Annotated in this window: 50 protein-coding genes and 1 pseudogene (2 of these 51 only partly in view); 23 read left to right on the top strand and 28 right to left on the bottom strand. The window is 68.8% G+C overall.

The window, feature by feature from the left end:
• The 4 genes and pseudogenes from O9271_RS17630 to O9271_RS17645 all read right to left on the bottom strand — a co-directional run.
• A pseudogene (locus tag O9271_RS17630) lies at nt 1-347 on the bottom strand (cobalamin-dependent protein); its annotated part reaches 257 nt to the left of the window's first position; the annotation flags it as partial.
• 171 nt (nt 348-518) lie between these two features.
• Complete coding sequence (locus tag O9271_RS17635) at nt 519-2,288, bottom strand: M28 family peptidase (RefSeq protein WP_298272643.1); 1,770 nt, start codon at nt 2,286-2,288, stop codon at nt 519-521.
• A complete protein-coding gene (locus O9271_RS17640; protein WP_298272646.1) occupies nt 2,285-4,075 on the bottom strand; it encodes a cytochrome b N-terminal domain-containing protein in 1,791 nt (596 codons plus the stop codon). Before O9271_RS17640 ends, O9271_RS17635 begins: the two co-directional genes overlap by 4 nt.
• Nucleotides 4,075-4,617 carry a Rieske (2Fe-2S) protein gene (locus tag O9271_RS17645; RefSeq protein WP_298272649.1) on the bottom strand — a complete coding sequence of 181 codons (543 nt, stop codon included), beginning with the start codon at nt 4,615-4,617 and terminating at the stop codon, nt 4,075-4,077. The genes O9271_RS17640 and O9271_RS17645 overlap by 1 nt, the downstream gene beginning before the upstream one ends.
• A 228-nt stretch (nt 4,618-4,845) precedes the next feature.
• Between O9271_RS17645 and O9271_RS17650 the strand changes: the two genes are divergently transcribed.
• From O9271_RS17650 to O9271_RS17660, 3 genes are all read left to right on the top strand, one after another.
• A complete protein-coding gene (locus O9271_RS17650) occupies nt 4,846-5,301 on the top strand; it encodes a cytochrome b562 (protein ID WP_298272652.1) in 456 nt (151 codons plus the stop codon).
• Nucleotides 5,302-5,480: 179 nt separating this feature from the next.
• The gene (locus O9271_RS17655) at nt 5,481-8,450 is read left to right on the top strand and encodes a SusC/RagA family TonB-linked outer membrane protein (protein WP_298272655.1); all 2,970 of its coding nucleotides are present in this window, start codon (nt 5,481-5,483) and stop codon (nt 8,448-8,450) included.
• 2 nt (nt 8,451-8,452) lie between these two features.
• Nucleotides 8,453-9,841 carry a RagB/SusD family nutrient uptake outer membrane protein gene (locus O9271_RS17660; protein WP_298272659.1) on the top strand — a complete coding sequence of 463 codons (1,389 nt, stop codon included), beginning with the start codon at nt 8,453-8,455 and terminating at the stop codon, nt 9,839-9,841.
• A gap of 183 nt (nt 9,842-10,024) precedes the next feature.
• Here the strand turns inward: O9271_RS17660 and O9271_RS17665 are convergent, their stop codons facing one another.
• The 3 genes from O9271_RS17665 to O9271_RS17675 form a co-directional block, all read right to left on the bottom strand.
• Nucleotides 10,025-11,794 (bottom strand): hypothetical protein, encoded by a 1,770-nt coding sequence (locus O9271_RS17665; RefSeq protein WP_298272662.1) that lies wholly within the window; start codon nt 11,792-11,794, stop codon nt 10,025-10,027.
• Nucleotides 11,795-11,822: 28 nt separating this feature from the next.
• Nucleotides 11,823-12,494, bottom strand: coding sequence for a DUF305 domain-containing protein (locus O9271_RS17670; RefSeq protein ID WP_298272665.1), 672 nt, complete (start codon nt 12,492-12,494; stop codon nt 11,823-11,825).
• An 88-nt stretch (nt 12,495-12,582) separates the two neighbouring features.
• Nucleotides 12,583-13,158, bottom strand: coding sequence for a prephenate dehydratase domain-containing protein (locus O9271_RS17675; RefSeq protein ID WP_298272668.1), 576 nt, complete (start codon nt 13,156-13,158; stop codon nt 12,583-12,585).
• A gap of 324 nt (nt 13,159-13,482) precedes the next feature.
• Between O9271_RS17675 and aroF the strand changes: the two genes are divergently transcribed.
• Complete coding sequence (gene aroF / locus O9271_RS17680; RefSeq protein WP_298272671.1) at nt 13,483-14,550, top strand: 3-deoxy-7-phosphoheptulonate synthase; 1,068 nt, start codon at nt 13,483-13,485, stop codon at nt 14,548-14,550.
• A 21-nt stretch (nt 14,551-14,571) separates the two neighbouring features.
• Here the strand turns inward: aroF and O9271_RS17685 are convergent, their stop codons facing one another.
• The 8 genes from O9271_RS17685 to O9271_RS17720 all read right to left on the bottom strand — a co-directional run bounded on the left by O9271_RS17685 (nt 14,572) and on the right by O9271_RS17720 (nt 22,813).
• Nucleotides 14,572-15,225, bottom strand: coding sequence for a serine/threonine-protein kinase (locus O9271_RS17685; RefSeq protein ID WP_298272674.1), 654 nt, complete (start codon nt 15,223-15,225; stop codon nt 14,572-14,574).
• 54 nt (nt 15,226-15,279) lie between these two features.
• Nucleotides 15,280-16,338: a hypothetical protein gene (locus O9271_RS17690; RefSeq protein WP_298272678.1), complete on the bottom strand. Its 1,059-nt coding sequence runs from the start codon at nt 16,336-16,338 to the stop codon at nt 15,280-15,282.
• Nucleotides 16,335-17,858: an ATP-binding protein gene (locus tag O9271_RS17695; protein ID WP_298272681.1), complete on the bottom strand. Its 1,524-nt coding sequence runs from the start codon at nt 17,856-17,858 to the stop codon at nt 16,335-16,337. The genes O9271_RS17690 and O9271_RS17695 overlap by 4 nt, the downstream gene beginning before the upstream one ends.
• Nucleotides 17,859-17,861: 3 nt before the next feature.
• Entirely contained in the window at nt 17,862-18,542 is a 681-nt protein-coding gene (locus tag O9271_RS17700) for a response regulator transcription factor (protein WP_298272683.1), read from the bottom strand.
• An 11-nt stretch (nt 18,543-18,553) separates the two neighbouring features.
• Nucleotides 18,554-19,708, bottom strand: coding sequence for a GIY-YIG nuclease family protein (locus O9271_RS17705; protein ID WP_298272685.1), 1,155 nt, complete (start codon nt 19,706-19,708; stop codon nt 18,554-18,556).
• Between the two features lie 409 nt (nt 19,709-20,117).
• On the bottom strand, nt 20,118-21,680 hold the full coding sequence (locus tag O9271_RS17710) for a cryptochrome/photolyase family protein (RefSeq protein ID WP_298272687.1): 1,563 nt from the start codon (nt 21,678-21,680) through the stop codon (nt 20,118-20,120).
• Between the two features lie 172 nt (nt 21,681-21,852).
• Nucleotides 21,853-22,284 (bottom strand): DUF6524 family protein, encoded by a 432-nt coding sequence (locus O9271_RS17715; RefSeq protein ID WP_298272690.1) that lies wholly within the window; start codon nt 22,282-22,284, stop codon nt 21,853-21,855.
• Complete coding sequence (locus tag O9271_RS17720; RefSeq protein ID WP_298272693.1) at nt 22,277-22,813, bottom strand: hypothetical protein; 537 nt, start codon at nt 22,811-22,813, stop codon at nt 22,277-22,279. The genes O9271_RS17715 and O9271_RS17720 overlap by 8 nt, the downstream gene beginning before the upstream one ends.
• Nucleotides 22,814-22,871: 58 nt before the next feature.
• On the opposite strand from O9271_RS17720, the gene O9271_RS17725 reads away from it, so the two are divergent.
• Entirely contained in the window at nt 22,872-23,516 is a 645-nt protein-coding gene (locus tag O9271_RS17725) for a DUF4126 domain-containing protein (protein WP_298272695.1), read from the top strand.
• 75 nt (nt 23,517-23,591) lie between these two features.
• On the opposite strand, the gene O9271_RS17730 is transcribed toward O9271_RS17725, so the two are convergent.
• The 4 genes from O9271_RS17730 to O9271_RS17745 are packed head-to-tail and all read right to left on the bottom strand — an operon-like array spanning nt 23,592 to nt 27,855.
• Nucleotides 23,592-24,047 (bottom strand): DUF2269 family protein, encoded by a 456-nt coding sequence (locus O9271_RS17730; protein WP_298272697.1) that lies wholly within the window; start codon nt 24,045-24,047, stop codon nt 23,592-23,594.
• A 13-nt stretch (nt 24,048-24,060) separates the two neighbouring features.
• Nucleotides 24,061-25,011, bottom strand: coding sequence for a DUF1080 domain-containing protein (locus tag O9271_RS17735; protein ID WP_298272699.1), 951 nt, complete (start codon nt 25,009-25,011; stop codon nt 24,061-24,063).
• 46 nt (nt 25,012-25,057) lie between these two features.
• Nucleotides 25,058-25,540, bottom strand: a complete 483-nt coding sequence (locus O9271_RS17740) for a (2Fe-2S)-binding protein (protein ID WP_298272702.1) — start codon at nt 25,538-25,540, stop codon at nt 25,058-25,060.
• Nucleotides 25,537-27,855, bottom strand: a complete 2,319-nt coding sequence (locus O9271_RS17745; RefSeq protein WP_298272704.1) for a molybdopterin cofactor-binding domain-containing protein — start codon at nt 27,853-27,855, stop codon at nt 25,537-25,539. The genes O9271_RS17740 and O9271_RS17745 overlap by 4 nt, the downstream gene beginning before the upstream one ends.
• Nucleotides 27,856-27,920: 65 nt before the next feature.
• Between O9271_RS17745 and O9271_RS17750 the strand changes: the two genes are divergently transcribed.
• Both O9271_RS17750 and O9271_RS17755 read left to right on the top strand, forming a co-directional pair.
• Entirely contained in the window at nt 27,921-28,355 is a 435-nt protein-coding gene (locus O9271_RS17750) for a hypothetical protein (protein WP_298272706.1), read from the top strand.
• Complete coding sequence (locus O9271_RS17755) at nt 28,352-28,954, top strand: hypothetical protein (RefSeq protein WP_298272709.1); 603 nt, start codon at nt 28,352-28,354, stop codon at nt 28,952-28,954. The genes O9271_RS17750 and O9271_RS17755 overlap by 4 nt, the downstream gene beginning before the upstream one ends.
• Before the next feature lie 52 nt (nt 28,955-29,006).
• Here the strand turns inward: O9271_RS17755 and O9271_RS17760 are convergent, their stop codons facing one another.
• Nucleotides 29,007-30,608 (bottom strand): YdiU family protein, encoded by a 1,602-nt coding sequence (locus tag O9271_RS17760; RefSeq protein ID WP_298272712.1) that lies wholly within the window; start codon nt 30,606-30,608, stop codon nt 29,007-29,009.
• A gap of 27 nt (nt 30,609-30,635) precedes the next feature.
• On the opposite strand from O9271_RS17760, the gene O9271_RS17765 reads away from it, so the two are divergent.
• The 8 genes from O9271_RS17765 to O9271_RS17800 all read left to right on the top strand — a co-directional run bounded on the left by O9271_RS17765 (nt 30,636) and on the right by O9271_RS17800 (nt 39,738).
• On the top strand, nt 30,636-31,370 hold the full coding sequence (locus O9271_RS17765) for a copper resistance protein NlpE N-terminal domain-containing protein (RefSeq protein ID WP_298272715.1): 735 nt from the start codon (nt 30,636-30,638) through the stop codon (nt 31,368-31,370).
• A 143-nt stretch (nt 31,371-31,513) separates the two neighbouring features.
• Nucleotides 31,514-31,981 carry a peptide-methionine (R)-S-oxide reductase MsrB gene (gene msrB / locus O9271_RS17770; RefSeq protein WP_298272717.1) on the top strand — a complete coding sequence of 156 codons (468 nt, stop codon included), beginning with the start codon at nt 31,514-31,516 and terminating at the stop codon, nt 31,979-31,981.
• The gene (gene msrA, locus O9271_RS17775; RefSeq protein ID WP_298272719.1) at nt 31,974-32,471 is read left to right on the top strand and encodes a peptide-methionine (S)-S-oxide reductase MsrA; all 498 of its coding nucleotides are present in this window, start codon (nt 31,974-31,976) and stop codon (nt 32,469-32,471) included. Before msrB ends, msrA begins: the two co-directional genes overlap by 8 nt.
• A 391-nt stretch (nt 32,472-32,862) precedes the next feature.
• Complete coding sequence (locus O9271_RS17780) at nt 32,863-34,842, top strand: serine hydrolase (protein WP_298272722.1); 1,980 nt, start codon at nt 32,863-32,865, stop codon at nt 34,840-34,842.
• A gap of 68 nt (nt 34,843-34,910) precedes the next feature.
• Nucleotides 34,911-38,366 carry an exo-alpha-sialidase gene (locus O9271_RS17785; protein WP_298272724.1) on the top strand — a complete coding sequence of 1,152 codons (3,456 nt, stop codon included), beginning with the start codon at nt 34,911-34,913 and terminating at the stop codon, nt 38,364-38,366.
• Nucleotides 38,367-38,380: 14 nt separating this feature from the next.
• Nucleotides 38,381-38,785 (top strand): VOC family protein, encoded by a 405-nt coding sequence (locus tag O9271_RS17790; RefSeq protein WP_298272726.1) that lies wholly within the window; start codon nt 38,381-38,383, stop codon nt 38,783-38,785.
• A 285-nt stretch (nt 38,786-39,070) separates the two neighbouring features.
• Complete coding sequence (locus O9271_RS17795; RefSeq protein ID WP_298272729.1) at nt 39,071-39,574, top strand: hypothetical protein; 504 nt, start codon at nt 39,071-39,073, stop codon at nt 39,572-39,574.
• A gap of 8 nt (nt 39,575-39,582) precedes the next feature.
• Nucleotides 39,583-39,738, top strand: coding sequence for a hypothetical protein (locus O9271_RS17800; RefSeq protein ID WP_298272733.1), 156 nt, complete (start codon nt 39,583-39,585; stop codon nt 39,736-39,738).
• Nucleotides 39,739-39,759: 21 nt separating this feature from the next.
• Here the strand turns inward: O9271_RS17800 and O9271_RS17805 are convergent, their stop codons facing one another.
• Nucleotides 39,760-40,515: a DUF2268 domain-containing putative Zn-dependent protease gene (locus O9271_RS17805; protein ID WP_298272735.1), complete on the bottom strand. Its 756-nt coding sequence runs from the start codon at nt 40,513-40,515 to the stop codon at nt 39,760-39,762.
• Between the two features lie 117 nt (nt 40,516-40,632).
• Here O9271_RS17805 and O9271_RS17810 point away from each other — a divergent pair, with 117 nt between their 5' ends.
• From O9271_RS17810 to O9271_RS17820, 3 genes are read left to right on the top strand one after another with little or no spacing between them, the layout of a single operon-like run.
• The gene (locus tag O9271_RS17810) at nt 40,633-41,235 is read left to right on the top strand and encodes a hypothetical protein (protein WP_298272737.1); all 603 of its coding nucleotides are present in this window, start codon (nt 40,633-40,635) and stop codon (nt 41,233-41,235) included.
• Nucleotides 41,207-41,443, top strand: coding sequence for a hypothetical protein (locus tag O9271_RS17815; RefSeq protein ID WP_298272739.1), 237 nt, complete (start codon nt 41,207-41,209; stop codon nt 41,441-41,443). Before O9271_RS17810 ends, O9271_RS17815 begins: the two co-directional genes overlap by 29 nt.
• Nucleotides 41,434-41,940 carry a hypothetical protein gene (locus O9271_RS17820; RefSeq protein ID WP_298272742.1) on the top strand — a complete coding sequence of 169 codons (507 nt, stop codon included), beginning with the start codon at nt 41,434-41,436 and terminating at the stop codon, nt 41,938-41,940. Before O9271_RS17815 ends, O9271_RS17820 begins: the two co-directional genes overlap by 10 nt.
• Nucleotides 41,941-41,998: 58 nt before the next feature.
• Here the strand turns inward: O9271_RS17820 and O9271_RS17825 are convergent, their stop codons facing one another.
• The 5 genes from O9271_RS17825 to O9271_RS17845 all read right to left on the bottom strand — a co-directional run bounded on the left by O9271_RS17825 (nt 41,999) and on the right by O9271_RS17845 (nt 50,384).
• Nucleotides 41,999-44,674 (bottom strand): serine/threonine-protein kinase, encoded by a 2,676-nt coding sequence (locus O9271_RS17825; protein WP_298272744.1) that lies wholly within the window; start codon nt 44,672-44,674, stop codon nt 41,999-42,001.
• A gap of 13 nt (nt 44,675-44,687) precedes the next feature.
• A complete protein-coding gene (locus O9271_RS17830) occupies nt 44,688-45,056 on the bottom strand; it encodes a hypothetical protein (protein ID WP_298272747.1) in 369 nt (122 codons plus the stop codon).
• A 134-nt stretch (nt 45,057-45,190) separates the two neighbouring features.
• Nucleotides 45,191-46,018, bottom strand: a complete 828-nt coding sequence (locus O9271_RS17835) for a hypothetical protein (RefSeq protein ID WP_298272750.1) — start codon at nt 46,016-46,018, stop codon at nt 45,191-45,193.
• Nucleotides 46,018-47,133, bottom strand: a complete 1,116-nt coding sequence (locus tag O9271_RS17840; protein ID WP_298272753.1) for a cohesin domain-containing protein — start codon at nt 47,131-47,133, stop codon at nt 46,018-46,020. The genes O9271_RS17835 and O9271_RS17840 overlap by 1 nt, the downstream gene beginning before the upstream one ends.
• The gene (locus tag O9271_RS17845; RefSeq protein ID WP_298272755.1) at nt 47,130-50,384 is read right to left on the bottom strand and encodes a pre-peptidase C-terminal domain-containing protein; all 3,255 of its coding nucleotides are present in this window, start codon (nt 50,382-50,384) and stop codon (nt 47,130-47,132) included. Before O9271_RS17845 ends, O9271_RS17840 begins: the two co-directional genes overlap by 4 nt.
• A 615-nt stretch (nt 50,385-50,999) precedes the next feature.
• Between O9271_RS17845 and O9271_RS17850 the strand changes: the two genes are divergently transcribed.
• From O9271_RS17850 to O9271_RS17860, 3 genes are all read left to right on the top strand, one after another.
• On the top strand, nt 51,000-52,322 hold the full coding sequence (locus O9271_RS17850; protein WP_298272758.1) for a universal stress protein: 1,323 nt from the start codon (nt 51,000-51,002) through the stop codon (nt 52,320-52,322).
• A gap of 126 nt (nt 52,323-52,448) precedes the next feature.
• Nucleotides 52,449-52,676, top strand: a complete 228-nt coding sequence (locus O9271_RS17855; RefSeq protein ID WP_298272761.1) for a type II toxin-antitoxin system Phd/YefM family antitoxin — start codon at nt 52,449-52,451, stop codon at nt 52,674-52,676.
• A complete protein-coding gene (locus O9271_RS17860; protein WP_298272763.1) occupies nt 52,676-53,077 on the top strand; it encodes a type II toxin-antitoxin system VapC family toxin in 402 nt (133 codons plus the stop codon). Before O9271_RS17855 ends, O9271_RS17860 begins: the two co-directional genes overlap by 1 nt.
• A gap of 10 nt (nt 53,078-53,087) precedes the next feature.
• On the opposite strand, the gene O9271_RS17865 is transcribed toward O9271_RS17860, so the two are convergent.
• Together O9271_RS17865 and O9271_RS17870 are read right to left on the bottom strand one after the other, a co-directional pair.
• The gene (locus O9271_RS17865) at nt 53,088-54,752 is read right to left on the bottom strand and encodes a M20/M25/M40 family metallo-hydrolase (RefSeq protein WP_298272767.1); all 1,665 of its coding nucleotides are present in this window, start codon (nt 54,750-54,752) and stop codon (nt 53,088-53,090) included.
• 120 nt (nt 54,753-54,872) lie between these two features.
• Complete coding sequence (locus O9271_RS17870; protein ID WP_298272769.1) at nt 54,873-55,346, bottom strand: hypothetical protein; 474 nt, start codon at nt 55,344-55,346, stop codon at nt 54,873-54,875.
• A 174-nt stretch (nt 55,347-55,520) separates the two neighbouring features.
• Here O9271_RS17870 and O9271_RS17875 point away from each other — a divergent pair, with 174 nt between their 5' ends.
• Both O9271_RS17875 and O9271_RS17880 read left to right on the top strand, forming a co-directional pair.
• Nucleotides 55,521-56,306: a GNAT family N-acetyltransferase gene (locus tag O9271_RS17875; RefSeq protein ID WP_298272771.1), complete on the top strand. Its 786-nt coding sequence runs from the start codon at nt 55,521-55,523 to the stop codon at nt 56,304-56,306.
• 419 nt (nt 56,307-56,725) lie between these two features.
• Nucleotides 56,726-56,851: the 5' portion of a hypothetical protein gene (locus O9271_RS17880; RefSeq protein WP_298272774.1), read on the top strand. It continues 768 nt past the right edge of the window; 126 of the gene's 894 nt are visible here — the first part of the coding sequence; it begins with the start codon at nt 56,726-56,728; its stop codon lies off the right edge, out of view.

The following is a 56,851-nucleotide window of genomic DNA, read 5'->3' on the forward strand; positions in this document are numbered from 1 at the left end:
CACGGCGCTTCGTGAAACACCTGCTGGTACATGAAGGTGGGGTGAATGCCGCCCAGGATGGTGTGGGCGCGGGGATTCACCTCCTTCGCGATCTCCAGCGTCTTCTGCGCCTGGTAGATCATGGGCGTGATGGCGGTGGCCAGCACGGCGTCGGGCTTGAGCTCGACGAGCCGACGACGCAGCGCAGCGTCGTCGATGTGGTTGGTCATGGCGTCCACGCAGGTGATGTCCGTGAAGCCCGCGTGCTTGAGGGCGCCGCCGATGTACGCCACCCACCCGGGGGGCCAGTTGCCGGCGATTTCGGCGCCGCCGGCGTGATAATTGGGCTGAACGAACACCAGCTTCATCGTGGCTCCCCTGTGCGTGTGAAAAGACAGCTACGGGGTGCCGAGGACGGGCGGGGCCTACAGTCGGCGGTTTTGCCGTGGGGCGGTCGGGGAATCGCCTACAGGCGCAAGCGCACGCGGATGTGGGATTGGGGGCGACGTGGGACGCGGCTGCCGTCTGTTGTTCGCCGTTCAGCGCCCTGCCACCCGCACCTGGTCTGCCACGCGCGCAACTCGCCGCTTGGCCATATCGATAGCCGCCGCAAGGTTGGCCGGCCCCACCACCATCTCCGGCACACGCCCGATGGCGCCCAGGTAGTAGTCGCGCCACACATTCAGGATGTGCTGTTCGCGCTCGCGGCTACCGCCGCGGGCCAGCGTATCACGCGACAGCGCCGCCTGGGTGCGGAGGGTACGCTCGGCGGTGGTGGCCAGTTCGGCCAGCGCGGCGCGCGCCACGGCCGGCGTGCCCTCAGTGAGCAGCAGCCCGGTCGTGAGCGCGCAGGCGCCCACGTGGCCCAGCGTAGTGGCACTCACATTCTCGATGCGATCGAGATCGGTATGGTAGAACACATCGGTGAAGTGCCAGAGCAGCACCGCCGGGATCTTCGCATTGAGGAAGGGCGTGTGGTCGCTGCCCCCCTCGAACGGATTGGCCTTCACCACCCATCCGGTACGGCGGGCGCGGTCGAGACAGCGCTGCCGCACGAAGTCGTTGAACCAGTGGTGTACGATGGCCGACTCGGCGATGGGCCGTCCGCCCCACTCGCTGTGCTGGTCGTCGCCGCGCACCCACACCGCCGAGGGGTCGGGCATCTTCTCGATGAGGAAGGTGCCGCCGGTGCGTGCCGTGTTTTCGCCCACCATGTCGAGCGACATGCCCCACTTGACGCCGGCGCGCCGCACGCTGTCCTCCTTGAGGAAGCGGTCGGTGCTGCGAATCTCGTCGCCCCACAGAAACGTGAGCGTACGCTGCGGGCGGGCGGTGCCGTTGCGCACCAGCATGGCCGCCACGCGCGCCATCTCGGCGAGCGCGCCCACGCCGGAGGCGTTGTCGTTGGCGCCCGGTTCCTGCACATGCGCCGAGTACACGAACCGTTCGTGCGGTGCCGAACGGCCACGCACTTCGGCCACGAGCGTGCGCTCGGGGCGGCGCGCGAACGCCGTGCGCACGAGGGCGTGTACCTGCACCGGCCCCGCCCGCAATGCCGCCTGCAGCGTGTCGTACGAGGTACGCGAGACGAAGAGCACCCACCCCTGGTTCACGGTGTCACGCGCAATGCCAGTGAACTGGATGGCGCTTGGGTGCTTGGTTTGCTGGTTGTATGCGGGGAGCGTTTGCGACGCGAGTACCCCGAGCGCGCCGGCACGCTGGGCGCGCGGCAGGACGTTGCGCGCGTTACCGGTGGTGAGCACCACGGCCCCCCGCACGTTGAGGGCGCGGAACGCCGAGTCGCTGCCGGTGCCCACGTCCACGAGCGGGGCGGTGATGCCGCTGTCGGCGGTGGACGCCGAGTTGATGGCAATCATGTTGAGATTGCCGGCGAGCGTCTGCAGCGGGCCAGTGCGTCCCGCGATGGTCAGGCGCGCGTCGTGCGGTGTCCATGCGTCGCCGGCCATGGGGCGCGACTCGATGCGATACACCAGCCGCGTGCCCGGCGCGGCCGTGGCTTCGTCAACGTAGCCGGCGGCGCGCAGCAGCGACGCCACCGAATCGATGGCCAAGTCGAAGCCCTCGTTCCCCGGGAGGCGGAAACGGCGCTGCACGTAGTCCACGGTGGTGTAGGCGCGCGACCCACTGATGCCGCGGTGCACCGCCTCGGTGATGCGCGCAAAGGCGGCCGGTATGGCACCCTTCTGCGCCCGGAGTGCCGCGTGCGGCACGCCGAGCAGGGTGCCCAGCACGGGAACAACGAGCCGGAGCGGGACCACGGACCGTACGCCGCGCAGACGCGGCGTCACGGCTTGGGCGCGGAGGCGGGCTTGGCGGGCATGCGCCAGTCGTTGCGCAACCAGTCCACGACCATGGCGATCTCCCGGTCGGAGAGACTCTTCTCCTTGCCGAACGACGGCATGCGGTCGTTGTCGCGACCGAAGAAGCGCGGGTGCTCCGGGTCGTTGATGAAGGCGATCATGTACTCGCGTGACCCCCAGCCGGTGAGCTCGGGGCTGTCAGTCCCGACGTCCTCGAACCGGTGGCAGGAGGCGCAGCCGTAATCGGTGTTGCGCAGGAACTCCCGGCCGGCGGCAATGCGCGCGCTGTCGCGCTGGTCGATGGCGCGCTGCCCGGGGAGTTGGGCCTGCGCCGAGAGCGCAAACACCACGTTCTGGCGGGTCAGCTTCTCCTCGGCGGTCTCGGGTTGGTGATCACCCAGCCATCCCACCATGTCCCCTTCGGCGTGGTAGGTGCCGCCCCAGTACTTCTTCGAGAGGATGGTGTCAGCGTGCAGGAAGCCGCTCAGCCAGCGGCGTGAGGCGAAGTCCTTGAGGTCGGAGGCGGAGATGGAGTCGGCCGGCAGCGGGTAGCCCATGCCGTCGTGCCCGTCGAAGCGATGACAGGAGGCACAGTTGCGGGAGAAGATGCGCGGACCCTGCGTGTACGGATCATCGCGCATGACCGAGAGCGCGCCGGTGATGGGGATGCCGGCACTCGCGAGTTGCACGGCGCGTTCCGCATCGCGTGTCGCCACACGGCGCGACACCTGGTAGTCGCTGTCGGCGCGGTCGGCGGTGATGGCCTGCACGGTGAGTAGGCCGGCGCCGGCGAGCAGTACGCCCAGCACCCCCACGTTGAAGCGATGCCCCAGGCGCCACCGTCCGAGGAAGGGCATGGCCACGATGAGCAGCAGCACCAACGTGGGGAGGATGATGGCGCCGATGATTTCCGTCTTCCCCGGGAAGTACTTGAGAAACTGGAAGAGGAAGAGGAAGTACCACTCGGGGCGTGCTGCCGCGAACTGCTCGGCCGGGTCGGCGGGGGCGCCCAGCGGGGCGCCATGTTCGCGCACCGCAAACCACAGCACGGCGGCGAACACGGCGAGACAGGCAACGGCATCGCGCAGCACCTGCTCGGGCCAGAAGCCTTCGTCGGGCTTGCGAATGGGTTGCTTGGGGGTGAGGCCGTGGCGCCGGAAGAGATAGACGTGCCCCACGATGAGCAGTCCGATCGTGAGCGGCACGAGGCCGGCGTGCAACGCGAAGAAGCGCGTGAGCGTGTGATGCCCATAGCTGGCGCCGCCCACCAGTACGGTTTGCAGCGCGGGGCCAATACCGGGACTCATCCCGACGAGGTTGGTGGAGACGGCGGTGGACCAGTAGCCGTTCTGGTCCCACGGCAGCAGGTAGCCGGTGAGCGACAGCGCCAGCACGAGCAGCAGCAGCGCCACGCCGAACCAGAAGTTCACCTCGCGCGGGGCCTTGTAGGCGCCGTCGATGACCACCTGCATGAGGTGCAGCACCAGCAGGGCGGTCATCGCCTGCGCGGCAAAGTGATGGATGCCGCGCAGCAGCCAGCCGCCCCACATCTGGTGCTGAATCCAGTACACGCTTTCCCACGCCGTCTGCGAACTGGGACTGTAGGACATCCACAGGATCAACCCGGTGATGACCTGCACCGCGAAGAAGAAGGTGAGGGTGCTCCCCCAGACGTAGCGCCAGCGGGCGCCGCCGGGGACGTTCTCGAAGAGCGCCTCGTGCAGCAGTCCCTTGTAGCCGGTCCGGTGATCGAGCCAGTCGCGGAGTCCGCTCATCAGACGGCAACCCGTTCGGGCGAACCCTTCCGGAAGTTCTGGAACTTCACCCAGACTTCACCGTTCCGGACCACCGCTTCCAAGGGGTCCATGCCGCGCGGGCTCGGGCTCTTGGGGTCGGCGATGCTGCCGTCGAGCGCGAAGCTGCTCTTGTGGCAGGGGCAGAAGTAGCCGCGCCCCGCGGCGTTGTAGCCCACGCTGCAGCCGAGGTGCGGGCACACGGAATGCAGCGCCCGCACGGCGTTCTCCCCGGTGCGCTGCAAGTAGACGCTGCCCACGGGCACATTCTCGGTGCGGTTCCACGCATCGACGAGCGTATCGAGCACGGGGAACTTGCGGGGCACACCGTCCTCGGGAAGCGCGGCGAACGAGGTGACCCGCACCATGCCGCGCGTGTCGCTGCGGCGGCGGAGCGGGTCGAGGATGGGAAAGAGCCCGGCGATGGGCGCGGCCAGGGTAATGATGCCGCCCACGATCGCGGCGGAGACCTTGGCGACGAAGGTCCGCCGATCGGAAGGGGGGACGGGGGCGTGTTCGGACATGATGGTCGTGCACTCCGGGACGAACGGGGGCCGCAGCCGGGGAAGGACGCGCGGCAAACGGCGCGGGGGCTGGGGAGATGATACGTGACGGTACCGCGATTCGCTGGCCGCCAGCGAATCGCCCCGTTTGCGCGTACTGCCAACGGGTTCCCGCCGGTGCATCGGACGGGTCCGCACCATGTGGCCACTGCACGACGCGGTGGTCGTTCCTTTCATCCCTGCCTGTACATGACCACTCGCATCCGGCAGCTCGGTACGGCGCTGGTCCTCGCCCTGTCGATGGCGAGCACCGCTCAGGCCCAGCAGGAAGAGCCGAAGACCCCGCTGGGCAAGAAGATGGCCGCCATGAATACGGCGTTCAAAGCCGTGGGGCGGCAAGTCGAGGATCCCGCCAAGAACGCGAGCACGCTTGAGCAGATCGCGATCATCGAGACCAACGCCAAGGCCTCGCTCACGCTGGAGCCGGAGAAGAAGGCCAAGGTGCCCACCGGCGAGCAGGCGAAGTTCTTGAGTGACTATCAGGCGGAGATGAAGCAGTTGCTCGCCACGGTGGAGAAGCTCAAGGCTGCCGTGAAGGCCGGCAACAACGCCGAGGCCGTGAAGATCGTGGATGACATGAAAGCGGCACAGCGCGAAGGGCATCGCGAGTTCCGGCTGCGCAAGGCGGGCGCCCCGCCCGTGTAACACCGCGCGAAACGCCGCGTGTTTCATGACGTGGCAGTGGCCGGCGTCCGGTCAACGGACGCCGGTTTTTCTTGCGTGTGCCAATTGCTTGCTCACGCCGCGTGGCGGCTGCATTGTCGTGCGGGGACGCACCGTTTCCTGCTCTCTCTTCCCCTCCTCCCCCTCCGGAGACCCACCCCATGCTTGGCGTACTCGCGCGACCAGGGCTGCTGCTCGCGGCCCTCGCGCTCACTGCTGCTCCCCTCGCAGCACAAACCCGCACGATCACCGGCAAGGTGCTCGAAGAAGGATCGCGCGCCCCGATTGCCGCGGCACAGCTCCAGGTGCAAGGCACCAGCGTCGGCGCGCTCACCCGTGACGACGGCGCCTTTTCCATTGTGGGGGCACCGGCGCGGGAGGTCATTCTCGTGGTGCGCCGCATTGGCTATCCGCTCACGCGCATCACCGTGGCGGCCACGAGCGGCCCGCTCGAGATCGTGCTCAAGCGTGACGTGCTCAACCTCGATCAGGTGGTCGTGACCGGTCAGGCCAGCGGTATCTCACGCCGCAATCTGGCCAACGACGTGGCCAGCGTGAGTGGTGCCGACATGAACAAGGTGTCGGCGCAGTCGATCGAAAACGCCATGCAGGGCAAGATTGCCGGCGCGCAGATCTCGCAGTCCACCGGCGCGCCCGGTGGTGGCAATCGCATTCGCATTCGCGGCATCTCGTCCATTCTCGGATCGGCGCAGCCGCTCTACGTCATCGACGGCGTGATCGTGACCGACGTGGCGATCGGCGCCGGCACCAACAAGGTCACGCGTGCCGCCGGTTCCGCCATTTCGGTGGGCAATCAGGAAGCGCCGGTGAATCGCATTGCCGACCTCAATCCCAACGACATCGAGAACGTCGACATCCTCAAGGGATCAGCCGCCGCCGCCATTTACGGCTCGAAGGCCTCGGGTGGTGTCATCATCATCACCACCAAGCGCGGCCAGGCGGGGAAGCCGCGCTTTGCGCTGCGTACGGGCATGGGCACGGCCGAGCTGGCGTACCGCAACGGGTCCCGCCGCTTCCAGACGCTCGATGACGCGGTGCGCGTCTTCGGCCCCGGTATCACCCCCTTCTTCGACCCCAATCAGTATCTCGACTACGAGACGCTGGCGTACGGCAACCGTCCGGTGAACTCCGACCTCTCGCTCAGCGTGAGCGGCGGCACCGATGCCACGCGCTATTTCGTGTCGGCGAGCCGCCGCAACGAAGAGGGGATCGTGGAGAACACCTTCGCGCGCAAGACCAATGTGCGCGTGAACCTCGACCAGCGCATCTCCTCGCGGCTCAACCTGCAGGTGGGCAACGAGATCCTCAACAACGCCAGCGATCGCGGCCTGTTCGGCAACGACAACGCGGGCAACTCGATCGCGTATACGCTCACCAAGATTCCCGGGTTCCTCGACCTGCGTCGCCGTCCCGACGGCACGTGGCCGGTGAACCAGTTCTACCCGTCCAACCCGCTCCAGACCATCGACCAGTTCGAGAACGACGAGAACGTGTGGCGCAACATCACCACCGCGCGTCTCACGGCCGACCTGCTCACCGGCGACAAGCACACGCTGCAGTTCATCGCCTTCGGCGGGGTGGATCTGCTCAATCAGACCAATCTGATCTACTCGCCGCCCACGCTGCAGTTCGAGCCGGTGGATGGGCTCCCTGGCACGAGCGGCAACTCCAAGACCACCAACCTGCAGCGCAACCTCAACCTGAACGCGGTGCATGGCTGGCAGCCGACCAGCTCCCTCAAGATCACCTCGCAGGTGGGGACGCAGTACGAAGAGCGCGATTTCAACCAGACGCGCGCCTCGGCGCAGAATCTGCTGGGCGGCCTCGAAGTCGTGACCTCGGGCACGGTGCGTGATATCGATGAATCGCGCCTGCGCGTGCAGGACTTCGGTGTATTCGTGCAGAGCGAAGCGTTGTGGAACGAGAAGCTGCTGTTCACGGTGGGCGCGCGCGCCGACCGCAGCAGCAACAACGGCGACCCGGAGAAGTTCTTCCTCTTCCCCAAGGCCGCCAGCTCGTACCGTTTCCAGAACGTCCTCGATGGCTGGATCGACGAGGCCAAGTTGCGTGTGGCGTACGGCGAAACGGGCAACCAGCCACTGTACGGCCAGAAGTTCACCAATCTCGACCTGTCGAGTGTAGGTGGCCTGGGCGCCTTCCGTGTGGGTTCGGTGCGCGCCGCGTCGGACTTGCGCCCCGAGCGGCAGCGCGAGTTCGAGGCCGGTGTGGACCTCAATCTGCTGCGCAACCGCGCCTCCATGTCGGTGACCGGCTTCCGCCGCAACATCTCCGACCTGCTCATCACGCGCACGCTGGCCCCCACCACGGGCTTCAGCAGCGAGACGTCGAATGGCGCCGAGATGCAGGTGACGGGCGCGGAAGTGTCCATCAACGCGTTCCCGGTGCAAACCACCAACGTGACGTGGACGACGCGCCTCAACTGGGGCACGAACCGCTCCAAGGTGACGCGCCTGCCGGTGCCCACCTTCCTCCTGGGCGCGCCGCAGGTGGGCGGCGTGCGTATCGAACAGGGCAAGTCGGCCACACAGATCATCGGCAACGACACGCTGCCGCAGCCCGGCGGGCGCGTGGTGGTGCCGGTGGTGATGGGCGACGGCAACCCGCTCTGGACGGCCGGCCTGAGCAACGAGGTGCGCTACAAGCGCTTCTCGCTGTACGCCCTCGTGGACCAGCAGAAGGGCGGCATGCTGGCCAACGGCACGTGGCGTCACTACGACCTGGGGCAGAACTCGCGTGACTACGACGAGCTCGACGAGCTCGGCCGCAAGAAGGGCGATGTGCGCCGTACCAGCTACCTGCAGGTCACGCGCATCTTCTACCAGAACACGTCGTTCATCAAGCTGCGCGAAGTGACGTTCACGTGGGACATGCCGCAGGCGTGGACGCAGTCGGTGTGGAAGGGCGCGAGCAATGCCCGGCTGTCGCTGAGCGGCCGCAACCTGATCTGGTGGACCAAGTTCCGCGGTGGGGACCCGGAGGCGCAGAACTTCGGCGGTGGTGGTGCCCCCGATGCGGTCCAGCGCAATCGCGAACTGGCCGCCTATCCCGCCAGCCGCAATTTCTGGCTCAACTTCAGCGTGGACTTCTGACCATGACCGCGAATCGCAAGTCCTGGGGTCGCGCGTTCGCACTCCTGGCCGGCTGCGCCACCGCCGTGGCCTGCAACGCCGCCGACATCGGCAACTTCAACAGTCCCAACACCTCGCAGCTCGAGGACAGCCCCAACGCGTCCACGGTCAACACCACTGTGGCCGGCGTTCTCGGGGGGGCTCGCGGTGGCGCCGGTACCTGGGCCAGCACGCTCGGCATCTTCGGGCGCGAAATCATGAACCTCGACGGCGCTGAGCCGCGCAACGTGCTGGCGCTGCTCATCGGCCCGCTCGAGCCTGGCGGCTTTGGCGTGGATGTGGGGTGGACGAACAGCTACCGCAACCTGCGCACCGCCTACACGATCCTCGACGTGATCGACAAGGTGCCCGACTACACGCCGGCGCAGCGCAGCGCGGTAAAGGGGTTCGTGAAGACGTTCATCGCCAACGAATACCTGAACCAGCTGCGCGTGCGTGACACCTTCGGCATCGTCTTCGAGGTGCCGAAGAACCCTACCGAGCAGGGGGCGTTCGTGACCCGCGAGGAAGGGTACACGCGCACGGCGGCGCTGTTCGACGAGGCGCGCACCGATCTTGCGGCCGGTGGTACAGCGTTCCCGTTCACCCTCACCACGGGCTTCGCCGGCTTCAACACCCCGGCCACGTTCCTGCGCTTCAACCGCGCGCTCAAGGCGCGTCTCGAGCTCTATCGTGGGCGCTGGAGCGATGTGCTCACGGCGCTCAACGAGTCGTTCCTCAGCACGGCGTCGGGCACGGCGGCGTCGCTCAATACCGGGGTGTACCATGTGTACAGCACGGCGTCGGGCGATGCGGTGAATCCGCTCTTCGATCCGGCGCCGCGCGCCATCGTGGCGGTGCCCGAGTTCCTCACCGAGGCGCGTAACCGTCCCGACGGGTCGCGCGACCTCCGGGCGTCGAGCAAGGCGGTGGTGGGCACGGTGCTGCTGGCCACGCAGGGGATCAGCTCCAACGTGCGGCCCACGGTGTACTCCACCAACGTCACGCCGCTCCCGATCATCCGCAACGAGGAGCTCATTCTCATGCGCGCCGAAGCCAACATCGGACTGGGCAACCGCAGTGCGGCCATTGCCGATCTCAACTTCGTGCGCACCAACTCCGGTGGGCTCGCGCCGCTGGCGACGGACTTCAGTGGGGATCTCATCACCGAGCTGCTGTACGATCGCCGCTACTCCCTGTTCTTCGAATACGGCCACCGGTGGGTGGACTCGCGCCGCTACAACCGCCTCGGCGAACTGCGCAAGCAGCTGCCGTCGCACCGGGTCTTCCCGCTCGTGCCCATTCCGGTGGACGAGTGCAATCAGCGCACTGCGGCGCTGCCGCGCGGCTGCGTGAACGTGCTGGGGAACTGATCGGAGCCGTCCCCCGGCGGTCGTCGGGGGAACGGCACGGCGGTCGTGGTCTGAGGAACAGCACCACGGAAAACGCGGAATCCCACGGAGTGCGCACGGATGAGCCGATCGGCTCCGTGTGCACTCCGTGGGATTCGTCGTTCGCGGGTGGTTCCCGGTGGGGCTGGTCCGGTGAGGTGCCGCTTACTGCGCCAGTTTCTTCACCACGTCGCTGAGGGCGCGCACACGTGCCGCTTCGGCGTTGCCGGCCGCATCACGATCGAGCTGCGCGGCCAGGGTGGTCAGTGCAGTCAAACGTGCGCTCCCCTTGGCCTTCTCGGCGGCGCCGAGCTGTGCGACCACGCCATCGAGCCATGCCCTGGGCACGGCGCTGTTGCGTGCCAGCTGGTCGGTGTACGCGCGAGCCACCACGAAGGCGGCGGGCCACACCAGCTGGGGCTGCTCCTGCGGATTGAAGTACGCGAACCTCACCAGCTTGGCGGCGTCGAGTTCGTTCTGCGACAGGAACTCGCTGGGGGTGAGTTCGAGCACGTCGAGCCCGCGCGCAATCTCGGAGCCGTAGATGTAGCCGTTGTACCAGTAGGCCGACCAGTGGCCGGCGCTCGTGAGGCGCGTGGCGTCCACGGGGCCGCGATCGAAGTAGGCGATTTCGAACGCCTTGTCGGGATTGGTCCAGTCGAAGACGTTGATGCCGCCCTGGTACCACGACTGCACCATGATCTCGCGTCCCGGCACCGGAATGAGCGACCCGTTGTGTGCGACGCAGTTCTCCTGGCTGGTTTGCGGGGCGGGCAACTTGAAGTAGCTGCGGAAGTCGAGCGAATCGCCCTTGCGCACGAAGATGGCGTCGGCGCCCCACTCCAGCTTGTCGGTGGCCCGGCAGCGCGGCGAGCTGCCGCCGCCCCACTCGTCGGAGAAGAGCACCTTGCTGCCGTCGTTGCTGAAGGTGGCCGAGTGCCACGCGGACATGTTGGTGTCGGCGGCCGCGTAGAGGCGCTTGGGGTTCTTGATGTCCTTGATGTCGAGCAGGATGCCGTAGCCGCTGCACGCGCCGCCGGCGAGACCGAGCGCCGGATACGTGGTGATGTCGTGGCACTGCGTGGGCCCGCGCCCCGCCACCGACGGGCGCATGGGTGCGCCTTCGGGGCGTTCGCGACGGTCACCCGGGGCATCCCCGTGGCGCTTGGCTTCCCCCAGCCCCTCGAAGATGCGCGGCGAGCTCACGATGGCCGCGGCCTGCGGGTTCTTCACCGGAACCTTGATGACTTCAATACGGAACAGCGCGGTATTGGGATCGGCATCAGGAGCACCGGCCGAGCACCCTTCGAGCTCCTGGTTGGAGCGGACACCCGCCGAGCCGGACACGTAGATGTAAACGTTCTCGGGATCGTTGGGGTCGGTAACGAGCGTATTGGTGTGTGAGCCGCGGCAGGTTTGCACCACCTTGATCGACTTGGGCTTCTCGATGTTGCTGATGTCGAAGATGCGAATGCCGCGCGCGCGGTCCTTGCTCACCTCGGCTTCCACCCCCTCGAGTCCGCAGTCCACGCGGCCGGCCACCGCTTCGGCCGAGACGAAGAGCAGATTGCCGTAGACGGTCACGTCGCTCTGCGAGCCGGGGCACACCACGGCTGCACGCAGCTTGGGCTTGCGCGGGTCGGCGATGTCCCACACCTGCCAGCCGCTGTAGTTGCCCTGGAAGACGCGTGTGCCGCTGAACGCGAGGTCGGAGTTCTTGAGGCGCGCGTCGGGGGCGTTCTTGCTGAGGAACGCATCGGACGGCGGTGTGGCCGAGACGAGCTTCATGTTCCACGTGGCCTCCCCGGCGTCGAACCAGCCGGCCTTGAGACCGACACGCGTGTCGGGAACGGGCTGGGCGTGCGCCACGGCGGCGGAGAGGCCAAGCAAGGCGAGAGCGCCACGGGCCGGGAGCGAGTGCGACAGGATGCGCATGGGGACGGGTGGTGGAGGGGAGGGAGATTCAGGGGCGGGAGCGCTTGCGCAACATGAGCTCCATGCGATCGATCTCGGTGCTCTGATCGGCCACGACGTCGGAGACGAACTTGAACACGTCATCATCGTGCGCGGCGTTCTTCGTGGCCATGAGCTCGTCCACCATGGCGATGGCCCCGCGATGGTGCTGGATCATGTACGTGAGAAAGTACCAGTCGAACGCGGGGCCCTTGGCACTGCGCAGGGTGTCGAGCTGCGCCGGGGAGAGCATGCCGGGCATCGCGGCGCTGCCGCCGCTGCCACCCATGCCGGCATGACCGGCATGCTGCATGTGCGCGGCGTGATCGTCGGTGGCGGTGGGCACGGTCTGCTTGCGCATGCGCAGCCAATCCTGCATGAACGCGATCTCGTCGTTCTGCGCAACGGCGATGCGACCGGCCAGCACCTTCACTTCACCACTGGCGCCGTTCGGTTCGGCCATGGCGGACATGACCACGGCCTGTGCGTGATGGCCGATCATGCCCTGCATGAAGGCGACATCGGCGGCGGTGTAGGGAGCAATGCCGCCGTCGCGATCGACGAGCTGGGCGGGGGTGAGAGGGCGCGAAGCCTTGCCCGCGGGAGCGCAGGCGGTGGTGGCGCAGAGGCTCGCGGCGGCCAGCGCAGCGCTGGCGAGCAGACGCAGGGAGGAGGGAGACACGGGAACGCGGCGGTTCGGGGAAAACGGCACGGTGCCCCGAGAACATGCGTTCCGCGCGCGGGAAGCGCCAATGCGCGCGGCACGCTGCTCAGTCGCGCTTGCTTACCACCACGAACCGGGTCCAGTTGGCCGAGACATCTTCGATGTGCCGGGCGATGATCTCGAGGCCGTAGCGTTCGGCGGCCATCGCGCTGGCAACGGCCCCGCGCGTGCGTTCGCCGGCGGCGGCCACGTCGCGCGCGGCTCCGGCAGTGTCGGCGTGCGGTGTGGAGACCAGCCAGCTGTGGCGCGCAAAGAAGATGCGGCACTGTGCGAGCGCCACAGGATGACTGTGCACATCACGCAGCTCGGCCAGTGTGGCACCGCGTGGCGCCAGCAGGCAGAGGTGCACCGGGACGCGCGTTTCGGCGCGCACCTCCACCGCATCACCCACTGCCTCGAGGGCATCGAGCGCAATCTTCACGCGCCCCACGATCGCATTCTCCACCGGCACGATGGCGTAATGCGCATCACCCGCCAGCACGCGCGCCAGCGCGTCGGGGAACGTGGCCGAGGGGACGGGCTCCGCGCCGTCAGGCCACTGCTGGCGAATGGCCATTTCGGAGAAGGCGCCAATCTCGCCCTGGAAGGCGACACGGGGAATGGGAGTGGTGGGGGTGGTCACGGGGGTGGCGGGGGGCAGGGGGCGGGAGGCAGGAGGCAGGGAGCAGGGAGCAGGACGCAGGACGCTGCGGGTGAAGCCGGATACATATTGACAGCGATATGCGCGAGCCGTAGTGTCTCTGGCATGATGCGTCACTTCTATGCCAGCCGATTTTATTACGTGCCGACCCGCATGGGCCTCGGCATGTTTGGCGTGCGCAGCTAAGTCCTGACGCTCCCGACCGACCGAGAGGCCCGTGCAACCGCACGGGCCTCGGTCGTTTCGGGGCTTCGCGCGGTGAAGCGGGCTCCTCGGTGACCACTGTCACCACACCCTGAGGACCGCATGATCATCGTCACCACCGCCGGCATCACCGCTGACCAGTTGGACCGCCTCATCGAACACGTGGAGGCGGCCGGGCTGCGCACGCACGTGTCGCGCGGTGAACAGCGCACCATTGTGGGGTGCATTGGCGAAGAGGGCAAACTCGGCGAACTCGGACTCACGCAGCTCGAGGGGGTGGAGCGCGTCATTCCCGTACTCAAGCCCTACAAGCTGGCGTCGCGGGAGTTTTCGCTGGGGGATACGGCCATCCGCCTGGGCGACCCGGCCGGCACGATCATCGGCGGGCGCGAGGTGGTGGTGATGGCGGGCCCGTGCAGTGTGGAAGGGCGCGACATGATGTTCGACACGGCGCGCGCGGTGCAGGAGAGTGGTGCGCGCCTGCTGCGTGGCGGCGCCTTCAAGCCGCGATCGAGCCCCTACGCCTTCCAGGGGATGGGCGAAGAGGGGCTGCGCATCATGGCCGAGGTGCGCGCGGAGACGGGGATGCCCATCGTGACCGAGGTGATGGACCCGCGGCAGGTGGAGCTGGTGGCGAGTTACGCCGACGTGCTGCAGATCGGCGCGCGCAACATGCAGAACTTTTCGCTGCTCTCGGAGGTGGGCAAAGTGCAGCGGCCGGTGCTGCTCAAGCGCGGGCTGAGCGGCACCATCACCGAGCTGCTCATGGCGGCCGAGTACATCATGGCGCAGGGAAACGGCGACGTGATGCTGTGCGAGCGTGGTATTCGCACGTACGAAACGGCCATGCGCAACACCATGGATGTGGCGGCCATTCCCGTGCTCAAGCGCGAGACGCATCTGCCGGTGATCGTGGACCCCAGCCATGCCGGTGGGCGCGCACATCTGGTGACGCCGCTGGCGCTGGCGGCGGTGGCCGCAGGGGCGGACGGGCTGATCGTGGAGGTGCATCCCGACCCCGCGTGTGCGAAGAGCGATGGCGAGCAGAGCCTCACGCCGGCCGCGTTTGCGCAGATGATGACGCAGGTGCAGGCGGTGGCGCGGGCGGTGGGGCGGGATTGTGCCGTGACGGCGGCAGCCGGCGGTTGGCGCGATGAGGTGACCGCATGAGCCCCGCCGATCAGGCGCAGCTCACGGCGCAGCGCGCGGGGCAGCCGGTGCCGGCCCTCGCGCGTGAGGCGGGGTTGCCGGCGGGGCAACCAAGGGCGGTTCGCTGCCGCCCCTCCAGCCGCGACACCCGCGCCTTGAGTGCCTGCACGGTGCTGGTGAGCTGCGCCAGTTGGTCGGGGGATGGGGCGGTCGATGCAGGCGCGGGCTGTGCCGCTGCCGCCGGGGGATGCGCTTCCGCCACGCGGGCAGATCGGGGCGCTCCACGGCGAGCGAGGGAATGGACTCGGTGAGCTGACGAACGAGAATGCGCTGCGTGCTGTCACCCGCCATGGCCGTGCGTCCGGTAAGCGCATACCACGCCACGAGTCCCAGCGAGTAGAGATCGGCGCGCCCGTCGACATGGTCGCCGGTGGCCTGCTCGGGGCTCATGTACTCGGGGGTGCCCACGACCTCGCCCACGCGCGTGAGGCCGGCGTGTTCGCTCACGGGGGTGATTGCACGGGCAATGCCGAAATCCATGACGAGCACACGTCCCGTGGCGCGCTCGATCATGATGTTGTCGGGCTTGATGTCGCGGTGTACCACCCCGCGGCCGTGCGCATACGCCAGCGAGTAGGCGACGTCCTGCACGAGGCGTACGGCGTCTCGCTGTGACAACGGTCCCTCGCGGGTCACGCGCAACGCGATACCGGCTCCGGAGGGCGCCGGCCACCACGGCGAGGTCGCCGCTCACCCGATGGGCTTGCGGCCGGGCGCCGGCACAACGGCGCGCCCGATGGTGCCGCGATCGCTGCCAAACCAGATGCTGCGCGTGCTCTTGTCGAACACCATGTGACGCACCGTATTGGGCACGGCGGGGCCGAGGTCGACCTGCGCGATGAAGCTGTTGCTGCGCGGGTCGAAGCCCACCAGGCGATTGGGCTGCCGCCCCGTCTCCACCAGCCAGAGGCGATCGGCGTCGTCGACGGTCATGGCGTAGGGCATGCTGGTGCCGCCACCGGGGAGTGCCCACTCCTTCACCACGCCGCTCACCGGGTCGAGACGCCCCACCATGCCGCGCGAGTAGTCGCCGTACCACACCGCGCCGTCGGTGGTGAGCGCAATGCGGCGGCCGCGCGCGCGCTCGTCGGGAAGCACGTACTCGCGCACGCGCATACTCTGCGGGTCGATGGTGCCCAGCTTGTTGGTGCCGAAGAGATTGAACCACGGCCGACCGCCCTTGTCCATGACGATGCCGTAGGGGCGCGCGCGCGGAGTGGCGATGCTGGCCAGCTTCACTTCACCGGTCTTGCGGTTGAGGAACCCCACCATGTTGCTGTTCTGCAGCGTGAACCACAGATCGCCGACGGTAGTGAAGGTGATGGTGTGCGGGTCCTTCGCGTTGGGGTCGGGCATGGGGTAGCGGGTGATCTTCCCCGTCTTGCCGTCGATGCGCCCGATCATGCCATTGCGGTTGCCGGCGTACCACGCGTCACCCTGCGCGTCCACGTTCACGGTGTGCGGGTGGGTGCCGGGATCGATCTCGAAGCGCTCGAACTTTTTCGTCTTGGGGTCGAAGCGCGCCACGTAGTTGCCCTCCTGCCCCACGAACCAGATGCGCCCCTGCGGATCGACGCTGGGATCACGCGGGCGGCCAGCGGCGCCCCACGGCACGTCCCATTCGGTGAGTTGCACGGTATCGGCGGCGGCACGCGCCTGCGCCGACACCCGCGCGGGCATCGGCAGCTGGGCCAGCGCGACGGCGGCGAACACCAGGGCGGCACGGGGAGCACGGGACAACGGCATCATGGGTGGTCTCCGGCAGGGGAAAGCAGCGGTAGGACGACTTCAAACGTGGCACCGCGCGGGACATCCAGCAAACCGATGCGGCCACCGTGCGCCTGCGCAATGGCGCGGGCAATGGCGAGGCCGAGTCCGGCACCGGTGGTTTCGGCGTCGCGCGCGCGTTGCACCCCATGCACGAAGCGCTCGAACACGCGCTCCCGCTCCGCAGGCGGAATGCCGGGCCCCTCGTCGGCCACGGTCAGGTGCAACGCATTGGCGGTACGCTGCTGGCGCACCCGCACGGTGGTGCCGACGGGCGCGTGCTTGAGCGCGTTGTCGAGCAGGTTGAGCACGAGACGATGGAGCAGCATGGCGTCACCCCGCACCGTGGTCGCCGGCGTGAGCGATTCCGGCTCCACTTCCAGCGTCACGCGCTGTGAATCGGCGAGCGAGCGCACGCTGCGCACGGCATCGTGCACGAGTGCCGGCATGTCCACGGCGTCGTGGCGCATGGCCTCGTCGCGCCCGGGCTGGTCGCCGGCGTCCACGCGGGTGAGCAAGAACAGGTCATCCACGATGCGCGAGAGCCGCACCGATTCGCCGTGCACGACGGTGAGTGCCTCCCGGTACTCCGTCTCGCTGCGGCTGCTCCGCCGCAGTGTCACCTCGGCTTCGCCCCGAATGATGGCGATGGGGGTACGCAGTTCGTGCGACGCGTCGGCCACGAACTGCCGCTGCGTACGGAAGGCGTCACCCACGCGCGCGAGCAGGTCATTGATGATGCGCGCCAGTCGCCCGAGTTCGTCGTGCGCATGTACCACGGGCAACCGTTCATCGAGATTGGCCGCGGTGATGCCAGCGGTGCGTGTGACGATGGCATCGAGTGGCGCAAGACTGCGCCGCGCGAGCAGGAAGCCCGCAATGAGCGCCACGAGCGACGCCAGCGGGATGGCAAACAGGATGGTGGTGCGCACCTGCCGCAGCAGCAGGGTGTCGTCCACATCGGAGCGCAGCGCCGTGATGAGCAGCGCCGGTTCGTTCTCGTCGCCGGCTTCGGGCACGACGCGCAGCAGCGCGGCGCGTGCCGGCCCGCTCTCCAGCACGAGGTCGCGCACCACCACGGCGGAGTCGGAGAGCGCGCCGGCGTCGCGCTGTGCCCGCACCTGCGCCATGAGTGTGCGCACCGCCGTGGGCAGCACCACCGCCGGTTGGGCGACCTCCGGCTGCCGCGCCGCCATGAGCTGCTCGGCTTCGTCGGTGATGAAGATGTCGAGATCTCCCACGCGCAGTTCGCGCAGCACGGCCTGCTCGTGCTCGCCGCGCACCGTCTCCACCTCGCCACGTGCGGCCGCGGCGCGCCGCTCGACCAGGATGGCACCGGCCACAGCCCGCGCCGACTCGCGCACCACCGTGGCGGCGCGTTGGCGCACGACCCGCTCGAGAGTGAAGAAGCCCACCCAGGCAAAGGCGATGAGAATGACGGCCAACACCCCGGCGTTGAGGGCCGTGAGCCGCAACAGGATGGACGGACGCAGCGGCAGCACGCGTTACACCGGCGCGATGTCGGTGAGCACGTAGCCCACACCACGCCGCGTATGCAGCAGCGGCGTGAAGGGCTCGCGGTCGATCTTCCCCCGCAACCGGTTCACATACACCTCCACGGCATTGGTGAGCGGGTCATGATTGTCGTCCCACACATGCGCCACGATGTCGGCGCGCGACACCACGTGCCGCGCGTTGCGCACGAGCAGCTCGAGCAGGGCGAACTCCTTGCCGGTGAGCGGGATGGGCACACCACCGCGAGTGGCGGCGTGGGCCTGCAGGTCCACCACGAGATCGGCCAGCTGCACCTGCATGGGCTGCACCGCCTCGGGGCGACGGAGCAGGGCGCGCAGACGCGCGAGCAGCTCGCCGAAGTCGAAGGGCTTCACGAGATAGTCGTCGGCGCCCGCATCGAGCCCGGCAATGCGGTCGCTCACGGCATCGCGCGCGGTGAGCATGAGCACGGGGGTGTGCACGTGGCGCGCGCGCAGCGTGTGCACCACACCAAAGCCGTCGGTCCCGGGGAGCATCACGTCGAGCACGATGGCGTCGTAGCTGTTCACCACGGCCTGTGTAATGGCCTGCGTGCCGTCGGCGCACACATCCACGGCGTACGCTTCCTCGCGCAGGCCGCGAGCGATGAGGCCGGAGAGCCGAGGATCGTCTTCAACGACGAGCACACGCATGCGGGGTAGCGCTAGAGGTGGACGGGGCGGGCGCGGCGCTTTTCTTCCGGACGGCGGCGGAACCAGCTGGCCACGAGATAGAACTCGTCGAGGTCGTGCGTGGGGACGTCGGCGCCCGCGGGATCGGCCCCGGCGTACACCCGCTGCACGAGCGCCGTGAAGGCTTCCTGCTCCTCGGGCGTGCGTGGCGCACGCACCTCGGCGCGCACGGTGCCGCGGCGAATGAGATACACCCACTCGGCGTCGGCGTGCCCGATGGCGTGATAGCGGAAGGTGAGGCGGTCGACGTTGGCGTGAAAGTGCTGCACGCGTTCGTGCAACCAGCGTACGTGCGCGAGGCGGTCGCGCAACACGCCGGCGCGTTCGAAGGCCAACTCGCCGGCGGCGCGCTGCATGGCATCTTCGAGCAGTCGCACCGGGACGTCGCCGTGTCCCTCGAGAAAAGTGCGTACGTGGGCGGCGGCTTCGCGGTACCCCAGCGGCTGGCCGGCCCCGATGCACGGCCCGGCGCAGGTGCCCAGGTCGTGGCGCAGGCACCCGGGGGCCCGTGCCCGCGCCGCGGCGCGCGGTCGGGTGGCGGGGTCGTCGGCAAACCACAGGGCACTGCCGCGCGCCCGGCCGGTGCCGCGCACGGTGTCTTCGAGGGTGCAGTCGCGCAGCCCGGTGGCTTCGGCGAGGGCGCGCACGGCGTCGCGTACACGCGCCACGCGGCGGAAGGGGCCGAAGAGCGCCACGGCGGCGGGATCGTCGGAGCGCGCCACCACCCGCAGCCCGGGGACGGGGCCGCCGGTGAGGGCCACGTAGGCGCGTGGCCACTCGTCCATGACCATCATGGTGTTGAAGTGCGGCCGGTACTGCTTGATGAGGCGCAGCTCACGCAGCAGGGCGCCGAACTCGGTGTTGGTGTACTCCCACACGATCTGGAAGGCGTGGCGCAGGATGCGCGCGGCCTTGTTGCGGCGTCCCGTGGCGCGGAAGTACGAGAGCAGGCGGGTACGCAGTGCGCGCGACTGCCCCACGTAGATCACGCTGCCGGTGGGGCCGAGCATGCGGTAGACCCCGGGGCGGTTCTCCACGCCCTCCCGCACGAGTGCGCGGAGCTGCTTGCGCTGGGCGGGGGTGGTTTGCGGCGGCTTGACGTGCAGGCGCGGGGCGGGGTCGTGCATGCTGGCAAGCTAGTGGTTGCGCGCTTTCTCGCGACACACTGCGACACGTTGCGACACGCTGCGGGGCGCTCCCGCTCACCCCGTTCGCTGCTCACTTCGGGGGTGGCCGGGCGCGCTCCGGCGCACCGCGCCTCCGCACGCCGGCGTCACCCCCTCAGGGATCCGCTCACGGGGCGGCGGGGCGCCCCGCGGCTGCACTCGCTCGGCGTCGCTGGCGCTGCGGCACCCGGCGTGGCGCGCGCTGCGAGATGCGACGCGGTGCAGAGATCCAGCGGTGGGGCCCCGCCGCCCGAGCGAGCGGCTCTCTGAGGGGGCGACGCCGGCGCGTGAGCGCACGGCCGCCCCCGAAGCAAGCCGCGAGTCGGGTGAGTGGGTACCCCACCGCGTGTCGTGGCGGCCCCCTGGCAACTCACGTCTCGTACTGGAGCGACTCGCGAAACTCGCCCGCCTGACGGCGGATCTGCACCAGCTCCGGCTCGGCCATGCCGTCGAGGTGCTTGGTCATCATGCGCATGCGCGGGTGCCTGGCGAACCGCTCCCGGTGCTGCGCCATGAAATCCCAGTAGAGAAAGTTCATGGGGCAGGCGTCGGGGCCCGTGCGCTGCTTCACGTCGTAGCGGCACTCGCCGCAGTAGTTGCTCATGCGGTTCACGTAGGCGCCACTCGCCACATAGGGCTTGCTGGCCAGCACCCCGCCGTCGCCCCAGGTGCCCATGCCCGCCACATTCGGCAGTTCCACCCACTCGTAGGCGTCGGTGAACCCCGCCCAGTACCAGCGCGACAGTGCGGCGGGTTGCACGCCCAGCAAGGTGGCGAAGTTGCACTGGATCATGAGCCGGCCGATGTGATGCGTGCGGCCGTAGTCGCGCACCTGCCGAATGGTGTCGGCGAGGCATCGCATCTCGCAGGCGCTGCCCTCCACGCCGCCGTACGCTTCGCCATCGGGCGCCCAGAACCACGAGGGCAGCCCCAGCGGGGCCTCGAGCGCGTTGGCCGTACGCAGCCCGGGCATGAGCTGCCAGTACATGCCGCGGATGTACTCGCGCCAGCCGAGGATCTGCCGGATGAACCCTTCGGCGCTGGCGATGGGCACGTGGCCCTCGCGATACGCGCGTTCGGCGCGCTTCACCACTTCGAGCGGATGCAGCAGCCCCACGTTGATGATGCTCGAGAGCGTGGAGTGCAGCAGATCGGGGGCGCCGTGCACGAGGGCGTCTTCGTACGGGCCGAACTCGGGGAGCCGTTCGACGACGAACCGCTCGAGCCATGCCTTGGCGTCGCTACGTGTGACCGGCAATCCGAAGCGGTCTACCGAACCCCAGCGCCCCGTCCAGCGCGACACGCGCGCCATCTGCTCACACGTGATGGCATCGGGCTCCACGCGCCACACGTTGGGTACGGCGCGATGCTTCGGCCAGGGCTTGCGATTGTCGGCGTCGAAATTCCATTCGCCGCCGCTGGGAGTTCCGTCGGCCTCCATGAGGATGCCGTGCTTGCGCCGCATCTCGCGATAGAACCACTCCATGCGGTACTCCTTGCGGCCGCGCGCCCAGGTGGCGAACTCCTCGCGCGACGCGAGAAAGCCGCGATCCTCGCGCAGCACGAGCGATACGCCCTGCGCCTCGAGGAGGGCGCGCGCGCGGTCGAGTTCGTCCACCATGTCCTGCTCGCGCCCTTCCGTGGCCACGACGCGCGACGCGTGCAGTTCGCGCGCGATGTCGGCGAGTCCCTCGGCGTACGACGGCGCGTTGCGCAGCACGACCCGATGGCCGGCCGCTTCGAGGGACGCGGCGAAGTGACGCATGGCCGAGAGCAGCAGGACGAGCTTCTGCCGGTGCCAGGGGAGCGATGCGCCCTTGGCGACGGACTCGAGCAGCACCACGACCACATCGGCGCGCGGCTCGCGCGGGATGTTGGCTACCGCGCGGGAGCACTCCCAGGGGGCGACGAACGCCAGCGTTGGACCGGACACGCGGGGGCAACGGCCTGGCGGGTGGACGCGTTCCCGTCCGTCGGTGTGCATCTGCTTCCCACCCCCTGCAACCCGCCCCCTGCCCCCTGCTTCCTGCCTCCTTCGCCGCCGCGAAGAAGGGAGCAGGGAGCAGGGAGCAGGGGGCAGGCAGCAGGTGCAGCAGGTGCAGCGGCTAGTCCGTCGCGTCCATATCCACCTGACCCGACAGGCGGCGGGAGAGGTGCGACCAGCTCATGCCCACGGCCAGCAGCAGGGCGGTGCAGACGAGCACGACGTACGTGATGCCGCGCGAGGAGGTGGCGCTCACGATGCCGAAGTCGATGAGCAGCCAGACGAGGCCACCGGAGAGGGCGAGCACGAGCAGGGCACCGCCCATGCCAATGGAGCGGCGCGTGGCGTTGAGGAAGATGCCCCAGCCGCCAAGCAGGGCGAGGCCGGCGAGGAACTTGAGCGACGCGGGGCCGCTGGTGGGTTCACCGGTGCGCAGCGGGGCCAGAGCCCAGTGGAAGTAGCTCACCCGCTCGGGGTTGTAGGTGGCAAACACCAACACCAGCGCGGCGAGCGTGCGGGCGGCGATGCCGCCGAAGCCGGGGCCGTTAGCCATGAGAGGGAGCGGAGGAAGAGGAGAGCAGGCGCCGTGACAGCACGGTGAGGCACCAGCCGGTGGTGACGGCAATGAGCAGGAACTTGAGCGAGGCGGCGACGCCCGCCAGTGCGGCCAGCGTCGCACTGGGCCCCGCTTCGATCATGCGCCACAGCGCCCAGTTCTCCGCGGCGTCGAGTGGCGTACAGGCGAGTACCGCGGCACCCAGGGCGGCACCGGCGCGGTCCATCGTGCTGCCGGGGTGCGTGAAGCGCGGCTGCCGCAGCAGCTGCACACTCCAGCGGAAGAACCACGGATAGACGAGCAGGAAGCCCACGTCCACGCCCAGGCTAACCCGTGCCGACTCGGTCACGCCGGCGATGCGCCAGCTGTCGAGGATCTCGCGGGCCCGTGCGCTGGTAAAGGCGAGTTCGTACGCCACGATGCCCCCCGGCGTAACCGCCGCGAGCGGGGCGTCGATTCCCCGCAGCTGCAGCAGGAGAATCAGTGACAACGTGGCAAAGAACAGCCAGATCAGCAGGCGGGACATTCCCACACGGTAGCGCCGGGTGTTCGCGGGCGGAACGGGAAGGCGCTATTTCTTCGGCATGAATGCAATTCCTGTGACGGCCGACGCGCTGCTGGGTATTGCCGTGGGCTTCGGGCTCGCGGCCGCGGCCGGCTTTCGCGTCTTTGTGCCGCTGCTCGCCGCCGCCATTGCCGCGAAGACGGGGGTGCTGGAGCTGTCGCCCGGCTTCCAGTGGCTGGCCACCACGCCGGCGCTCGCGGCACTCGGCACGGCCACGCTCCTCGAGGTCGGGGCCTATTCGGTGCCGTGGCTCGATCAGCTGCTCGATCTGGTGGCCACCCCGGCCGCCATGGTGGCGGGGATGGTGGCGGCGGCCAGTGTGGTGGTGGATCTCCCCCCGGTGCTCAAGTGGGGCGCCGTGCTGCTGGCCGGCGGGGCAGCGGGCGTGACACAGGGGGCCACGGTATTCACCCGCTTCAAGAGCACCACCCTCACCGGCGGCATGGGGAACCCGGTGGTGAGCACGCTCGAGCTGGTGAGCGCGGTGGTCACGAGCGTGCTGGCGATCTTCCTGCCCATGCTCACGCTGGTGGCGGTGCTGCTGCTGTTCGTGTTCTTCACGCGGCGCGTGCACGGCGTGCTTTTCGGTCGTCGCGCGGCGCGGGCGGCGGCCGCTGCCGCCAACGGCCCGCCCAAGGTGCCGCGCGGGCCCATGCGGCGCTGATTCACGACGGCCGCGGTGCGGGTGGCGCGGTGCAGGTCGCGCGTTGCGGGTCGCGCGGTGCCGCGCCGCCACACGCTACCCCGGCTTCGCCACCATGCACCACACCGCGTAGACGAGCGGCGCGGTGGCAGTCCAACCCCATACGCTCCAGCGGCCATAGGCGCGCACGAGTGGCTCGTCGTTGGCGCCCCCGGTGTGCTGCACCATGCGCCGCTGCGCGGGCACGAGCACGACGAGCCAGAGCACCGTGGAGAGCGTGAGCGCCACGAGTGCCTGCCGTATCCACGGCGTGTCCCACAGCGGCAGGCCGCGCTGCAGCGCCAGCGTGATGCCGCTCACGGTGAGCAGTGCGCCGCCACCCACGGTGAAGCACCAGTCGGTGATCACGATGGCACGCGCGGCGCGCCGGAAGTCGTGCGTGTGCCGCGCGCGCCAGAAGATGGCGGTCCACACACCGGTGACGATCACGTTCCCCACGAACACGATCGCGCCCAGCACATGCGCGGTCTTGAGGAACGCATCGAGCGTCACGGCGCGCGGCGACTCACTTGGGCGTGCCCACCACCGGGGTGATGCGGATGTTGCGGTACTCCACCGACGTGTGATCGCCCTGCAGGTAGATGGGCCCCGGTTCGCCTTCGTTGGCGTCGAGCGCACCACCGGTGATGCCGGGAATCGTCTGATCGGCGATTACCGTCTTGCCGTTCAGCACCACCGTGACGCGGCGACCGATGAGCGTGATGTCGAAGGTCTGCCACACGCCGGCGCCCAGGTGCGCCTGCTCGTTGGGCACGAGGAAGCCGTACACGCCGCCCAGGTGCGTGGAGAGCGGTTCGCCGAGCGGGCTGTCTTCCACCTGCACCTCATGACGACCGCGCAGATAGATGCCGCTGTTGCCGTTCTTGGGGACGCGGAACTCGAGATGCAGCCTGAAGTCGGTGAACTTGTCTTTGGTGGCGAGGTTGGCGCCCGACTTGGTGTTGGTGAGCAGGCCGTTGATGACCTTCCACTGATTGTCACCGCCGGGCAGCGCTTCCCACGCGTTCATGTCGTTGCCGCCGAAGAGTACGATTTCCTTGCCCCACACCGGCGGCGCGCCGCGACGCAGCGTTGGCGCGCGGACGCCGGTGAAGCGGTGCTTTTCACCGTTGGGCTGCGTGATGATCCCCGCCAGCTTGTCACCGGTGAGCGTGGCCTCCACCTGCACATCGGTGGCCTGCAGCTCCCACTGCGGCGGCAGCGTGAACTGCACGCGCCCGTTGTCGTAGGTGACCTTGCCAAGGGGGCGCGCACTGCCGCCGCCGGCCACGAACCGTCCCACCAGCGTCCGGTGCCCTGAGAGCGAGACCTCGAACCAGCTGGGATACACCCGTTCGGTCCCCTGCACCGTGAGATCCCAGCGGCCAATGATCGGCGCCCCCGCCTGCGCCTCGGCGGTCAACGGGAGCGCAGCAATGAAGCAGGCAGCAGCCAGGGACAGCAGCGGGCGAACCATGCGCGAGCACCTCGAACGCAAGAAGTGGTGAGGAAAACGGATCGCCCTAATCCTCACGCCCGTCCCCGGCCGTGGTAACCCCCGCCGCCCGGATGGCCGCCCGAATACGCGGGTACGTGCCACACCGACAGATGTTGCCGTCCATGGCGCGATCGATCTCCGCGTCGGTGGGGGTGGGCACCGCTGCCAGCAGCGCCGCCGCGCTCATGAGTTGCCCCGACTGGCAGTAGCCGCACTGGGCCACATCGTGCGCCAGCCACGCGGCGCGCAGCGCGTCACCCACGGCGCCGCCCAGTCCCTCGATGGTGGTGATGGACTTCCCCGCCACACTGCCCACCGACAGCACGCAGGCGCGCATCGCCTCGCCATTCACGTGCACGGTGCAGGCGCCGCAGAGCGCCAGGCCACAGCCGAAGCGGGTGCCCACCAGCCCGAGTGTTTCGCGCAGCACCCACAGGAGTGGCATGTCGCCGGGCACGTCGACCTCACGGCGCACGCCATTCACTTCGAGCACCAGGGGGGCGGTCATGACGCAGTGCTCGGCGCAGTGCCCGGCGCGCTCTGGGGCGGTGCCACCGGCAGACGCAGCGGCAACGTGCGCAGCCGCGTGCCGGTGAGCGCGAAGAGCGCATTGGCCACTGCCGGCGCAACCACCGGCAGCGCGGGTTCGCCAATGCCCGATGGCAGGCGGGTGCTGGGCACGAGGGTGGTGACGATGGTGGGACACTCGGACATGCGCAGCGGCGGGTAGTCGTTGAAGTTGCCGGGGCGAATGCGGCCGTTCTCCAGTCGTACCTCGCCGTGCAGGGCGGCAGAGAGCCCGAAGATGGCGCCCCCCTCCACCTGCTGCCGCACGCCGTTGGGATTCACGACCAGCCCGCAGTCCACGGCGCACACCAGCCGGTGTACCCGCACGCGTCGCGCCGCGTCGAGCGAGAGCTCGGCCACCATGGCCACCACGGTACCGAAGCTCCAATGCAGTGCCACGCCGCGCGCCTGTGTGGCGCCGTCGGCGGCGGGCGCCAGGGGCGATCCCCACGCGCTGTCGCGTGCGACCGTCTCGAGCACCCGGCGTGCCCGCGCGTGCGAGCGCAGCAGCTGCAAGCGGTACTGCAGCGGGTCGGCGTTGGCGGCGTGCGCCAGTTCGTCCACGAACGATTCGAAGAAGAACCCTTGGTGTGAGTGCCCCACGGCGCGCCACGACCCCACCGGGACCGGCAGCTCCACCTCGAGGTGTGTCGAGCGGATGGCGGGAAACTCGTATGGCTGATCCCACGTGCCTTCGGCCGTGGTCTTGTCGGGGACAAACGATGGATACGGGATCCCGATGCGCTGGCTGAGCGCCTTGAATGGGGCCTGACTGGCGGAATGGCAGACCACACTTGTGGCCACGCCGCGCGCATCGAGGGCGGCGCGCAGCCGTGACGCCGCGGCGGGACGATAGAAGTCGTGGCGCATGTCGTCCTCGCGGCTCCAGATCGTCTGCACCGCCACGCCGGGCGCGGCCATGGCAATGCGCACCGCCTGCGCCACGTAGTCGACCTCCAGCCGACGGCCGAATCCGCCGCCCAGCTGCTGCTGGTGCAGCGTGACGCGCGATACGTCTACCCCGGCCACCTCGGCCGCCGCCATGCACGCCACCCCCGGCACCTGGGTACTCGTCCACAGCTCCACCCCGGCGTCGGTCACGCGCACGGTGGCGTTCATGGGCTCCATGGTGGCATGCGCGAGATAGGGCGCCTCGTAGGTCACGTCGAGCACCCGGTCGGCGGCGGCCAGAACGCCCAGCGCATCGCCCGTGCTGCGGAAGGGGAGGCCGGTGTCGGTGTGCGCTGCGTCGCGTAGCTGCGCGGCCACGTCGTCCGACCCCAGCGCCAGATGCGGCCCGGGAAAGAACTGCACATCGAGCGCCGCCAGCGCCTGCCGGGCCTGCCACCAGCCATCGGCAATGACCGCCACTCCCGGCACCTCGCCGTAACGGCTTCCCGGCAGCTCAACCACGGTGTGCATGCCGGCGCGATCGCGCAGGGCCTCGCGCCGAAAGCCCGAGACCGTGGCGCCGAGCGACGGGGCCATGCTCACGGCGGCGTAGCGCATGCCGGGGAGGCGCACGTCGAGGCTGTAGCGTGGGGCGCCGCGCACGATGGCATCGCCGTCGATGCGTGCCCGGTCACGACCCACCAGCCGATACTGCGCCGGGTCGCGCAGCGTCACGTCGCGCACCGCCATGCCGGCCGCCTCGCGCACGAGGGTGCCGTAGGCAAACGACTGTGCGCCGGCATGCACCACGCCCGCCTCGGTGCGGCAGGCGCTGGCGGCCACCCCCGCGCGCGCCGCGGCGGCCGCCACGAGCTGGGCCCGCGCCGTGGCGCCGGCGGTGCGCGCCACCTCCCACACATCGCGCACGCTCGACGAGCCGCCGGTCATCATCACGCCCACTTCGCGCACCGTCTTGGCGGTGAGCCACCGCGCGGCGCGCACACCGGAGTGCTCTTCGAGATCCTCGTGAAACGGGAGCCCGTCGAGGATGGCCGCGATGTTGTTGTAGATGCGATCGACCCCGCTGTGCACCACTCGCAGCTGCGCCCAGTCGCAGTCGAGCTCCTCGGCAATGAGCATGGCCAGCGCGGTGTGAATGCCCTGCCCCATTTCGGCCTTGGGGGAGAACACCGTGACGCGGCCGTCGGGGTGCACCGCGAGCCAGCCGTTGAGCGGCACCCCGTCGTTGCCCGCCACGGGGGCACGCCCGGGGTGCAGCCGTTGGCGCGGCGGGGTGAGCGACCATCCCAGAACCAGCGCGCCGGTGGCGCCCAGCCCTGCCAGCAGGAAGGTACGTCGTCTCATATTGTAATAAAGATGCCACGTCGCCCGGGGTGGCGACAGCGTTCCCTTTCTCCCGCCTGTCCGCCATGCTCTCCGTTCGTGTCGCCTCGTCGTCCGCGTCTGTCGCGGCCATCGTCCTGCTCGCGGCCTGCGCCCCGGAGACGTCGTCCAAGGCATCGGAGGCCAAGGTGGCCGAAGCTGCGGCGCAGATGGTGCGCCAGGTGCGCACGCTGGGACCCGGCGACCTGCAGATGGTGAGTGAGGATCGCACGGTGGCCATTGAAGTGGCGGGCGATTCGGTGCACGTGTTCATGGTCAACAGCCAGATCAGCGTGCCCGTCACGTACATCGAGAACGTGAAGTACACCGACAACCGCCTGCGCTTCGACATCAAGGGCATTGGCATGAAGGTGTTCGAAGTGGGCGATGGCACCGACGGTGCCGTGTTCACCCAGGTCGACGCGCTCAAGTTCGTGGCGACCGTGATTTCCCGACAGAACGCCATGGAGAAGCAACCATGATGACGAATGCCTCGCAGTGGGGGCGTGTGGTGGCTGCGGCCGCCGTGGTGGGACTGTGTGTGGCGTGTGGTGGTGGCGGCGCCGACTCGGGGGCGAGCGAGGTTACGTCGGGCGCATCGGGGGGCACCCGTGAGGGTTCGCCCGGCATGCAGCTAAGCACCGGCACCAACGATTCCACGGCGCTCGAGGGCGCCGAGGTGCGCATCACGAGCACCGACGGGTCGATCACGCTGGCCGTGCTGCGCGACACGGTGATCATGCAGCTGAGTGACAGTCTGCGGCAGGGTGTGGCGTTGCAGGTGGACAGTGCCACTCGCGCCAAGGACGACGGCGTGGGGGGCATGATTGCCAACATGGTGGGGAGCGCCGTGAAGGCCGCGGTCTCGACCGCCATGGGCGTGGCGCTGCGCGCCCCGGCGTCGCAGGTGACCGATCTCCGCTACGAGAACGGGCATCTCACCTTCAAGGTGGACGGCGGCTCGGTGAAGTTCAGCGCCAAGGGGAAGAGTGACGGCAGCGGTGCGCCATTCGCCCCCGAGGACGCCCAGCGGTTCATGGAGGCCGTGCAGGCCGCGAAGGCGCGACAGACGGCGATGTAAGGTTTGGGGCGCGTCTACTGGCGCGCGTTTATTGACGCGCGTCTGCTGCCGGTCAGCTGCTGCAGCTGAGCATGGAGCAGCCGGCCTTGTGGCGCGCCCACTCAGGGCGGCGGGCTACCAGCGCGGCGTGCTGCGGCTGCTCGGTGTACGGGGTGCGCAGCACGGTCAGCAGGGTGTGCACCAGCGACGCATCGCCTTGCGTGGCGGCGTCGATGGCCTGCTGCGCCACATAGTTGCGCAGCACGAACCACGGATTCACCGCATGCATGGCGGCCTGCCGCTGCGCGAAGTCGCGCCCGTGCGTCAGCACGCGCGCATGCCAGCGGGAGAACCAGCTGTGCAGCGCCTCGGCGTGCGCATCGCGCCGCGCGGGGTCGTAGAACACATCGCCCAGCAATTCGGTCGCGGGCACATCGGGGAGCACATCGGGCACGTTCCCCAGGGCGCGGAAGAAGTTGGTGTAGTCGATCTCGGCATCGTACATGAGGCGGAACGCCTCGCGAATGCAATCGCGCTCCTCCTCGCCGCGCGTCGCGAAGCCGAACTTGGCGGCGTTCATGGCCTCGTACTCGGCCACGTAGATGGCGGAGAAGCGATCGATCCCCGCCTGCAGCAGCGATTCGTCGGCAAAGAGCGGCGCGATGGCGTCGGCGAGGCGCACAACGTTCCACTGCGCAATGGCGGGTTGCTGCCCGAAGCGGTAGCGCCGGTTCTGCGCGTCGGTGGTATTGGGAGTCCAGTTGGGATTGAAGTCGTCGATCCAGCCGTACGGCCCGTAGTCGATAGTGAGTCCCAGGATGGACATGTTGTCGGTGTTCATGACGCCATGCACGAAGCCCACGCGCATCCAGTGCACGATCAGCCGGGCGGTGCGCTCGCATACTTCGGCGTACCAGGTGGCGCGGCGCTGCATTTCGTCGGCAATGGACGCGAGATGCGGGTAGTCGCGGGCGATGGTGAAATCCACCAGCTGCGCGAGTAGCGCGAGGTCGTTGCGCGCGGTGAAGATCTCGAAGTTGCCGAAGCGGATGAAGCTGGGGGCCACGCGGCACACGATGGCGCCGGGCTCCTCCTGGGCGTTGCCGTTGTAGAACATGTCGCGCACCACGGCGTCGCCGGTGGTGACCACGCTGAGGGCACGTGTGGTGGGCACCCCGAGGTGATGCATGGCCTCGCTGCACAGGAACTCGCGAATGCTCGAGCGCAGCACGGCGCGTCCGTCGGCGGTGCGGGAGTACGGCGTGGGGCCGGCGCCCTTGAGCTGCAGCTCCCAGCGTTCGCCGTGCGCGTTGAGCACCTCGCCCAGCGTGATGGCGCGGCCGTCGCCCAGCTGGCCGGCCCAGTTGCCGAACTGGTGACCGCCATAGCAGGCGGCGTAGGGTTCCATGCCGGGGAGGAGCGCGTTGCCGCCGAACACGTTGGCGAAGGCGGGGGACTGCACGAACGTGTCGGAGAAGCCCACGAGCGCCGCCACCTCGGGGGCGTGGGCCAGCAGTCGTGGCGCCGCGACTGGCGTGGGCGCCGCCGCGCTCCAGGCGGCGTGCAGGACTTGTCTTCGCCGAGCGGAGGATTCAGGATCTCTGGGCAGCTCGCGCACGAACCGGTTGTCGAAGGTGACGGCCGGTACGTCCAGATGGTCGGTGGTCGTGTTCACACTCAGAAACCTAGGGGTCGGTCCAACATGACGAAGGTGACGCGGGGGGCGCTGGGGAGTGCCATCGTGCTGGGGCTGCTGGCGGCGTGCGGCGGCAGCAAGGAGGCCACCGGCGGGGCCCCCGACAGTGTGGTGACGGTGCCGGCGGTTCCCACCGTCACGCTGGCCGCGGTGGCCCCCAACTCCTTTTCGGGGACCCTCCCGTGTGCCGATTGTTCCGGTGTTGCCACCACGGTGGCGCTCTTCCCCGACACCACGTTCCGGCTCCGTGAGGAGTACCAGGGCAAGGGGGGCGCCCCCGTGGTGAGCATGGGGCGCTGGACGCATGACGGCACCACGCTCACGCTCGACGGGTTGGGGCGCGCGGTCAAGTTCGCCGTGCAGGGGGAGGACACGCTGCGCCTGCTGGACCAGGGCGGCAAGCCGATCGCTGGCAGTGCGCCGGTGACGCTGGTGCGCGCCGACAGCATGAACACCCTGCGCGAGCCGGTCACGTACACGGGCACGTTCACCTACCTGGCCGATGCGCCGACGTTCCGCGAGTGCGGCAGCGGGCAGACGTACAGCGTGGTGATGAGCGGCGCCTACAAGACGGTGGAGCGCGCCTATACGGCGGCCAAGCTCCCGCCCGGCAGCGGGCAGCAGGTGGAAGTGACCGCGCGTTTCACGCCGCGCCCCGAAACGATGGCGGGTCCCAAGGAACGCGACGTGATCGAGTTCGTGAAGTACGTGGGGCCGGCGGCGAATCCCGATTGCCGGTGAGGGCGAGACGCGGAGGAGTGGGGGCGCGGGGACTGATTGCGGGAGTGTTTGGGCGCCTGCTTGGCCGTACGCTTTCCCCGCGCCTCCCCTTCTCCGCGCCTCGCACCCGGGAACCGGAACCGCTCCCCGAGGCTATAGCTCACATGAGCAACAAGACCTACACCAAGCCCGATGTGGAGCAGCTCAAGAGTGCGCTGACTCCAGAACAGTTCGTCGTGACGCAGCAGTGCGGTACCGAACCGCCGTTCCGGAACGCCTACTGGGACAATCACGAGCCCGGTCTGTACGTGGACGTGGTGAGTGGCGAGCCGCTGTTCGCCAGCGTGCACAAGTTCGATAGTGGTACCGGCTGGCCGAGTTTCACGCGCCCCGTCGCGCCCAATGTGACGGAAGTGGAAGATCGCACGTACGGCATGCGCCGCGTGGAAGTGCGCAGCAAGCACGGTGATTCGCATCTGGGGCATGTGTTCCCCGACGGCCCGCGAGAGGAGGGTGGGCTGCGCTACTGCATCAACTCCGCGTCGCTGCGTTTCATTCCTGTCGCCGAGCTCGAACAGGCCGGGTACGGCGAGTTTCTGCCGCTCTTCGTGTCCGGTGGCCACCATGGCTGAGCGTCCGCAGGAAGTGGCCATTCTGGCCGGCGGCTGCTTCTGGGGGATGGAGGAGCTGCTGCGCGCCATCCCCGGGGTGCTGGACACCGACGTGGGGTACACGGGCGGGTGGCTGGAGCACCCCACCTATCACGACACGCACGACAGCAAGAGCGGGCACGCCGAGAGTGTGCGCGTGGTGTTCGACCCCACGGTGCTGGGGTACGACGTGCTGCTGCGCGACTGGTTCTTCCGCATGCACGACCCCACCACGCTCAACCGGCAGGGGAACGACATCGGCACGCAGTATCGCAGCGCGATCTTCTACACCACGCCGGAGCAGCAGGCCATTGCCGAGCGGGTGAAGCTGGAAGTGCAGGCGAGTGGGGTGTGGAGCAAGCCGATCACCACGGAGATCGTACCGGAGGCGACGTGGTGGAGCGCGGAGGGGTACCACCAGGACTACCTGCGCAAGAATCCGGGCGGATACACCTGCCACTGGATGCGCTGAGGGTTGGCTGAACGACGCGGGGGACGACGCGCGATCGACGACGCGTTGGCACTAACGCATTGGCACCAACGCGTTGGAACTGACGCGTTGGCACGGACGCGGGCACCGACGCGGGCACCGACGCGGGCACCGACGCGGGCACGTACGGGCGCCCGCCTCGGCCTTCGGCCTGGCGGCGGTCGCTGCGTGGTTGCCCGCGTTGGTGCCCGCGTCCCCATGCGTCCCTGCCAGCACGTCGTTGCCAGCGCGTTGGTGCCAGCGCGTTGGTGCCAACGCGTGGTCTCTCGCCCGTAGTCCCCCGCCCGTCGTTCCCCGCGCCGTTCCCCTTCCCGCGCCAAACATGGCGCCCTCCTTCTCCCCGTCGCATGTTGGGGCACCTTCACCCCCTCCCATGCGACTGGCACCTGCCCTTCTCCTCCTCCCGTTCGCTGCGGCCGGTCGGCTGGCGGCGCAAACGCCCCTCGTGACCGGCCGACCCGCGTCCGGCACCGTGGCGCGCACCGACACGGCACGCTTCACGCTGCAGGCCGACTCCGGATTCATCGTTCGCGTACGCGCGGGTCAGTCGCCGGGCAATGTGGCGCTGCGGCTCCTGGGCCCCAAGAACACCGTCGTGGGTGCGGTGAACGCTACCAGTGCGGGCTACGAAGAGCTGCATCTCGTCACGCGCGAAAGCGGCGTGCATCAGCTGCAGATCACCGCGGGCGATTCCACCGGCGGTGCGTTCAGCGTGACGCTGCTGATGAACGAGAAGCTCTCGAACGACCCGAAGCGGCATGTGGATCAGCTGCTTGCGCCGTGGAATCGCAACGACGGCCCGGGCGTGGCGGTGGCGGTGTGGCGCGGTGGCCGCACGGTGTTCGCCAAGGCCTACGGCATGGCCAACCTGGCGTACGACATTCCGTTCACCGTGGCCGTGCCCACCAACATCGGATCCACGAGCAAGCAGTTCACGGCGTTCGCGGTGATGCTGCTCGTGGAAGAGGGCAAGCTGTCGCTCGACGACGATGTGCGGAAGCACATCCCCGAACTCAAGGACTTCGGGCAAACGGTCACCGTGCGCCATCTGCTGACGCACACCACGGGCTATCGCGAGCTCTACAACTCGCTCACGCTCACCGGCCGTCGGCTCGACGAAAGCGATTACGTGGGGCGCGAGGAGTACATCCCGCTCGTGCAACGACAGCCGGCCCTGCAGAATGCGCCGGGCACGGAGTTCAACTACAACAACACCGCCTTCGGTCTTGCCGCCATGATCGTGGCCCGGGTGAGCAAGATGCCCTTCGAGACCTTCATGGTGCAGCGGGTGTTCGCTCCCATCGGCATGACGCACACGCAGGTGCGCGCCGATGTGCGCGTACCGGTGAAGGGCGCCACGGTGGGCTACTCGCGCAGCGACAAGGGTGTGTGGCGCGATCTCGGTGACCTCGGTGGCTCCATGGGCGCCGGCGGCATGTATACCACGCTCGGCGACTTGCAGAAGTGGGCCGAGCATCTCGCCAACCCCAAGGTGGGGACCAAGGCGAGCATCGCCCAGATGATGACGCCCTTCACGCTGAAGGACGGCAAGAGCACCGGCTACGGTTTCGGCTTGTTCATGGATACGCAGAACGGCCAGAAGCGTGTGCAGCATGGCGGTGCCGACGTCTCGCACCGCTCCATGCTGGCCATCTACCCCGACCTGAACGCCGGCATCACGGTGCAGAGCAACGACGGCGCGTTCGACAGCGGTATCGCGTTCCGGCTGGCCGAAGCGTTTTTCCCCGAACTCGCGCCCAAGCCGGTGGTGGCGAGTGCGACCTTCGACGCCAGCAAGTACGACGCGAAGAAGTTCGACGAGTTTGCTGGTCAGTACGCGCTCGATGCGGCGCCGGCCTTCGTGCTCACCTTCTCGCGCAGTGGCGATACGCTGTTCACGCAGGCCACGGGGCAGGGGAAGTTTCGTCTGGCGCCCACGTCGGACACGTCGTTCGCGGTACAGGGGGTGCCGGCGTCGGTGGAGTTCACCCGTGATGCCGCGAAAAAGGTGAGCGCCGCCACGCTCGTGCAGAACGGCGCCCGTCAGCGCGCCTCGCGCCGGGAGGGCGCCGCAGCAGCGCCATGGGTCCCGTCGGCCAGCGAACTGGCGGCCATCAGCGGCCGCTTCTTCAGCGAGGAGCTCGAGGCGTTCTGGGACATCGCGCTGGTGAACGGCACGCTGGTGGCGAAGCAGCGCCGTGCCACGGATGTGCCGCTCCGTGCGACCGCCAAGGACACCTTCACCGGCGGCGCCGTCACCCTCACGCTCGAACGCGACCGCGTTGGCCAGGTGATCGGCTTCTACGCCAACGTGGCCCGCTCCCGCGATATCCGTTTCGCGCGGGTGCGTTGAGCGCCGCGCACTCGCCGCCTTGCATGTTCATTCCCGGTCACCCGATTCACTCTCCTCCCGCCGCACCCATGCGAACGTTCCCCACACGGCTCGTTGCGCTCGCCGCGCTTGCGCTCCCGGCCCTGCTCCACGCACAGCGCGCCGCCGCCCCACGCGCCGCCAGTCCCCGCGCCGCCGCGCCCTCCGCGTCTCCCGCCACGACCGTGGCGACCGTGGCGACCGAGTTCGACGCCCTCCACTTCCGCAGCATCGGCCCCGCGACCATGTCGGGACGTGTCGCCGATGTGGCGGTGTTCGAGGCCAACCCCGCCATCTACTACGTGGGCACGGCACACGGTGGCGTGTGGAAGACGGTGAACAACGGCACCACCTTCACGCCGCTCTTCCAGCACGAAGGGCTCATTGCCATTGGCGATGTGGCCGTGTCGCAGGTGAACCCCGATGTGGTGTGGGTGGGGGCGGGCGAGAGCAACAACCGCCAGAGCACGTCGTGGGGCGGTGGGCTCTACAAGAGCACCGACGGCGGCAAGACGTTCGCGCTGATCGGACTCCCCAACAGCAAGCACATCAACCGCATCGTCCTTCACCCCACGAACGAGAACATCGTGTTCGTGGCGGCCACGGGGCCGCTCTTCGGGCCGGGCGGTGATCGCGGGGTGTACAAGACCACCGACGGTGGCATGACGTGGAAGCACGTGCTCAAGGGCGACGACGATACCGGCGCCAACGATGTGGCCATCTCCATGGCCGACCCGAGCGTGCTCTTTGCCAGCATGTACCAGCGCCGCCGCACCGCCTGCTGCATGAACGGCGGTGGTCCCGGCAGTGCGCTCTTCAAGAGCACCGACGGCGGCGACACGTGGAGTAAGGTCACCGGGACCGGCTTCCCCACCGGCCCGCTGGGACGCATTGCGGTGGACGTGTTCCGGCAGAGTGGCAACATCGTGTACGCCACGGTGGAGGCGCCCTCGCCGGCGCGCCCCGGTGCCGGCGCCGCGGCGGCCCCGCCGGCCACCGACGAGATGTCCAACGCGCCGCGCCAGCCGGCGGGTGCCACGGGCGTGTACCGCTCGCTCGATGGCGGCGCCACGTGGAGCAAGATGAGCAGCACCAACCCGCGCCCCATGTACTTCAGCAACATCAAGGTGGACCCGGTCAACCCGGACCGCGTGTACATGGGCGGCGTGGGGCTGCACATGACGGTGGACGGCGGCAAGAGCTGGGAGACCGACGCGGCGCTGGTCATTCACGATGACATTCACTCCATTTGGGTGAACCCGAAGAACCCCGATCACGTGCTCATTGGCGGGGACGGCGGCATTGGCGTGAGCTACGACCTGAGCCGCACCTGGCAGTTCCTCCCCAACCTGCCCGTGGGGCTGTTCTACCATGTGAGCTACGACATGGAGTGGCCGTACAACGTGTGCGGCGGCATGCAGGACAACTACGACTGGTGCGGCCCCAGCGCCTCCCGCCAGAACCGCGGCATCTTCAACTACGACTGGTTCCAGATCCTCGGCGGCGACGGCTTCGTGGCCATCCCCGACCTGCGCGACTCGCGCATCGTGTACACCGAGTCGCAGGACGGCAACATCGTGCGCCGCAACAAGGTGACCGGCGAGTCGCGGCAGATTCGCCCCACAGCGCAGAACGTGACGAACGCTGCGCCGCGCGAGGCGTATCGCTTTCACTGGGATACGCCGCTTATGCTCTCCCCCAATGATCCGGGCGTACTGCTGGCCGCGGCCAACAAGGTGTTCCGCTCGCGCGATCGTGGTGATTCGTGGGAGGCCATTTCCCCCGACCTCACGCAGAACGCCAGCCGTGATTCCATCGTGACGATGGGGCTCAAGGGAAGCGAGATCACCATCGCGCGCAACGACGGCATTTCGCAGTGGCCCGCGATTGTTGCGCTGGCCGAAAGCCCCAAGCAGGCGGGCGTGTTCTACACCGGCACCGACGATGGCACGGTGAGCGTGACGCGTGACGGCGGCAAGACGTGGACGAACATCACGAAGAACCTGCCCGGCTTCCCGGCGGGACATGCGTTCGTGAGCGAGGTGGTGCCCAGCCGCTTCGAGGCGGGGGTCGTGTACGTCACGGTGGACAATCACCGCCTCAACGACTACGCGCCGTACGTGTGGGTGTCGCGCGATTTCGGCGCCACGTTCACCGCCATCACGAACGGCCTCGCCGGCGAGGTGATCAAGACGCTCACCGAGGATACGAAGAACCCCGACGTGCTGTACGTGGGGACGGAGACGGGGATCTTCCTGTCGCTCGACAAGGGCAAGTCGTGGCGCCGTCTCAAGGCCAACTTCCCCACGGTGCGGGTGGACGAGCTCACCATTCATCCGCGTGACAACGCGCTCATTGTGGCCACGCATGGGCGGTCGCTGTGGATTCTCGATCACCTCGAGCCCATCCAGGAGTATGCGGCGGCGCAGAAGGCGGAGGCGGCGCTCTTCACGCCGGGGCCGCAGCTGCAGTGGAAGAGCAAGGACGACCGCAACGACGAGTTCTGGGGGCATCAGTTCTTCACGGGCGAGAACCCGCCCAGCGAAGCGGTGATGCAGGTGCACTTCCGGGCACCGGTGAAGAACCCCATGCTGCGCGTGATGGACAGCAACGGAGCGCTGGTTCGTGAGCTGGCGGTGCCCGCGGCGAAGAACGTGGCCGGCATTCAGACCGTGTGCTGGGACCAGCGGGTGACGCCGGTGCCGGAGGTGAACGCGGTGGCGCCGGCTGCTGGCGGTCAGGGTGGTGGCGCCGGGGCGGGCCCGGGTGGTTTCCCGGCGCTGCGTCGGCCCATCGCCGGCTATCCGGTGCAATTGCCCGAGGTGGGGTACCTGCCGGAGAACCCGTGCGCGCCGGCGGGCGGGCAGGGGGGCGGCTTCCGCTTTGGCGGTGGTGGTGCGGCGGGCCCGCTGGTGCTCCCCGGCAGCTACACGGTGGCGCTGGTGGTGGACGGCAAGGAGGTGGCGCGCAAGCCGCTCACGTTGGTGGCCGATCCTGAAGTGAAGCTGACCACCGAGCAGCGCGTAGCGTACAACGCCAAGGCGATGGAGCTGCATGCGGCGCAGGTGGCCGGTGCACAGGCGGCACAGCCGCTGGCAGCGTTGCAGGCGCAGCTGCGCACGGTGGCGGCGAAGGTGGACAGCAGCACGACGCTGAGTGCCGACGTGAAGACCGAATGGGCCACGTTCCGCAAGGACTTCGAGGCGTTGCGCGTGAAGTTCGGTGTAGGCGCGCCGGCGTTTGCGGCAGGTCCCGGCGGTGGTGGTGGCGGCTTTGGTGGTGGGGGGGCCGGTGCCGATGCGAACGTGCTGGCCCGTTTGGGTGCCGCGAAAGGCAACCTGCTGGCCGTGTGGGAAACACCAAGCGACGCGCTGGTGAAGCAGGCCGCCGCGGCGCGTGCGGCGCTGGATGCGGCGGTGGCCGAAGCCAAGGCCTTTGCGCCGCGCATGAAGGCCATGAGCGACAAGCTTGCCGCGGCGGGCATCGCAATGCCCGCAGGGAACTGACGCGGGCAGAGAACATGGCGCACCTTGAACTGACGGCTCTCCTGGTCCGGGAATATCAGCCCGCGATCGACTTCTTTGTCCGAGCGCTCGACTTCGAGCTCGTCGCGGACGAGCCGTCACTCACCACCGATGGACGGCCCAAGCGATGGGTCGTCGTGCGCCCGAAAGGCGCCGGTGCCGGCGCCGGTCTGCTCCTCGCGCGTGCCGATGGCGAGACGCAGATGGCGCTCGTTGGTCAGCAGTTCGGCGGGCGGGTGGGTCTGTTTCTGCGCGTCGATGACTTCGAAGCCGCGTACGCACGCATGCGGACGCATGCCGTAGCCTTTCTCTCGACACCGCGAACGGAGCCCTACGGCACCGTCGCCGTTTTCCGCGATTGCGAAGGGAACCACTGGGATCTGCTCGGTCCCGCCACGTAAAGGCGCGGCCTCGACACGACGCCCCTCTGCTCACTACCGTGCTGGGCGGCGGGTGCCGGCGAGAGAGATGCGCCGTCGCGCCAAATCTTCGCGTGAGGAGCAATACGCTCCTCACGAATCTGACCCCCCATACCCGGAACATGGCACGCGCCCTTGGGATCACCGCGCTGGCGCACGGGTACAGGGGTGCGCTCCGCCATTGGGGCCCCACGGTTCGGGCTGCGCCGGCCGCGGGTGGCCGGCTCCACGAATGACGTCGTTCCTGTGCACAACCCGGGAGGATGCATGCACATGTCGTTGGTCTGGCGAGCGGTCGCGCTTGCGGCCGTTGTCTTCGGGAGCAGCGCGTGCGTGCGCGTGTCCAAGGGCGAAGTCGCGGTGGCGGTACCCGTACCGGTGCGGGCGTCGTCAGCGCTCGAATCCAGAACCGTCGACTATGTGGTCCCCGAACGGGCCGGGCGCTTGTCGTATCCCGCCATGGACTCCGTCGGGCAGCGTGTGCGGGCGCTGCGGGTGGCCCCGACTGCGCTGACGGTGGCGGTGGGTGATACGGTACGCATGGCCGAGGTACTGCGCGTGGAAGCACTGGATAGCGCGGGGGTGGTGCTGGGTGAGCTGCCCGGATACGACTTCGGCTTCTCCGGTCGCGGGATGCGGCTGCTCGCCGACGGCCGCTTCGTGTTCAGCCGCACCGGCACCACGCGCTTCACGGCGCAGTTCCCCGAACAGTTCTGGCGTGGCAAGCCGGCCGACCGGCCGGCCGCCAGCGTATCGATTACCATCCAGTGAGGAATACGATGAGCGCCGAACCCCTTCGTGATTTTCGCCACGGCTTCCGGGACGGTTTCCGTGAAGTCGGCACGCAACCACGTCTGCAGCGCCGCATTTCGGCGCTCGGTGTGCTGGTGGGCGGTGCCGTGGCCATTTACGCCCCGGTGCGGCTGGCGGCGTAGCGGCTGAGCGTTGCCGGCGCGTCAGTTGGGGTACGCCAGCCGGATGATCTCGTCGGTCGGTGCCAGTGTGAGGGACCGCAGTGCCCGGCCACTGCGCGCAATGGCCCGGTCCACCAGATACGTACCCGCGCGGTAACCAATGCGCTCGCGGCCGTCGGGGTGCAGGATCATCCATTCCTGATACGCACCCCAGGCCTCGGGGGACAGCGCCCGCAGTTCGGCCACCCAGGCGTCGGGGTTGGGTGGGCGTGCGCCCCACGGCGCGTCGAAGCCGGCGTATTCGCGAGCGAAGGCGGTGGCCATTCCCTCGGCCACCACCGCATCCATGAAGCTCGTGCGCGGCTTTCCGCCCTCCACCGTCCAACCGCGCGCCAGATGGTGCAGCTCGTGGAACAGGGTTGCGCGCAGATGCGCCCGTACGATGGGGGCGACCCCGCCCGCGCGCGTGGGATCGACCGAGTACCGCACCGTAGTGGGGGTCGATGCCACGCCGCCCTCACCGGAGAACGCCAGGACGTCCCGGCTCGCTTCGACTTCCAGCTCGACACGGTCGGGCAATTCGGGAAGGAGGGCTCGCACTTCGGCAAGCGTGGCGCGCGCCACGGAATCAATGAGCGCCGCTTCCGTTGGTGTGAAGCGATGCAACGGACTGTCGATGATGCGGAGGCGAAACTGTTGTGCGTATCCCGACGTCGGGACAACGAACAGCAGCATCAGGAGCATCCGCCGCGCAATACGAACACGCATGGGAATCGGGGACTGAGGACGAGGAGCCATGAGGTGAAGCGCCCGTCTATGCCATCCGTTCCGTTGCATCACGTCGTTGCGGTGAGTTCCTTGTACGACGCCACCGGCCACAGGCCTCCCGTCCCACCACGCCATCCCTCACGCCCCATGTCCCTGCTCCGTTCGCTCCCGCGGCCGCTGTCGTCGGCACTGGTCGTTGCCGCCGTGCTGCTCACCCCCGCGCTTGCCGTCGGGCAACAGCCTGCCGCGCGCGACACGGCCCGCGAGGTACCGGCGGCACGCCCCGCCGATGTCGAAAGCATCGATGCGATCATGCGGGCCGTGTATGACGTCATTTCGGGGCCGGCCGGGCAGCCGCGTGACTGGAATCGTTTCCGCTCGCTTATGGCGCCCGGTGCGCGCCTCATTCCGACGGGCAAGCGACCGGACGGCACGGGGGTGCTGCGGGTGTGGACGGCGGAAGAGTACATCACCAACGCCGGCGCGCAGCTCGAGCGTACCGGGTTCTTCGAGCGCGAGATCGGCCGCAAGATGGAGCGCTACGGCAACGTGGTGCATCTCATGAGCGCCTACGACTCGAAGCGCGCCCTCACCGATCCGGCACCGTTCGCCCGCGGGGTGAACTCGTTCCAGCTCTTCTTCGATGGGACGCGCTGGTGGGTGGTCACGATCTACTGGGAAGCCGAGACGCCGGGCAATCCGATTCCGCCGGCGCTGCTGTTTGATCGACGCGATCGTGGGGCGCGCTGACGCACCCAAGGCGGCGCTCACCGCGGGCAAGGGCATCGAGCCGCTCGATGCCGTACGCCGTGCGCGCGCGGGGCTGCGTGGCGCAGGCCCCACAGCGCTTGCTGTTGCCGAGCGGACCGACCATCATCGTGGCACGAAGCATCCGACGATCCACTCGCAACAGTTGCCGACGTTCGGCACACCAGAACAAGAGAGTCAATGCGACTGATCTTTGCAGCACTGCCCCTGTGCCTTCTGACCAGTGCCTGCGCGTCGGGGGCCTCGAGCCGTGAGGAGGTCTCGTCCCCCGCTGCGGTGGTCGCGCAGTTGTACCACGATTACGCGTGGGAAGTTGTCCTCGATGACGCGCGAGCGTGGGCCACGCTGACGGACGAGCCTCGGGACGTGCTCATGCAGTACTTCGATGACCGCCTTGTCGATCTTCTGGAGGAGGATCAACGGTGTCGAGAACGCACCAAGCAAATCTGTACGCTCGACGGATCACCGATCTGGTACTCGAATGACCCCGAGGCCACGCGCCTGACCGTTGCCGGGGGGGCCGACTCGACGGAGATCGCGGTCTCCTTCACACGGTCCCAGCCACCATCGGAGGGCGCGATCATCAGCCTGACCTATCGTATGGCGAGGACGCCCCGCGGCTGGCGGGTACACGATGTGCGCTTTCCCGGGGGGCGCTCGCTCGTGGAGCTCCTGAGCGCTCCCTGACCTGTTGCGCCCCGGTCACGCTCCGCATCCTCGCGTCGCGTTCGTTCCGCGGCCGGCCTTACCCCCGAAGCGCCTGCTCGAAGCCGGGGTCCTGGAGTACTGATCGCCACGACGGGTCGAGGCGCACCCACGCGGGGTTGGCCAGATAGTGCCGTTGCATCGCGTCCCTGAGCAGCACGAAGGCCAGGGCGCGGTCGCCCGCCGCGAGTGCGGCACGAGCGGCGGTGTATACGGTGTAGCTGCTGATCAGCGAGGCTCGCGCCTGGGGGTTGGCGTTTACGAGCGTCATCGCGGCCTGCACGGCCTTCACCGCCTCGGCCGAGCGCCCGGCGTGTGCGAGCGTGAGCCCGAGCAGCGCCTGCCGCTGCGCATCACCCGGCACGGCCGCCACCTCGGCGGCGCGAAGCGGCCACGCGGAATCGGCCGCCGCCCGCGCCCGGGCGCTGTCGCCGCGCCACGCGAGTTGCGTGGCGTGTACGGTGAGCCAGCTCGAGGCCCCGCCGCCGAAGGCTTCGCGCGTGAGCGCCAGCAAGTCGCGCTCGTCGTCGCCGGTGAGCACCCAGCCCATGTCCCAGTAGTTGCCGAACTGCGCGAGTACGCGGTCGCGCGGGGCGTCACGGAATGCCGCCGAGACGGCGATGCGCGCCGCCGCCAGATCGCCGCGCGCCAGCTCGACCATCACGCGCAGCTGGTGCAGCTGGAGATTGGTGGGCGATAGCGCGAGCCCCGCCACGGCCGCTTCGCGCGCCTCGTCCAGCCGGGCCATGCGCAGCAGGATGCGCGAGCGCGTCTGCAGGACACGGGCGTTGCGCGGATCGAGCGCCCGGGCGGTTTGCGAGAAGGCGATCGCTTCGTCGAAGGTCCCGAGGTCGGAGGCGATGTTCGACAGGTCGCTGGCAACATTCACGTCCTGCGGCGCGGCGCGGCGCGCCTGCTCGAGCGACTCGCGCGCCTTCAGGAGGTCGGGCTCGACGGTGCGGTAGTACGACCCCATGGCGCGGTGCCCATCCACGCCCTGCGGATCGAGCTGCAGGGCACGCTTCGCCGCCTCCATGGCACCGATGCGCAGCGAATCGACCGGGCGCGTGTTGACGTAGAGGAAGCCATTCACGCGCGACAGGGCGCCCCACGCTTCCACCATGCTGCTGTCGAGCGCCAACGCGGCGACGTACAGCGGCCGGGCGCGCTGCAGCGACGTGAAGTCGGTCCTGCCGCCGGCGTCCCACGCGGCTTCGGCGCGCAGGTACGCATCGTAGGCGTCGGGATTGCGCGTGACGGCGCGCGTGAGTCGGGTGCGCCCGTCGGGGTCGAGGGCCACCTGCATCGCGTCGGCCACTTTGGCGGCAATCTCGCCCTGGACCGTGAAGACGTCGGCGACGTCGGCGTTGAAGGGTTGTTCCCATCGATTCTTCGCCGCCCCGTCGTCGCCGATCTCCACCAGAGCGGGGCTCACCTGCACGCGCTTTGAGCCGTTGGGGCCCGGCCCGAAGCGTACGGTACCGGTGAGCAGGTAGCGGACGCCAAGTTCACCGGCGATCTCCCCGGGTGACTTCGTCGAGCCGGCGTACTGCCGCGAACTCGCGCGCGCGATGACCTCGACGCGTCCCACGGCGGTGAGCTTGCCGCGGATGGCGTCGGTCATGCCATCGGCGAAGTAGGCGTCGGCCGAGTCACCGAGGTTCTCGAAGGCGAGTACCGCCAGCCGTCTCGCCGGGACCTTGTCGCCTGTGCCGGCGAGGCGGACGCCGTACCACGACGCGGCCCCGACCAGGAGCGCCAGTGCGGCGCCGACGAGGAGGCGCGTACTCCGGTGAGCGGTCGCGGTGCTGACGGACGAGCGCGCGCTGACAGCCGCGACGGCCCCCGAGCTCATGGCTGCGTCGAGCTGCTCGATGACGGCGCTTGCGGAGACGGGGCGCAGCTCGGGCTCCTTGGCGAGGCAGCGCATGACGAGCGCGGACACGGCGGGTGGCAGCCCGGACGCGAGCGTCTCGAGAGCGGGTGGTGTCACGGAGAGGTGCGCTGCGATGAGCTGCTGCACGGTCTGGCGGTCGTCGAAGGGATGCCGACCGGCGAGTAGTTCGTAGGCCAGCACCCCCCACGCGTAGAGGTCGGCGCGATGATCGACGTGATCGCCGGTGGCCTGCTCGGGGGACATGTACGCCGGAGTGCCGAGCGACTGCCCGGCGCTGGTAAGTGTCGCGGCGCTGCGGCCATCGGCCGGGGCGCGGGTGGCGGTGCGGGCGGCGTTCACGGCCTTCGCGATCCCGAAGTCGGTGACGACGGCGGTGCGCCCCGCGAGCAGGATGTTCTCGGGCTTGATGTCGCGATGGATGACCCCCCGGCCGTGTGCGTACTCGAGGGCCATGGCGACCTCCCGCAGAATCCGCAGGGCGTCCGCCCGGGGCAGAGCGCCCTCGGCGAGCCGCGCCCGCAGCGACTCGCCCTCGATGAAGGGCATGGTGTACCACGGCAGCATGTCGCCGCCGCCCGCGGTGAGTACCGGGACGATGTGCGGGTCCTGCAGGGTGGCCGCCATCGCGATCTCACGAGCGAAGCGCTCGGCCGAGAGCCCCTCGGCCAGCTCGGGGGCCAGGACCTTCACGACCACGCGGCGGTTGAGGGCGGTCTCCTGCGCGAGGAAGACGCGGGACATGCCCCCGCCCCCGAGCTCACGCTCGATGGTGAATGCGTGGCCGAGGCTCTCGCGCAGGCGGTCGTTGAAGTTGAGCATGAGGAACCCGTCTTTACGGCGGCCCGGCTCCCGGAGAGGCTTCCGGGGGGTAGCCGCTCACACGGACGCGCGGCAACAGCGCGCTGCCATCGGGCGCGTTGAGCTCCTGGAGTTGCAGCGACAGCGTAATGCCGATCGGTTGCCGGGCCCGGATCGCCGCGAGCAGCAGGGGGGTGGCCCGCGTGCTGTCGGCGAGCACGCCGGCGAAGCGGATGCGTCCGGCTTCGAGCGGATTCTCCTTGCGCGTGCCGCCCGCGAGCGGCAGCACCGCGCGGACTGTCACCCGGGTGCTGTCGTAGCGCAGCTCTCCCAGGTAGCTCGCCATGGGCGCGACGTCTGCGCGCACGGCGGCACAGACGGCGATGATGGCGGAGTCAGCCACGGCCGTCTGGTACACTTGCGTCCACACCTCGCCGGGGACGAGCGGGGCGGGGGCGTCACACCAGCGCTTCGGCGTCGAGCGCCCCGACACACATCCCAGCACGCCCAAAAGGGCGCACGCGAGTGCTGCCCGCCTCACGGGGGTGACCGACGCACGGGCGCCCGCTCGACGCGCGTCAGCGCGCGCTGATCCTCGAAGGCCACACTCACCAGATCGTCGAGCACGAGCGTGAGGGTGGCCAGCGCCCCGGGGCGCCTGACGACGAACGGCACCTCGAAGAGTACCTCGCCCTGCAGTCCGTCGGGCACCACACTCGCCACGCGAACCTCCCCGGCGCGCACCAGGTGTACGGCGCGCAGTCCTTCGGGTACCAGTACTGCCTCGGGGGAGCCGCCGGCGCTCGCGGCGGCGGGCATAGCGGCAGTGGCAGTGGCGGTGGCGGTGGCGGTGGCGGCTTGCCGCGCGGCGCGGGCGCGAACGACCGTGAGCGCGAGAGAATCGTTGCCGACGCGAGCGGCAGCTCGCGCGGGGAAGGCCTTACGAGAGGGCGTGAGCGGCCGTCCCGCCAAGGTGGCAGCGCCGGCCTGATCGGCGGTCGACAGCAGCGCGACGGGAGCGGGCACCGTTGCGGAGGCCACGGCGGTCCGCATGCCAAAGCCACTGGCGTCGACGCCCGCCTGGACTGTTGGAGCGAGTGCAAGGAGGGCGGTGTCGTAGGACAGACGCACGCTGAAGGCACCGACGGGGGCGACCTGTGCGCCGCGGAGCAGTCGTCCGCGGATCGTGACGGTGGTCCCTGCCACCGGGGACAGGTCGCTGCCTTCGAGGAGCAGCACCGACTGGCGAGGCTGCGGGGCCAGGTTACCGCCGGCGGCCAGCGAGTGATCGATGCATGCGGTGGTCGCGAGCAGCGTCGCCGCCAGGCCGCCCATGGCCACGCGGGAGCAACGGGTTCCGGGCATCAGCGAATGACCAGGGGATAGGTGAGGGCCGTGAGGCGGCCGGTCAGATCGGTGAAGGTGGCGCTGTTCAACTCGGTCGCTGTCAACACCAGCGAACCGGTGCGACCAATGGACGTACTGGCGCGGAAGGTGAGCCGCAACAGTTCGACCCGGCCACCGAACCCGGTTGCATCGGCGAAGGTGATCGCGATGCGCCCGGTGGCAGCCTGCGCGTCGCTGACCGTGACATTCACCCCCGAGGAACCCGCCGACCGGCTTGTGAACGTCAGCTGCGCCGGGTCGAATGATACCGTAATTGCCGCCGACCCGACGCGTTCCGTCGACGTCCGCAGATCGACGAGGATTGGCACGGTGAAGGTTTCGTCGGGACGGATGTCGAAGCGGGTCAGATCGGTCTGCAGGGTGATACCGTTGGCGCCCACGACGACGGCGAGCACGGAGTCCGGCGTGGCGCTGCCAACGGAAGCGGTCACGATTGACTGTCCCCGCCGGAGCCCCGTGAGCACATTGCCGCTGGTGCCGATCACGCTCGTGTTTCGGGCGGCGAACTGAATGGCGGCGTTGGGCACGGTGACGCCATTCGCATCGCGGGCCGTGCCGGTGAGGGTGGTCGTAGCCCCGGAATCGAGGAACACGAAGCGTGGCGAGGCAAGGGTGACCACGGCGGGCGGTCCAATGGGCACCGTGGTGGTGGCCGTGAAGCTCACCGGCGTGAGCGACCCCGACGACACCACGAGCGTATTGATGGCCGCGGTTGGTCCACTGACCCAGCGCGTCGCCGCCGATCCATCGGACGCGCTGCTGGCAATCGCCGGCGAGACGGAGCCACCGCCGCCTGAGATGGCGAAGACCACCGCGACACCCGCCACTCCTCGTCCGTTGGCATCCACCACGCGAACGCGCATGGAATCACCGAGCACGGCACCGGCGGCCACCGGAGCAGGATCCGCGCTGACCCGCTGAATGCTGGTGGGCACCGGGGGCGGCGGTGGTCCTGGCGGTGCGGCGGGGGCGGCGGTGCCGCCGCCCCCGCCGCACGCTGCCAGCACGGGAAGTACCGAGAGGGCCACGCGGCACGCCAGCCGGCGGCGCAGCGAACGGTCGGACCGGATCACTGGCGAGTCCCCACGCAGGCGGGAGCGGTTGGAAGGCCGACCGCGAAGCTCAGGATGAGCTGGGCATCGAGGGCCTGCAGGGAGCCGCTGCAATTGGCGTCCCCGTTGGGCATTGGCTTGAAGGTGGACGGAATGGTGAGCCCCACGAGGCTGGCCAGGACGGCCTGCGCGTCGAGTGCCGACACGCGGCCATCTTCATTGACATCCCCGCGCAACACGGGCGGCGTGCCCGGCACGATCCCGCCCGGTCGGGTCACCAGCGCCGGCGCCAGATTCGCGAGCGTCGTCGACACGAGTTCCGTGAAGGTGGGGAAGAGCAGCGCCCGTTGCGGGGTGGTTCCCAGCAACCGGACGAAGAACCGGGCGAGCGGGACGACCCCGGTCGCGCCGGTCACGTTGACGGCGGCGAGGCGAATCTGGCCCGCCTGGGGAGTGCTGACCGTCGGGGTATTGAATCCGGTTGGCACCGCGCGCACCGAGTCGACGGCGAGGATGGCCGGATCGAACTGGATGGTGGCGGCATACGCCCCGAGTCGTACCGAACTCCCAAGTGCCGTCAGGTCGACGCGAAGGTCGAGCGATCCACGCCCCCCGGCCAGCAGCGCCAGCGAATCGGGTGAGAAACTGGCGGTTGGCGTACCACCGGGCGTCGCGCTCTCGGTCAGGAACGCGATGTTCACTCCCGCGTAGGTGCTGAATCCGGCCACGAGCAGGTGGTAGGTGCCGGGGATGGGCGTGTCGATGATGCAGCTTTCGTCATTCGTGTCGCCGATCGACATGCACACCGCCGTAGTGTCGCCCCAGTCCCGCGGTGCCGTGCCACGACCGACGAACAGATCCGCATCCCCGGAACCGCCGGAGGACCGCACCACGAGCCGGCTGAGGCCAACGGGGACGGTGAAGGCGTAGTAGGCATAGGTATCTTCACCACCGGACAGCGCCGTGAGCGGTGTCGCGATGGGAACACTGCGCGAGAAGATCGGCACCACGACCGTGGGCTCGCGTACCGTCACGGTGCAGGCACCGGTCCCCGCGCAGCTGTCGTTCAGCCAGCCACCGAACGCCGACCCGGCGTTGGCGGTGGCGGTCAGCGACACGGTGGCGCCGGCCGTGATGGCGGTGGAACAGGCGCCGTTCGCCGTCAGGTTCTGCACTGCGCAGTTGATGCCGCCGCTGCTGGCCGTGATCGTGCCACCGACATTGCTCGGGAGATCGGCCCACCCCTGAATGCTGAGCGGCTGCACGAAGGTACTCGCGCCGCCCACGACATTGGTGCGCAACGTGACGCCGCTGTACGACGAGGCACCGAAAATGCCGATGAACCACGTGCCGCTGGCCGGGTTCGCAATGCTGCACAACTCGGAGGTGCTGGCGTTCACCGACACGCAGCTGCCGGGGGTCCCGACCAGCGCTTCGCTTGGCATCTGCTCGCGGATGACCAGGATGTCAGGGTCACCGGTCCCGTTGGCCAGCGATACCTCGAGACGGCTTGCCCCTGCCGGCACCTGCACGGCGAGGACAAAGCGCGAGCCGGTCGTGCCGCTCCCGTTGGCGATGCTGGTGCCGGAGGGTACCAGGCGCGCGAAGATTGCGCCGACGCTGCGCGACTGCTGCATGTTCAGCGAGCAGCTGCTCGAGCGTCCCGAACAGGCGCCGGTCCATTGCACGAATGTGGTCCCGGGCGCCGGCGTGGCGACGAGCGTCAACGGGTTCGAGTTCGGCAAGGTTGCCGCGCACGTGCCGCCGGGTGCCCCGTCGGACACGGTGCAGTTGAGAGGGGTTCCCACGGCCGTCACCGTACCCACCCCCGTGGAACCGGGCGACGTGGTGCTGGCAACGCTCACCGACACCGCCGAGGTGGTGACGGTGCCCGGTCCATTGAATGAGACCTGATAGCCGGTGCTGGTTGCCGCATTGATGGTGACCGTGAACGACTCGCCGGCCGGTCGAAAGGTGGTGCCTGGCGCGAAGGCGGCGAGTTCGGGATCGGTCGTCCCGGCGGGAAACTGCAGCTGCCCCGGGCCGGGTGCGGATCCGCCCGCGCTGACGGTTGGATTGACCTGATGAATGACGACGCCCTCGCGGGGAATGGCGTCTTCGAAGAAGCCCGCGCGGCGGCGCGCCTCGAGCACATAGAAAATGCCTGGCCGCGCACTGGGAATCTGGGCCATCAGGAACCCGTTGGCCGATGGCAGCGCCGAGCGTTCGAGGGTGAACGTGGTACCACCGGGCGAGCCCGGCACCCACTTGCGCGCGCTCGGCACGAATCCGAGGACGTCCTTGTGATACGCAAAGGTGTGCGTGCCGAATGACCACCCGTCGGCGAGCGTGCGCGCCCGCGACCGGCTCATGACGTCGTACGGCGACACGTACGCCAGTCCGTTGGCGCCGCTGTGGCGCAGGCCGAAGGTATGACCGAACTCATGCGCCCACGTGCCCGCCTGTCGGGTGGACCAGTCCATCATGTAGGAGGTCCGATAGCCGCGCGTCGTCCCGTCGCGCGTCATGTTGATCGGGCTCAGGTAAGCATACGAACTGGAGATGCCCCGGTTGAAATGCATGGCGATCCCGGCGAAGCCGGGAAAGAACACGTCGGCGTCGGCGACTCCGGCGCACTCGTCGCGCAGCGCCATGTCGCGCGCGAACTCGTTGCTGAAGCGCGTGGCCCAGTCGGCCCCGTAGTAGAAGTCGAAGGACCGCGCCAGCGTATACCAGCCGAACACCCGCGTCCCGGCCAGCCGGATGGTGCCGTTCGACACCTCGTTCCAGTACGCTTCCGCGCCCGGAAAGACCGCGCCGACCGACCGTTCGACGTCGGCGACGCTGCCGGGTACGGCAGATCGATCGGAGAAGCGACAGAGCACGACGGCGACATTCTGCGTGGGCGACACCACCGGGACCGTCAGCGACGCGGCGGTCCCGTCGAGCAGTTCCAGCCGGCTGACGCGCACGGCCGCTTCGAGTCCAGGGCCGGCGGCGGACGGTACGCGCGCGTCGACGCCCTCCACGCGCAGTCGTCGCCCCTGGAACTTGCGTTCGTCCGTGAAGACCGAGGCGACCATGGCACTCATGTCCACGCGCACACTCGATCCGTCGTCCTGCAGCAGGAAGTGCACGGTGACGCTCGAGTCGCGCTCGTCCTGGGGATCGGTCACGAGCGACGCCAGGCGACCGGTGAGCGTTTTCGTGGACTGGGCGGTCGCCTGGGCCGGCGCGAGCAGCGCTGCGGCAAGCAGGAGCGCGACGGGCATGCGGGCGATGTGGACCGCGCGCGGCATCCGGAACAGCGTGAACGTCCGACACACGGTCGGACTACGCTTTGCGGGCATGGGAAACGCCATCAGGAGGAGGGGGGCTCCCGCGCAAGATGACACAGCATTTCGGCAATCGCGGGAGGAGCGTGCGCGCAATATCGGTCCGCGTGCTACGCGTAGCAAGCTGAGAGTTCTCGTGTGCCCGGACAGTGATGGACTTCCTGGGGCGCACCACGCAGGCTGCGTGCTCCACACTCACGACGTTGGCATTGAGCGACTGAATGGACGCCACCTTCTGCTCCCATCGTGTGGGCCGCTCACTGCCCACCCACCGCTTGCCGAACGACGGGGCGCGCAGTGCATGGGCAAACGTGGCCTGCGCCTGGGTGATGATCGCGTCGTGGTGGGCACGGAGGAGCTACCGGGCTCGCGGCGGCCAGCAGGGAGTCTGGCGGGACCGACCGAGGCAACCTGATGGGGCGTTCACCCGCGGAACGCGGATGACCCCGTCACGATTGCCCGTTCTCCCTACGACAGGTGAGGGGATTCCGCATGGCACCGCCGCGGCGAAGTGCGCATGCTGCGTGAGACTTCTACCCAGGAGTATCAGGCATGCGCGCCACTGAGACCGCTTCCCCGCCAAAGGCGCCGATGGAGTTCCTGGCGCCGCTCTCGCCGGTACAGCCACCCCACGGCCCGGTACTGATTGCCAGTGACGCCTCCGACGCCTCCGACGCCACGTTCCCGGTGGCGCGGCTGCTGGCGTCGCACACGGGTACATCCATCGAGGTGATGAGTGCCGTACCGCTCGCCTCCATTCCCATGTATGCGTTCGACGCGATGCCCACGCTGGGACTGACATCGGCCGAACTCATTGCCCAACGCACGGCGCAGGTCCGCGGGCAGTTGGCGCGACTGGTGCCGGACAGCGCCGAGCGCGCGGCGTGGCCCGTTACGGTACGCAGTGGCGAGCCCGTGAGGGAGATCGTCCAGCGGGCGCGGGAGCTCGACGCGCGCGTGCTCGTGGTGGGGCGTGGTCGCCACGGCATGCTCGAGCGTACCATGGGCGGCGAGTCGGTGCTGCGTCTGTTGCAGCTCGGGGAGACGCCGGTGCTGGCCGTGGAGCACGGCCTCGAGCGACTGCCCCGTCGCGTGGTGCTCGCGACCGACTTCAGCGCGTTCAGCGTCTACGCGGCGTACGTGGCCCTCCCGCTCTGCGCACCCGACGCCACGGTGGAGCTGGTGCATGTGGCCCCGAACCTGACGGAGCAGGCCCCGGGGCTGGGGGATTTCGCCAACGAGTACCGCACGCAGGTGCAGGCGAGCTTCCGTGCCCTCACCGAGCGGTTGGCGCAGCGGGAGATGACCTTCGAAACGACGCTGCTCGAGGGGAACGCGTCGGCGCGTCTCATCGAGCATCTGCAGCGCCACCCGGCCGACCTGGTCGTCACGGCAACGCATGGCTACGGCTTTCTGCGTCGGCTGATGCTGGGCAGCGTCGCCGCCGTGCTGGTGCGATCGGCCCCGTGCTCGGTGCTGTGCGTCCCGGCAACGGCGCGCACGCACGCGGCCGCGCGGGCGCAGACGCCCGTACCGTCCGACCTGTCCCGGGTGATTCCGCTGGACGCGCTCGACGCGCAACTGGCCGCGTTCACCGAGCGCCATCGTGGGCATGCCTGCACGGTCGCGGTGCATCGGCGGGATATCGGGACGCATGCCCTTGGCCATCACCTGGCGCTCGCGGGGATGAGCTACGAAGCCGCGGGGCGCATACTCACGATGTCATTCGGCCCGTCGGAGGAGCCCGGGAATCACCTCTCCCATCAGGTGCCGGGGTGCGAGCAGGTGGAGGTGGTGTCCGACGCCTCGGGCCGCGAGCGGCGGCTGTTGGTGAAGCACGTCGGGGGCGAGACGGAGCTGCAGCTCGAGCCGTGAGGGGGGCGGAGCCTCCATCAGCACCCCTCACATGCCTCGTGGCGCGGCCGGCGGCGTCGTGTGCGGACGGACCTTGGCGCCACCTGGAGTTGACCTGTTTATATGGTCAAGGTAAATTGACCAATCATGGCAACCATCCCCATTTCCGAAGCCAAAGCCAAGCTGGCCGCCCTGGTGCGCGAGGTTGCGGCGTCGGGGGAGGGGTATGTGATCAGCGTGAACGGGCACCCCATGGCCGAGCTGCGGCCGTTCGTGCCCGTACCAACGCCGGGGCGCTTCAAGGAGGTCATTCACTTCAGTGACGACGCCTTTGCGCCCATGTCCGACGAGGATGCCGACGCCGCAGGGCTCTGATGGCACCGGACAGGCCGCTCCTGCTTGATACCGTCGCGTTCATTTTCTGGCACGCCGATAGCCCACGCCTGTCGCAGTTGGCGCGTCGCCTCCTGTTGGAAGCGCCGCAGCGCCCGGTGTACGTGAGCGCCGCCAGCGCGTTCGAGATTGCCACCAAGGTGCGCCTGGGCAAGCTCACGGTACCGCCGGCCATGCTCAACGACTTCGCGTATCTCGTGGAAGCGGACGGCTTTCGACTGCTGGATGTCGATGCGGCATCGGCCGTACGCGCCGGGCAGCTGGCCGGTGCACATCGCGACCCCTTCGACCGCCTGATCGGCGCGCAGGCAGTTGCGCTGGGCGGCGTCGTGGTGACCAACGACGCCGCCTTTGCTACTCTCGGTGTGGAGGTGTGCTGGTAGAGCGTCGGCTTTACCGGGCCGACTGCGCCGCGCTCTTCGTGGGTCCGGGGCAGGTAGGCCAGGGGCGCGGGGTACCATCTTGCGCCGTCCCCTGGGGGATCAGATCACGCGGGAACGTCTGCGGATCTTCCGACGCCATGTACGCGAGCATCGCGATCAGGGTCGCGTTGTTGCGCAGGTCTTCGGGCACGATCTTGTCGTACGTGTCACGGTTCGTGTGCCACGTGGTGTTGCTGTAGTCCCAGCTGAGCGCCCCCGTACCAATGCCCGGCGCCTTGTGACAGACGAACGTCGTGTGATCGGTGCCGCCGGGGCCGCCGAACGGCGTGTTGCCGCCCAGACGTACCCACTGCGTGATCTCCGCCGGCATCTCGCTCATGTAGCGCGACAGGAACGCGCCCGCGTGCACGAACGGTCCGGGGCTGATCGACGAAATGCGTCCCGTGCCGTTGTCCTGGTTGAAGAGCATCTGCATGCCCGCGAGCACCTCCGGGTGCATCTCGGCGTACGCCTTCGAGCCGTTGAGTCCCTGCTCCTCCGAGTTCCAGAGGCCGATCACGATGGTGCGCTTGGGCTTCGGATACACGGTCGTGAGGATGCGCATGGCCTCGATCATGGTGAGCGAGCCGGTGGCGTTGTCGGTGGCACCCGAGCCGCCGGTGAACGAATCGAAGTGCCCCGACAGCACCACGTACTCGTTCGGCAGGGCGGTGCCCTTCAGCTCGGCAATCACATTGCCGACCGGGCGCTCCGGCCCCTTCTCGGCGTCGATCATGAGGCGGATTTTGGGCCCCTGATTGTTAGTCGCCAGGCGGTACAGCAGCCCCATGTCCTCGCATCCCACGTCGACGGTGGGCACTTCCTGGGAGGCCGAACCGAACACCTTGTTGATGCCCGGAAACTGCGAAAAGTTGGTCGTGAGGGCGCCAAGGACCCCGGCCTCCTTGAGCCTGGCCTGAATGGCCCGTGGCCCGCCGCCGGCCAAGACCCGCTGACTGTACGAGGCGCTCAGCGCGTTCTGCTCGAGGCGCAGCCGGTCGCGCGACGCCACGGTGCCGAACTCCGCCCACTGCGACGGCATGCGGCAGGAGAGCTGCGGTGCGTTGAGGAGCACGAACTTACCGCGCGCAGACGGCACCCACGCGGCGAACTGTTCCGGCGTGGTGACCTGCTCCGGGATCACGATCACATCGCCCTCCACCCACTTGCCCTTCGTGCCGGGCGTCCAGCCCATGGCGGTGACTTCGAGTCCTCGCACGCGCGGGAAGCGCAGTTCGGCAAAAGCGGCGCCGTTCTTCCAGCTGTTCCAGGTGCCGTAGTTCTCGATGCGGGCCTGGAGGCCCCACTTCGTGAAGGTGTTCACCATGTACGCCTGCGCGCGGTCGGCGTCGGTGGACCCCGTGAGGCGCGGCCCGATGGAGTCGAGCAGGACCTGCGCGATCTTCATGACCTCGGAGCGCTGCATCCCCTCCTCGAAGATCTGCTGAATCATCGAATTGGTGGGCGGCGTGGCGCGCACGTAGGGCGCATTCGCCCGATCCACCGGCAGCGCCTGCGGGTTGGTGGGGGGCAGCGTGGGACCCTGTGGTGCCCCGCCACGGCCGCCCTGGGCGAGCGCCGTGGTGGCATAGGCGGCCGTGGTGAGCGCGCCGATGAGCAGCGACTGTCGAAGCATGGGACCGTATGGCAAAGGCGGGGAGGGAATGGTACCGGCTCGGAGTTTACGCCCGCGCGTGGCGATACGCTGATGCCGCGGCGCCACGATAACGGCCAGGCCGCCGGTCACGGACCGGACTCACTTCGCGCGCGAGCCCGTCACGGGGGCCGTCGGCATGTCCATCTCCACCCCTTCGATCACCCGCTTCACGGAGCCGGTCAGTTGCGTGCCGTTCACCTGCAGGGTCCACGTGCCGATGGACCGCTGCTTCCGCTCTTCGCCATTCATGTTGAGCGTGGCCTCGGAGATCTGGGTGAACACTGCCCCTGACGCCGTGGCGCGTCCCCCGATCGTGACCGGCGGCCGAGTGATTGGCTGATTGTCACTGCGGCTGGTTGCCGTGAGCGTGGCCAGCAGCGAGTCGCCGGAGACTTCGACCTTCATGGTCCCCTTGGCGGTGATGGCGGTGGCTTCGCCGTTGATGATCTGTCGTCCCATTTCCCACTCCACGTTCCAGGTGCCCACAATGGGCGCCGGCTGCGCCGCGAGCGAAGCGGCGGTGGCGGGAATGGCAGCGGCAACAGCCAGAATGGTGGTGAGGAGCAGGCGCATGGCGAGGGATCGGTGGAGGAGGGAAAGGATCAACGATACACCGTTGGTCACGGGGCCAGGGACGAAGGGTTGCCCGTGGGGCTTTCGAACCCGTCGAGGGGAAGTGGACTCCGCAGGACGCCCTCACCACTATTCCTCCGTTCGCGCCACTCGTCCCCTCACTCATGTCGCCCAATGCCCGCTCGCTGGAATGACGTATTTGACCGCAATCTCACGGACGCCATCCGTGAGTTCGGTCGCTGGCAGGATGGTACGCTGATCATGGAGGAAGATGGGGTGCTGCTCGTGTCGGGTGGCACGGAGTTCCCCATCGGCTTTTCCAACTGTGTGGCACGCACCGATCCGGATACCGATCCGGCGCTGGTGATCGAGCGCGCCGAGGAGTTTTTCCGGCCGCTCGGGCGCGGGTTCACGGTCTGGGTGCGCGATCATGTCGATGCGGACATCGCCGCCTATCTGCAGGAGCGTGGCGTGCGTTCGAGCAGCCAGTCCCCGTGGATGTTCCTCACGCGGCGTTCACTTGATACCGCGGTACCCGAGGGGGTGGAGGTGCGCATCACCGCCGCGGCGCCGGATCTGCCCGTCATTCAGTCCATCGTGGCCGATGCGTTCGGGGCCACAGGGATGCCCCGCGAGGAAGCGGACAGCCTGTTTGCCCACCCGCGGCGCGTGTTTTCGCCGGTGACGCGATTTGCGCTGGCCACCGTGGACGGTGAACCCGCGGCCACGGCCATGGTGCTGCTGACGGGCGGCATGGGCGGCATCTACTGGGTGGGCACGCGGCCGCGCTTCGCCCGGCGCGGGCTTGGCACCCTGTGCACCGTGGCGGTGGCCAACGCGGCTTTCGAGCTGGGCAAGCCCATGGTGGGACTGCACTCCACCCCCATGGGGCAGGCGGTGTACGAGCGCATGGGATTCGAGCGCTCGCCCTCCGGCCACCGGTGGTACGTGCTGGCGTGATGCCGGCTGGCCCGTCGCCCGTGCTTGAGGCGCGCCCGCATCGGGGTGACGAGGTCCGTGCTGGCGCCGGTGGATTCGCTCGGTCGCCGAGACACTGCCGCCGGTTGCGCGGGTTCGCTGAGCGCGCATGTCCCATGGTTCGCGGCACTCCGCCCCGGGCCAGCGCTCGCCGCTCGCCTTCGAGCCGCTCCACCTCTCCTGCTCGGACTGTCTCGGCACCGAGTTGTGGGGCGCTGCGTCCCACGGGCGTCTTGCGCGTGGGGACGGTCACACACTAGGCGCTGATCATCACCTGACTGGTCAGCGACCGCATTCCCACGGGGCGAGAGACAGGGGTGAGACGGGACGGTCGTCCCGCGGCTGTGTGGTCCGTACGAGGTGCGGACCGCTCCCTTTCCTACACGCCGGAGACGATCCCCATGCCGACCTTCCTGTTCCGCGTGACCGCTGCCCTGCTGATGCTCGGGGCGCCGCTCACGCACCACGCACAATCCCGCACGCCGGTCGCCGTGCTGCCGGTGACCACCACCGTGCAACGCCACAAC

Source organism: Gemmatimonas sp., from assembly GCF_027531815.1.
Taxonomy (GTDB): Bacteria; Gemmatimonadota; Gemmatimonadetes; order Gemmatimonadales; family Gemmatimonadaceae; genus Gemmatimonas.

Excerpts from the sequence above, each read along its gene's own strand:
- O9271_RS17640 (WP_298272646.1), bottom strand. The coding sequence starts at position 4,075 with ATGAGCGGACTCCGCGACTGGCTCGATCACCGGACCGGCTACAAGGGA.
- O9271_RS17645 (WP_298272649.1), bottom strand. The coding sequence starts at position 4,617 with ATGTCCGAACACGCCCCCGTCCCCCCTTCCGATCGGCGGACCTTCGTC.
- O9271_RS17650 (WP_298272652.1), top strand. The coding sequence starts at position 4,846 with ATGACCACTCGCATCCGGCAGCTCGGTACGGCGCTGGTCCTCGCCCTG.
- O9271_RS17655 (WP_298272655.1), top strand. The coding sequence starts at position 5,481 with ATGCTTGGCGTACTCGCGCGACCAGGGCTGCTGCTCGCGGCCCTCGCG.
- O9271_RS17660 (WP_298272659.1), top strand. The coding sequence starts at position 8,453 with ATGACCGCGAATCGCAAGTCCTGGGGTCGCGCGTTCGCACTCCTGGCC.
- O9271_RS17665 (WP_298272662.1), bottom strand. The coding sequence starts at position 11,794 with ATGCGCATCCTGTCGCACTCGCTCCCGGCCCGTGGCGCTCTCGCCTTG.
- aroF (WP_298272671.1), top strand. The coding sequence starts at position 13,483 with ATGATCATCGTCACCACCGCCGGCATCACCGCTGACCAGTTGGACCGC.
- O9271_RS17690 (WP_298272678.1), bottom strand. The coding sequence starts at position 16,338 with ATGATGCCGTTGTCCCGTGCTCCCCGTGCCGCCCTGGTGTTCGCCGCC.
- O9271_RS17700 (WP_298272683.1), bottom strand. The coding sequence starts at position 18,542 with ATGCGTGTGCTCGTCGTTGAAGACGATCCTCGGCTCTCCGGCCTCATC.
- O9271_RS17705 (WP_298272685.1), bottom strand. The coding sequence starts at position 19,708 with ATGCACGACCCCGCCCCGCGCCTGCACGTCAAGCCGCCGCAAACCACC.
- O9271_RS17715 (WP_298272690.1), bottom strand. The coding sequence starts at position 22,284 with ATGGCTAACGGCCCCGGCTTCGGCGGCATCGCCGCCCGCACGCTCGCC.
- O9271_RS17720 (WP_298272693.1), bottom strand. The coding sequence starts at position 22,813 with ATGTCCCGCCTGCTGATCTGGCTGTTCTTTGCCACGTTGTCACTGATT.
- O9271_RS17725 (WP_298272695.1), top strand. The coding sequence starts at position 22,872 with ATGAATGCAATTCCTGTGACGGCCGACGCGCTGCTGGGTATTGCCGTG.
- O9271_RS17735 (WP_298272699.1), bottom strand. The coding sequence starts at position 25,011 with ATGGTTCGCCCGCTGCTGTCCCTGGCTGCTGCCTGCTTCATTGCTGCG.
- O9271_RS17740 (WP_298272702.1), bottom strand. The coding sequence starts at position 25,540 with ATGACCGCCCCCCTGGTGCTCGAAGTGAATGGCGTGCGCCGTGAGGTC.
- O9271_RS17745 (WP_298272704.1), bottom strand. The coding sequence starts at position 27,855 with ATGAGACGACGTACCTTCCTGCTGGCAGGGCTGGGCGCCACCGGCGCG.
- O9271_RS17750 (WP_298272706.1), top strand. The coding sequence starts at position 27,921 with ATGCTCTCCGTTCGTGTCGCCTCGTCGTCCGCGTCTGTCGCGGCCATC.
- O9271_RS17755 (WP_298272709.1), top strand. The coding sequence starts at position 28,352 with ATGATGACGAATGCCTCGCAGTGGGGGCGTGTGGTGGCTGCGGCCGCC.
- O9271_RS17765 (WP_298272715.1), top strand. The coding sequence starts at position 30,636 with ATGACGAAGGTGACGCGGGGGGCGCTGGGGAGTGCCATCGTGCTGGGG.
- msrB (WP_298272717.1), top strand. The coding sequence starts at position 31,514 with ATGAGCAACAAGACCTACACCAAGCCCGATGTGGAGCAGCTCAAGAGT.
- msrA (WP_298272719.1), top strand. The coding sequence starts at position 31,974 with ATGGCTGAGCGTCCGCAGGAAGTGGCCATTCTGGCCGGCGGCTGCTTC.
- O9271_RS17780 (WP_298272722.1), top strand. The coding sequence starts at position 32,863 with ATGCGACTGGCACCTGCCCTTCTCCTCCTCCCGTTCGCTGCGGCCGGT.
- O9271_RS17785 (WP_298272724.1), top strand. The coding sequence starts at position 34,911 with ATGCGAACGTTCCCCACACGGCTCGTTGCGCTCGCCGCGCTTGCGCTC.
- O9271_RS17790 (WP_298272726.1), top strand. The coding sequence starts at position 38,381 with ATGGCGCACCTTGAACTGACGGCTCTCCTGGTCCGGGAATATCAGCCC.
- O9271_RS17795 (WP_298272729.1), top strand. The coding sequence starts at position 39,071 with ATGCACATGTCGTTGGTCTGGCGAGCGGTCGCGCTTGCGGCCGTTGTC.
- O9271_RS17800 (WP_298272733.1), top strand. The coding sequence starts at position 39,583 with ATGAGCGCCGAACCCCTTCGTGATTTTCGCCACGGCTTCCGGGACGGT.
- O9271_RS17805 (WP_298272735.1), bottom strand. The coding sequence starts at position 40,515 with ATGGCTCCTCGTCCTCAGTCCCCGATTCCCATGCGTGTTCGTATTGCG.
- O9271_RS17810 (WP_298272737.1), top strand. The coding sequence starts at position 40,633 with ATGTCCCTGCTCCGTTCGCTCCCGCGGCCGCTGTCGTCGGCACTGGTC.
- O9271_RS17820 (WP_298272742.1), top strand. The coding sequence starts at position 41,434 with ATGCGACTGATCTTTGCAGCACTGCCCCTGTGCCTTCTGACCAGTGCC.
- O9271_RS17825 (WP_298272744.1), bottom strand. The coding sequence starts at position 44,674 with ATGCTCAACTTCAACGACCGCCTGCGCGAGAGCCTCGGCCACGCATTC.
- O9271_RS17835 (WP_298272750.1), bottom strand. The coding sequence starts at position 46,018 with ATGCCCGGAACCCGTTGCTCCCGCGTGGCCATGGGCGGCCTGGCGGCG.
- O9271_RS17845 (WP_298272755.1), bottom strand. The coding sequence starts at position 50,384 with ATGCCCGTCGCGCTCCTGCTTGCCGCAGCGCTGCTCGCGCCGGCCCAG.
- O9271_RS17850 (WP_298272758.1), top strand. The coding sequence starts at position 51,000 with ATGCGCGCCACTGAGACCGCTTCCCCGCCAAAGGCGCCGATGGAGTTC.
- O9271_RS17855 (WP_298272761.1), top strand. The coding sequence starts at position 52,449 with ATGGCAACCATCCCCATTTCCGAAGCCAAAGCCAAGCTGGCCGCCCTG.
- O9271_RS17860 (WP_298272763.1), top strand. The coding sequence starts at position 52,676 with ATGGCACCGGACAGGCCGCTCCTGCTTGATACCGTCGCGTTCATTTTC.
- O9271_RS17865 (WP_298272767.1), bottom strand. The coding sequence starts at position 54,752 with ATGCTTCGACAGTCGCTGCTCATCGGCGCGCTCACCACGGCCGCCTAT.
- O9271_RS17870 (WP_298272769.1), bottom strand. The coding sequence starts at position 55,346 with ATGCGCCTGCTCCTCACCACCATTCTGGCTGTTGCCGCTGCCATTCCC.
- O9271_RS17875 (WP_298272771.1), top strand. The coding sequence starts at position 55,521 with ATGCCCGCTCGCTGGAATGACGTATTTGACCGCAATCTCACGGACGCC.